The sequence below is a fragment of the Microbacterium sp. GXF6406 genome, assembly GCF_054798215.1.
In genome coordinates this window covers 1-46,653 of record NZ_JBSJZH010000021.1, presented here as the reverse complement: position 1 = coordinate 46,653, position 46,653 = coordinate 1, and the positions used below count along the sequence as shown (strand labels likewise).

At 67.6% G+C, this 46,653-nt stretch carries 43 protein-coding genes and 5 tRNA genes; 21 read left to right on the top strand and 27 right to left on the bottom strand.

Annotated elements, in window-relative coordinates:
• Nucleotides 1–207: 207 nt before the first annotated feature.
• The 6 genes from ACWAUG_RS11520 to ACWAUG_RS11495 all read left to right on the top strand — a co-directional run bounded on the left by ACWAUG_RS11520 (nucleotide 208) and on the right by ACWAUG_RS11495 (nucleotide 3,905).
• Complete coding sequence (locus ACWAUG_RS11520) at nucleotides 208–486, top strand: hypothetical protein (RefSeq protein WP_460802527.1); 279 nt, start codon at nucleotides 208–210, stop codon at nucleotides 484–486.
• The gene (locus ACWAUG_RS11515; RefSeq protein ID WP_460802526.1) at nucleotides 486–1,019 is read left to right on the top strand and encodes a hypothetical protein; all 534 of its coding nucleotides are present in this window, start codon (nucleotides 486–488) and stop codon (nucleotides 1,017–1,019) included. Before ACWAUG_RS11520 ends, ACWAUG_RS11515 begins: the two co-directional genes overlap by 1 nt.
• 32 nt (nucleotides 1,020–1,051) lie before the next feature.
• Nucleotides 1,052–2,383, top strand: coding sequence for an FtsK/SpoIIIE domain-containing protein (locus tag ACWAUG_RS11510; protein ID WP_460802525.1), 1,332 nt, complete (start codon nucleotides 1,052–1,054; stop codon nucleotides 2,381–2,383).
• The gene (locus tag ACWAUG_RS11505) at nucleotides 2,376–2,540 is read left to right on the top strand and encodes a hypothetical protein (protein WP_460802528.1); all 165 of its coding nucleotides are present in this window, start codon (nucleotides 2,376–2,378) and stop codon (nucleotides 2,538–2,540) included. The genes ACWAUG_RS11510 and ACWAUG_RS11505 overlap by 8 nt, the downstream gene beginning before the upstream one ends.
• The gene (locus ACWAUG_RS11500; RefSeq protein ID WP_460802523.1) at nucleotides 2,467–2,733 is read left to right on the top strand and encodes a helix-turn-helix domain-containing protein; all 267 of its coding nucleotides are present in this window, start codon (nucleotides 2,467–2,469) and stop codon (nucleotides 2,731–2,733) included. The genes ACWAUG_RS11505 and ACWAUG_RS11500 overlap by 74 nt, the downstream gene beginning before the upstream one ends.
• A 179-nt stretch (nucleotides 2,734–2,912) precedes the next feature.
• On the top strand, nucleotides 2,913–3,905 hold the full coding sequence (locus ACWAUG_RS11495; RefSeq protein WP_460802522.1) for a tyrosine-type recombinase/integrase: 993 nt from the start codon (nucleotides 2,913–2,915) through the stop codon (nucleotides 3,903–3,905).
• On the opposite strand, the gene ACWAUG_RS11490 is transcribed toward ACWAUG_RS11495, so the two are convergent.
• Both ACWAUG_RS11490 and ACWAUG_RS11485 read right to left on the bottom strand, forming a co-directional pair.
• A tRNA-Ser gene (locus tag ACWAUG_RS11490) sits at nucleotides 3,884–3,973 on the bottom strand. The genes ACWAUG_RS11495 and ACWAUG_RS11490 overlap by 22 nt on opposite strands.
• Before the next feature lie 71 nt (nucleotides 3,974–4,044).
• The gene (locus ACWAUG_RS11485) at nucleotides 4,045–5,040 is read right to left on the bottom strand and encodes a LacI family DNA-binding transcriptional regulator (protein WP_460802521.1); all 996 of its coding nucleotides are present in this window, start codon (nucleotides 5,038–5,040) and stop codon (nucleotides 4,045–4,047) included.
• Between the two features lie 162 nt (nucleotides 5,041–5,202).
• Between ACWAUG_RS11485 and ACWAUG_RS11480 the strand changes: the two genes are divergently transcribed.
• From ACWAUG_RS11480 to ACWAUG_RS11455, 6 genes are all read left to right on the top strand, one after another.
• Complete coding sequence (locus tag ACWAUG_RS11480; protein WP_460802520.1) at nucleotides 5,203–5,574, top strand: L-rhamnose mutarotase; 372 nt, start codon at nucleotides 5,203–5,205, stop codon at nucleotides 5,572–5,574.
• A complete protein-coding gene (gene rhaI, locus ACWAUG_RS11475; protein ID WP_460802519.1) occupies nucleotides 5,571–6,734 on the top strand; it encodes an L-rhamnose isomerase in 1,164 nt (387 codons plus the stop codon). The genes ACWAUG_RS11480 and rhaI overlap by 4 nt, the downstream gene beginning before the upstream one ends.
• A 45-nt stretch (nucleotides 6,735–6,779) precedes the next feature.
• A complete protein-coding gene (locus ACWAUG_RS11470) occupies nucleotides 6,780–8,090 on the top strand; it encodes an MFS transporter (RefSeq protein ID WP_460802518.1) in 1,311 nt (436 codons plus the stop codon).
• 123 nt (nucleotides 8,091–8,213) lie between these two features.
• Nucleotides 8,214–8,975, top strand: a complete 762-nt coding sequence (locus tag ACWAUG_RS11465) for a DeoR/GlpR family DNA-binding transcription regulator (RefSeq protein WP_460802517.1) — start codon at nucleotides 8,214–8,216, stop codon at nucleotides 8,973–8,975.
• Nucleotides 8,976–9,044: 69 nt separating this feature from the next.
• Complete coding sequence (locus ACWAUG_RS11460) at nucleotides 9,045–11,081, top strand: bifunctional aldolase/short-chain dehydrogenase (protein WP_460802516.1); 2,037 nt, start codon at nucleotides 9,045–9,047, stop codon at nucleotides 11,079–11,081.
• Nucleotides 11,078–12,502, top strand: coding sequence for a rhamnulokinase (locus ACWAUG_RS11455; protein WP_460802515.1), 1,425 nt, complete (start codon nucleotides 11,078–11,080; stop codon nucleotides 12,500–12,502). The genes ACWAUG_RS11460 and ACWAUG_RS11455 overlap by 4 nt, the downstream gene beginning before the upstream one ends.
• A 68-nt stretch (nucleotides 12,503–12,570) precedes the next feature.
• On the opposite strand, the gene ACWAUG_RS11450 is transcribed toward ACWAUG_RS11455, so the two are convergent.
• The 4 genes from ACWAUG_RS11450 to serS all read right to left on the bottom strand — a co-directional run bounded on the left by ACWAUG_RS11450 (nucleotide 12,571) and on the right by serS (nucleotide 16,086).
• Complete coding sequence (locus tag ACWAUG_RS11450; RefSeq protein ID WP_460802514.1) at nucleotides 12,571–13,824, bottom strand: LCP family protein; 1,254 nt, start codon at nucleotides 13,822–13,824, stop codon at nucleotides 12,571–12,573.
• Nucleotides 13,825–13,843: 19 nt separating this feature from the next.
• Nucleotides 13,844–13,928: transfer RNA gene (locus ACWAUG_RS11445), tRNA-Ser, on the bottom strand.
• Nucleotides 13,929–13,969: 41 nt separating this feature from the next.
• The gene (locus ACWAUG_RS11440) at nucleotides 13,970–14,800 is read right to left on the bottom strand and encodes an HAD family hydrolase (protein WP_460802513.1); all 831 of its coding nucleotides are present in this window, start codon (nucleotides 14,798–14,800) and stop codon (nucleotides 13,970–13,972) included.
• Nucleotides 14,797–16,086 carry a serine--tRNA ligase gene (gene serS, locus ACWAUG_RS11435; protein WP_460802512.1) on the bottom strand — a complete coding sequence of 430 codons (1,290 nt, stop codon included), beginning with the start codon at nucleotides 16,084–16,086 and terminating at the stop codon, nucleotides 14,797–14,799. Before serS ends, ACWAUG_RS11440 begins: the two co-directional genes overlap by 4 nt.
• A gap of 59 nt (nucleotides 16,087–16,145) precedes the next feature.
• Between serS and ACWAUG_RS11430 the strand changes: the two genes are divergently transcribed.
• Complete coding sequence (locus ACWAUG_RS11430; RefSeq protein ID WP_460802511.1) at nucleotides 16,146–17,144, top strand: diacylglycerol/lipid kinase family protein; 999 nt, start codon at nucleotides 16,146–16,148, stop codon at nucleotides 17,142–17,144.
• Nucleotides 17,145–17,147: 3 nt separating this feature from the next.
• Here ACWAUG_RS11430 and ACWAUG_RS11425 read toward each other — a convergent pair whose 3' ends face one another.
• Both ACWAUG_RS11425 and ACWAUG_RS11420 read right to left on the bottom strand, forming a co-directional pair.
• Nucleotides 17,148–17,882: a hypothetical protein gene (locus ACWAUG_RS11425; RefSeq protein ID WP_460802510.1), complete on the bottom strand. Its 735-nt coding sequence runs from the start codon at nucleotides 17,880–17,882 to the stop codon at nucleotides 17,148–17,150.
• Nucleotides 17,883–17,922: 40 nt separating this feature from the next.
• On the bottom strand, nucleotides 17,923–18,939 hold the full coding sequence (locus ACWAUG_RS11420; RefSeq protein WP_460802509.1) for a LacI family DNA-binding transcriptional regulator: 1,017 nt from the start codon (nucleotides 18,937–18,939) through the stop codon (nucleotides 17,923–17,925).
• A 215-nt stretch (nucleotides 18,940–19,154) separates the two neighbouring features.
• On the opposite strand from ACWAUG_RS11420, the gene ACWAUG_RS11415 reads away from it, so the two are divergent.
• Nucleotides 19,155–20,432 carry an alpha-galactosidase gene (locus ACWAUG_RS11415; protein WP_460802508.1) on the top strand — a complete coding sequence of 426 codons (1,278 nt, stop codon included), beginning with the start codon at nucleotides 19,155–19,157 and terminating at the stop codon, nucleotides 20,430–20,432.
• On the opposite strand, the gene cls is transcribed toward ACWAUG_RS11415, so the two are convergent.
• Together cls and ACWAUG_RS11405 are read right to left on the bottom strand one after the other, a co-directional pair.
• The gene (gene cls / locus ACWAUG_RS11410) at nucleotides 20,413–21,864 is read right to left on the bottom strand and encodes a cardiolipin synthase (protein WP_460802507.1); all 1,452 of its coding nucleotides are present in this window, start codon (nucleotides 21,862–21,864) and stop codon (nucleotides 20,413–20,415) included. The genes ACWAUG_RS11415 and cls overlap by 20 nt on opposite strands.
• A 90-nt stretch (nucleotides 21,865–21,954) precedes the next feature.
• Nucleotides 21,955–22,131 (bottom strand): hypothetical protein, encoded by a 177-nt coding sequence (locus ACWAUG_RS11405; RefSeq protein WP_298040464.1) that lies wholly within the window; start codon nucleotides 22,129–22,131, stop codon nucleotides 21,955–21,957.
• Between the two features lie 130 nt (nucleotides 22,132–22,261).
• On the opposite strand from ACWAUG_RS11405, the gene ACWAUG_RS11400 reads away from it, so the two are divergent.
• Complete coding sequence (locus ACWAUG_RS11400) at nucleotides 22,262–23,374, top strand: DUF4192 family protein (RefSeq protein ID WP_298040466.1); 1,113 nt, start codon at nucleotides 22,262–22,264, stop codon at nucleotides 23,372–23,374.
• A 1-nt stretch (nucleotide 23,375) separates the two neighbouring features.
• On the opposite strand, the gene lysS is transcribed toward ACWAUG_RS11400, so the two are convergent.
• The gene (gene lysS / locus ACWAUG_RS11395) at nucleotides 23,376–24,905 is read right to left on the bottom strand and encodes a lysine--tRNA ligase (RefSeq protein ID WP_298040468.1); all 1,530 of its coding nucleotides are present in this window, start codon (nucleotides 24,903–24,905) and stop codon (nucleotides 23,376–23,378) included.
• Nucleotides 24,906–25,010: 105 nt separating this feature from the next.
• Between lysS and ACWAUG_RS11390 the strand changes: the two genes are divergently transcribed.
• Nucleotides 25,011–26,795, top strand: a complete 1,785-nt coding sequence (locus ACWAUG_RS11390) for a DUF2207 family protein (protein ID WP_460802506.1) — start codon at nucleotides 25,011–25,013, stop codon at nucleotides 26,793–26,795.
• Nucleotides 26,796–26,807: 12 nt separating this feature from the next.
• Here the strand turns inward: ACWAUG_RS11390 and ACWAUG_RS11385 are convergent, their stop codons facing one another.
• The 10 genes from ACWAUG_RS11385 to hpt form a co-directional block, all read right to left on the bottom strand.
• Nucleotides 26,808–27,497: a DUF2520 domain-containing protein gene (locus ACWAUG_RS11385; protein ID WP_460802504.1), complete on the bottom strand. Its 690-nt coding sequence runs from the start codon at nucleotides 27,495–27,497 to the stop codon at nucleotides 26,808–26,810.
• On the bottom strand, nucleotides 27,487–29,232 hold the full coding sequence (locus ACWAUG_RS11380) for a PH domain-containing protein (protein WP_460802503.1): 1,746 nt from the start codon (nucleotides 29,230–29,232) through the stop codon (nucleotides 27,487–27,489). Before ACWAUG_RS11380 ends, ACWAUG_RS11385 begins: the two co-directional genes overlap by 11 nt.
• On the bottom strand, nucleotides 29,229–29,834 hold the full coding sequence (locus tag ACWAUG_RS11375) for a PH domain-containing protein (protein ID WP_460802502.1): 606 nt from the start codon (nucleotides 29,832–29,834) through the stop codon (nucleotides 29,229–29,231). Before ACWAUG_RS11375 ends, ACWAUG_RS11380 begins: the two co-directional genes overlap by 4 nt.
• On the bottom strand, nucleotides 29,785–30,273 hold the full coding sequence (locus ACWAUG_RS11370) for a DUF3180 domain-containing protein (RefSeq protein WP_460802501.1): 489 nt from the start codon (nucleotides 30,271–30,273) through the stop codon (nucleotides 29,785–29,787). The genes ACWAUG_RS11375 and ACWAUG_RS11370 overlap by 50 nt, the downstream gene beginning before the upstream one ends.
• A complete protein-coding gene (gene folK / locus ACWAUG_RS11365; protein WP_460802500.1) occupies nucleotides 30,270–30,800 on the bottom strand; it encodes a 2-amino-4-hydroxy-6-hydroxymethyldihydropteridine diphosphokinase in 531 nt (176 codons plus the stop codon). The genes ACWAUG_RS11370 and folK overlap by 4 nt, the downstream gene beginning before the upstream one ends.
• A gap of 5 nt (nucleotides 30,801–30,805) precedes the next feature.
• Nucleotides 30,806–31,183, bottom strand: a complete 378-nt coding sequence (folB, locus tag ACWAUG_RS11360) for a dihydroneopterin aldolase (RefSeq protein WP_460802499.1) — start codon at nucleotides 31,181–31,183, stop codon at nucleotides 30,806–30,808.
• Nucleotide 31,184: 1 nt separating this feature from the next.
• Nucleotides 31,185–31,985: a dihydropteroate synthase gene (gene folP / locus ACWAUG_RS11355; RefSeq protein WP_460802498.1), complete on the bottom strand. Its 801-nt coding sequence runs from the start codon at nucleotides 31,983–31,985 to the stop codon at nucleotides 31,185–31,187.
• On the bottom strand, nucleotides 31,982–32,569 hold the full coding sequence (folE, locus tag ACWAUG_RS11350) for a GTP cyclohydrolase I (protein WP_460802497.1): 588 nt from the start codon (nucleotides 32,567–32,569) through the stop codon (nucleotides 31,982–31,984). The genes folP and folE overlap by 4 nt, the downstream gene beginning before the upstream one ends.
• 2 nt (nucleotides 32,570–32,571) lie before the next feature.
• Nucleotides 32,572–34,587, bottom strand: a complete 2,016-nt coding sequence (gene ftsH / locus ACWAUG_RS11345) for an ATP-dependent zinc metalloprotease FtsH (RefSeq protein ID WP_460802496.1) — start codon at nucleotides 34,585–34,587, stop codon at nucleotides 32,572–32,574.
• Between the two features lie 70 nt (nucleotides 34,588–34,657).
• Nucleotides 34,658–35,209: a hypoxanthine phosphoribosyltransferase gene (gene hpt / locus ACWAUG_RS11340; protein ID WP_298040489.1), complete on the bottom strand. Its 552-nt coding sequence runs from the start codon at nucleotides 35,207–35,209 to the stop codon at nucleotides 34,658–34,660.
• A 133-nt stretch (nucleotides 35,210–35,342) separates the two neighbouring features.
• On the opposite strand from hpt, the gene ACWAUG_RS11335 reads away from it, so the two are divergent.
• Nucleotides 35,343–35,891, top strand: coding sequence for a DUF937 domain-containing protein (locus ACWAUG_RS11335; RefSeq protein WP_460802495.1), 549 nt, complete (start codon nucleotides 35,343–35,345; stop codon nucleotides 35,889–35,891).
• A 51-nt stretch (nucleotides 35,892–35,942) separates the two neighbouring features.
• Here the strand turns inward: ACWAUG_RS11335 and ACWAUG_RS11330 are convergent, their stop codons facing one another.
• The 3 genes from ACWAUG_RS11330 to tilS form a co-directional block, all read right to left on the bottom strand.
• Nucleotides 35,943–36,650 (bottom strand): hypothetical protein, encoded by a 708-nt coding sequence (locus ACWAUG_RS11330; RefSeq protein WP_460802494.1) that lies wholly within the window; start codon nucleotides 36,648–36,650, stop codon nucleotides 35,943–35,945.
• A 38-nt stretch (nucleotides 36,651–36,688) separates the two neighbouring features.
• Nucleotides 36,689–40,405 carry a right-handed parallel beta-helix repeat-containing protein gene (locus ACWAUG_RS11325; RefSeq protein ID WP_460802493.1) on the bottom strand — a complete coding sequence of 1,239 codons (3,717 nt, stop codon included), beginning with the start codon at nucleotides 40,403–40,405 and terminating at the stop codon, nucleotides 36,689–36,691.
• Nucleotides 40,406–40,546: 141 nt separating this feature from the next.
• Nucleotides 40,547–41,542, bottom strand: a complete 996-nt coding sequence (gene tilS, locus ACWAUG_RS11320; RefSeq protein WP_460802492.1) for a tRNA lysidine(34) synthetase TilS — start codon at nucleotides 41,540–41,542, stop codon at nucleotides 40,547–40,549.
• A 74-nt stretch (nucleotides 41,543–41,616) separates the two neighbouring features.
• Between tilS and ACWAUG_RS11315 the strand changes: the two genes are divergently transcribed.
• Nucleotides 41,617–42,105 (top strand): inorganic diphosphatase, encoded by a 489-nt coding sequence (locus tag ACWAUG_RS11315; RefSeq protein WP_298040495.1) that lies wholly within the window; start codon nucleotides 41,617–41,619, stop codon nucleotides 42,103–42,105.
• 64 nt (nucleotides 42,106–42,169) lie between these two features.
• Here the strand turns inward: ACWAUG_RS11315 and ACWAUG_RS11310 are convergent, their stop codons facing one another.
• Nucleotides 42,170–43,597, bottom strand: coding sequence for a peptidoglycan DD-metalloendopeptidase family protein (locus tag ACWAUG_RS11310; protein WP_460802491.1), 1,428 nt, complete (start codon nucleotides 43,595–43,597; stop codon nucleotides 42,170–42,172).
• 208 nt (nucleotides 43,598–43,805) lie between these two features.
• Here ACWAUG_RS11310 and ACWAUG_RS11305 point away from each other — a divergent pair.
• From ACWAUG_RS11305 to ACWAUG_RS11295, 3 genes are all read left to right on the top strand, one after another.
• Nucleotides 43,806–43,881: transfer RNA gene (locus ACWAUG_RS11305), tRNA-Glu, on the top strand.
• Nucleotides 43,882–43,905: 24 nt separating this feature from the next.
• Nucleotides 43,906–43,979 (top strand) — tRNA-Asp (locus ACWAUG_RS11300).
• A 73-nt stretch (nucleotides 43,980–44,052) separates the two neighbouring features.
• A tRNA-Phe gene (locus ACWAUG_RS11295) sits at nucleotides 44,053–44,125 on the top strand.
• 35 nt (nucleotides 44,126–44,160) lie between these two features.
• On the opposite strand, the gene ACWAUG_RS11290 is transcribed toward ACWAUG_RS11295, so the two are convergent.
• Nucleotides 44,161–45,300, bottom strand: a complete 1,140-nt coding sequence (locus ACWAUG_RS11290) for a tyrosine-type recombinase/integrase (RefSeq protein WP_460802490.1) — start codon at nucleotides 45,298–45,300, stop codon at nucleotides 44,161–44,163.
• Nucleotides 45,301–45,504: 204 nt separating this feature from the next.
• Nucleotides 45,505–46,488: an Abi family protein gene (locus tag ACWAUG_RS11285; protein WP_460802489.1), complete on the bottom strand. Its 984-nt coding sequence runs from the start codon at nucleotides 46,486–46,488 to the stop codon at nucleotides 45,505–45,507.
• Between the last annotated feature and the right edge of the window lie 165 nt (nucleotides 46,489–46,653).

The following is a 46,653-nucleotide window of genomic DNA, read 5'->3' as shown; positions in this document are numbered from 1 at the left end:
GCGACAACTACCGCCTCCGCATGCTCCTCGCCGCCGGCGGCCTCACCCCATGACCCCCACCGAATGTCCGAAGAGCCCGTTTGAGGCGCGGCTGCTGACGGATGCCGAGACGCTGGCGGTGGTGAGCTGATGGTGTATCAGATTGCGCTTCCGTTCGGACCTGGCATTTCGGTGCGGGGAAAGTCCAGCCAGCCAGGCCGTGCGGTGATGGAGTTCGACAAGGCTGCAAATCAGTCGTCGGATCGTCCGGTACGCAACTCTCAGGGTGAGCAGCTGTATCGGCACCCCGCCTCCTTGCAGCTCGCTGACGGCGCTGACGTCCTGGACGTTCAGCTCACCGTCAATCAGGAGCGCGGCTTCGGGGCGTACACCGAGATCATCCTCGATCCGGCTACGGCGCTCGTTCAGGTCGCGAACCAGAAGGACGGGTTCGACTTGAAGGTGTCGGTCAGCGGCTCGGTCGGCGTGAAGAAGGCGTCGTCCTGATGCGTCGTTCACAGAAGGTCGTTGCTATGGGGGCGGGCGTCGTTGCGCTCGCCCTCGTGGCGGTCGGGGTCATCGGGTGCGCTGCTTCACCGGTTGTGAAGCCGAACACGTCCGCGTCACCGACTCGCGCCAACGACGCATCCGCGTATGAGATGCAGCTTGGCGAGGTGGAGCCCGGTACGACGGCGCGCACCGTCAAAACGTCGATCTATGTGCCAGCGGTCGCGGCTGGCGTGTGGCTCAGAATGTCCGAGCTCGACGCCACGTCCACAAGCGAAGTCTGCCAACTTACCGTTACCGACACGGTTCAGTCCTCGTCGGATCAGTGTTCCGTCGAGGTTTTCGAGCGCGACGATCACGGACGCCTGCAAGGGATCGTCCTTCACATCGACGGGCTGGACGAGGCTGGCTACTTCGAAACGGATGTCCGCGACCTGCGGCGCACCGAGGATGGCGGCTGGTCGGGCGAGACTGGCATGCGATCCGTGAAGCTCTGGGGATTCCTCCTCCTGCCGAAGGGGGAACCGAAGTGAACAAATTCATTGGGTGGTCGGTTGCGGCGCTCATGATGGTGCTCCTGCTCGCGTTCGGGCTGTTCGGAGCACCGTCCGGCCTCGAATCCGTGGCGGTGCTCGGGCGGGTGCTGTGGGCGGTGATCGTCCTCGGGCTGGCGCTCGTGGCGATGGTTCCGGCGCTGCGTCATCGCGTCCTCGGGCGGAGCAAGCTGCTGGCGGCGGCGTTCCGGCCTGGGCTGGCTCGTGCGTCTCGTGCATCGTTGTCGAAGTTCGAGAGGTCGGCGCTTGCCCGGCTGCGGCAGGTCAATCCGGATTGGGCGGTAGCTGCGGGCGTGACCCGTGATGGAACAACGCGCAGCGGTGACAAAGTGCGCACGTTCCCGGCGCTCGTGCGGGTCGAACTGCGTGCGCATGGCCCTGCGGCTGTCTATCAGGTTGTGCCGGGAACTGTGCCGAGCGATTACGACGACGAGAAGGTGAGCGCGGCGCTGGGGTTCCCGGTCGAGTGCTCCGCTGCTTCGGCATCGACGGTACGGGTTCAGGTGCGTAGTCGGGAGGCTCTGGCCGATCAGGGGACGATCCCGTTCCGCATGGTGCCTCTGACTGATGCTGCTGCGCCGGTGTGTATCGGCGTTACGTCGGAAGGTCCGTTCTCGCTTCCGATCTTCGGTCGACAAACGCTGCTCGTTGGCGCATCAGGCGCAGGCAAGGGCAGCGTGATCTGGTCGGTGTTGGGGCAGCTCGCGCCGAGCATCCATGCGGGCACGGTGCAGGTGCACGGCGTAGACCTTAAGGGCGGCGTAGAACTCACTGCGGGTCGTCCACTATTCCACGATGTCGCCTACAGCTACGACGAGGCGGCAGCGATGATTGAGCGGCTTGCGCGGCGGCTGGATGATCGGCTGGCATACATGCGTGAGAACGGGCTACGCAAGCACGTTCCGACTGTGGCTGAACCGCTGGAGCTGCTGCTGATCGACGAGGCGGCATCGCTGTCATACCTCGCACCCGATACGAAGTCCAGGAACGCGGTAGACGCGAATCTAAAACGGGTGCTATCGACCGGGCGCGCTGCGGGAATCGCGGTGCTGGCAGCGATGCAAGACCCTCGTAAGGAGTCGCTGGCATCACGTGATCTGTTCACGGCGACGGTCGCACTTCGATTCCGCACGAAGGATGATGCCGTACTGGCGCTCGGATCGGCTGCATACGAGGCCGGCGCTCACTGCGACCGCATCCCGACCACGAAGGCCGGCATGGGCTACGTCATCGACGGGGAAACCGGAGGCATCGTGCAGTTCCAGGCCTCCTGGGTGTCCGACGAGGACATCACGGAGCTTGCGCGACGGTATCCGGCACCGGTGGCGGTGGGCGATGAGTGATCATGCCGAGCTGAATGTGCCGATCGAGCGCGCCGAGCGGATCGCGATGGGTATGGCGCTGTGCGGGCAATGGACGCACGAGGATGACCAGCGGTTGGCGGCGCTCTACGACGAACGGCGGAGCCTCGACCGAGAGAAGGGAAACGATCATGGCTGAGCGCAAGAACACAACGGCCGACACGCCACTTTGGTACACCGAAGATGAGCTTGCCTCCTTGCTCCGTGTGCATCGGTCAACTGTCTCGCGTCGGGTGCGGGCGGGGTCGTTTCCGCTCACACCGCTGGTGGTCGGCGCAAAGCGGCTGTACGCGGCTTCCGAGGTCCATCGGCTGGCGGGTCTGGCTGTATGAGCATCGAGCGGAGAGAGACGGCCTCCGGGGTGAGTTGGCGAGTCCGGCTTCATTCCGGAGGCCGTGTCGTTGCGGACAAGACTTTCTCAACGAAGCGTGCGGCGGAGGCGTGGGAGCGGCAGCAGAAGGAGGCTTTGCACGGCGGTGGGTTCGTCCCTCCGAGCCGATCTAAGAAGCCGGTGTCTGAGGTTGCTGCGGCGTTCCTCGAAGCTCGTTCCGGGCAGGTCGCGCCCCACACGCTGCGAACGGACCGAGATAACCTCGCGGCGCTCCCGGCGAAGTTCGCGGCACACCCGATTGGCTCGGTGTCTGAGGCGGACGTGCTGGCGCTGCTGACGGAGTTACTGGAAAAGGGACGCGCGCACTCGACGGTTTCGCGGCTGAGAACGACGCTCTCGGCGCTGTGGTCGTGGGCGGTTCGGCAGCGGCTGACGCCAGTGAATCCGATTCGGGGCGTGCGGATGCCTTCGGGCGCCGTGCAGGCTCATGAGGGCGCACCGTTGACGGCTGCGCTTCTGGCGACGGTGCTGGATGCGCAGCGGGAACGGTCGCCGCATGGCGCGTTGATTACCGAGTTCCTGAGTCTTGCGGGCTTGCGCTGGTCTGAGCTTCGCGCACTCCGCGTTGGGGATTTGCAGGAAGTGCCGTTCCCTGCGGTGCGGGTGCTGAGGGCTGCGAGCGATGGCTACGCGGAGAAGGCTCCGAAGACGGCGCGGGGGCGGAGAACGGTCCCGCTTGTTGCTCGTGCACAAGAGATAGCGCGGACGTGGGCTGCGGGCAAACCGCTGACCGACTACCTGGCAACGAGCGCGACGGGTCTGCAACTGCGAGGCACGTACTTCCGGCGCGCTGTGGCGTGGACAACGACCGTACCGGATCATACGATCCACGATCTGCGGCACTACTGCGCTTCAAGCTGGCTCCGCGCTGGGGTGCCGATCAACCAGGTTGCGGCGTGGCTTGGCGACGATCCCCGCACGGTGCTCAAGGTCTACGCGCACGTGCTGGGCGAGGCGCAGGACATGGAAGCGCTGCACCGTCTGAACGCTGCGCTCCCCTCCCACTCCCCTGTAACCGAGACAGATCACGAATCATCGAAGGGAGGGACGGTCGAAGGGACCCGTAAAACGGGTTCTGACCAGGGAAAAACTGGCGGAGACGAGGGGATTTGAACCCCTGGACCCCGTGAGGGGTCTCCACCTTAGCAGGGTGGTGCACTAGGCCACTATGCGACGTCTCCAGGCATCCAGTCCGAGGATCGGATGCACTCGTCCAGCATAACGGGTGTTCGAACGCGGTGCGAACCGAGCGTCAGATTCCGAGGGTGCTGGCGCGTGCGACGAGCTCGGGCTCGAAGAGAACATGCTCGTCACGGCGGGTTTCGCCGGCGAGGAGGAGGTCGACGGCGGTCGATCCGATGAGGGCCGCCGGCTGGCGAATCGAGCTCAGCGGGATGACGGCTGCGGCGGCGAAGTCGATGTCGTCGTAGCCGATGAGGGCGATGTCGGTGGGCACGCGGGCATCGCCCGTCATGACGAGGCTCTGCATGACGCCGAGGGCGAGCAGGTCGTTGGCCGCGAAGACGGCGTCGGGTCGATCATCCGGGCTGCGCTCGAGGATGCGCTTGCCGGCACGGCGCCCCTCTTCGACGCTCAGCGCCTCGGTCGCGATGACCTCGATCGTCACCCCGTGCCGCGCCGCGGCATCCTGCGCCCCCTGCAGACGGTCGGCGACCTGACGAATGCCGGCGGGGCCGCCGACGAAGGCGAGGCGTCGGCGCCCGGCGGCGAGAAGGTGCTCGGCGGCGAGGCGTCCGCCCATCACGTCGTCGACGGCGACGGAGGCGAATCGCGGATCGTGGGATTCGCGGTCGACAAGCACTGAGGGGATGCCGCGACCGGTCATGTTGCTCAGTCGGGGCGAGGCATCGGCCACGGGGGTGACGAGGACCCCGGCGACGCGCTGCTGCTCGAAGAGGTCGAGGTGCGTGGCCTCGCGCTCCTGCTTCTCATCGCTGTTCGCGACCAGCACCGACATGCCGTGCGCCTCCGCACGCTCCTCCGCCCCGCGCGCCACTTCAGCGAAGAACGGGTTGCGGATGTCGAGCACCAGCAGGCCGATCGACAGGCTTCGTCCGGCGCGCAGCTGACGCGCCGCATCGTTGCGCACGAAGCCGAGCTCATCGATCGCTGCGAGTACGCGTCGACGCACAGCATCCGACACCTTCTCAGGCCGATTCAAGACGTTCGACACCGTACCGACAGAGACTCCGGCCGCCACCGCCACCTCGCGAACGCTCACCGCCATTGATGCCTTCTCCTCCTGCGCACTGACCGCGAGTGTACGGCATCCACCCACTCCCTCTTTCGGCGCGCGGATCGACCGCGGTTGCGCGATCGGCCATCCGGGCTTATCGTTGAAACGATTCACAGAGCGCGCACCGCGCTCACCCCTCTCAGGAGAACCTCAATGGCGACTTCACCCGCACGCGTCTGCTTCCAACTGCAGATCGCCCCCGACCTGATCGACGAGTACGTCGCCCGTCACTCCCCCGTCTGGCCCGAGATGCTGGCGGAGATCGCCGCATCCGGCCGCCGCAACTACTCGCTGTTCCTCGGCGACGGCGGCATGCTCATCGGCTACTACGAGACCGATGACGACGCAGCCGCACAGGCATACCTCGCCTCCTCCCCCATCGCCGCGAAGTGGGAGGCCGAGATGGGCCGCTTCTTCGTCGGGCTGGGCGGACGCCCCGACCAGGCATCCACACCTCTCAGCGAAGTCTTCAACCTCGCCGAGCAACTGACCGAGTCCACCTCAACCGAAAGCAGCGAATCGTGAGCATCCTCTCCTCCGACATCCTTTCCGAGCTCGAGAAGCAGTCGATCGAGCTGCCCTCGTGGGCGTTCGGCAACTCCGGCACGCGCTTCAAGGTCTTCGGCACCCCCGGCACCCCGCGCGACCCGTTCGAGAAGATCGCCGACGCGGCACAGGTGCACAAGTACACCGCGCTGGCGCCCGCCGTCGCACTGCACATCCCGTGGGACATGTGCGACTTCGCCGACCTCAGCAAGCACGCAGAAGACCTCGGCGTCACCCTCGGCACCGTCAACTCGAACACGTTCCAGGACGACGACTACAAGTTCGGCGCTCTCACGCACGAAGATGCCGCCATCCGCCAGAAGGCCGTCGACCACCACCTCGCGTGCATCGACGTCATGGATGCCACCGGCTCGCGCGACCTGAAGATCTGGCTCGCCGACGGCTCGAACTACCCCGGCCAGGCAGACATGCGCGGCCGCCAGGACCGTCTGCAGGACTCCCTCGAGAAGATCTACGCCCGTCTCGGCGACGAGCAGCGCATGGTCCTCGAGTACAAGTTCTTCGAGCCCGCTTTCTACCACACCGATGTTCCCGACTGGGGCACCAGCTACGCGCAGGTCAGCACCCTCGGCGACAAGGCCATGGTCTGCCTCGACACCGGCCACCACGCCCCCGGAACGAACATCGAGTTCATCGTCATGCAGCTGCTGCGCCTCGGCAAGCTCGGCTCCTTCGACTTCAACTCGCGCTTCTACGCGGACGACGACCTGATCGTCGGCGCGGCGGACCCGTTCCAGCTGTTCCGCATCCTCTTCGAGGTCGTGCGCGGCGGCGGCCTGAACAACTCCGACGTGGCCTTCATGCTCGACCAGTGCCACAACGTCGAGGACAAGATCCCCGGCCAGATCCGCTCGGTGCTCAACGTGCAGGAGATGACGGCCCGTGCGCTGCTCGTCGACCGCGCCGCGCTGTCGGCCGCGCAGAAGTCCGGCGACGTCCTGGCCGCGAACGCGGTCTTCATGGATGCTTTCTACACCGATGTGCGTCCGGCACTCGCCGAGTGGCGCGAGTCGCGCGGGCTCGCCGCCGACCCGATGGCCGCTTTCGCAGCATCCGGCTACCTCGCGCAGATCGCGGCCGACCGCGTCGGCGGCGTGCAGGCCGGCTGGGGCGCATAAGCACCAAGCTTTTCCTCTCTCACCATCTGAATTCAACGGAGAACCATGAGCAGTAAAACGACCACTCGGCGACCCCTGTCGGCGTGGAAGGCGACGATCGCCGTCGCGATGTCGAACTACATCGAAGCCGGTGCGATCATCGCCCTCGCCACGAGCCTCACGCTCTGGCAGGGTGAGTTCGGCTTCGACAACGCGGCCGTCGGCCTCGTCGCAGCGCTGAGCGCCAACGCGTTCGGTGCGGCGATCGGTGCCGCGATCGGCGGCCCGCTGTGCGACCGCCTCGGACGCAAGTTCATCTACACGTACGACCTGATCCTGTTCATGATCGGTGCACTCACCGTCACGTTCTCGCCGAACTTCACGGTTCTGCTCATCGGCGTGATCATGATGGGCATCTCCGTCGGCGCCGGCGTCCCCGCCTCGTGGACCTACATCGCCGAAGAGGCGCCCAGCGAGCAGCGTGCCGCGCACGTCGGAACGGCCCAGCTCGCCTGGTCGATCGGACCGGCCATCGGCTTCCTCCTCGCCGTGGTCCTCGGCCCGTTGGGCATCGTCGGCTCGCGCATCATCTTCTTCCACCTGTTCGTCATCGCCGCGGTCACGTGGTGGGTGCGTCGCGGACTCCCCGAGTCCACCCGGTGGAAGGAGCAGCGCGCTGCTGAGAAGGCCAAGGGCGAGAAGGTCTCCTTCTTCTCCGGCATCCGCGGACTCCTGTCGAACAAGAAGAACTTCGGCGCCCTCGCGTTCCTCCTCGGCGTCTACGGCCTGTGGAACACCGTCGCCGGCCAGTCGGGCATCTTCCAGCCGCGCGTCTACGACGCCGCCGGCCTGCACGACGGCACGCAGCGGAACCTGCTGCAGGTTCTCGTCTGGTCGCTCACGGCACTCGCCACCTACTTCGGCTTCATGCGCTACGGCGACCGCGTCAGCCGTCGCTGGCTGTACTTCGGCGGCGGTATGCTCGGCGTCATCGCCTGGGTGGTCCTCGTCTTCGCACCGCCGAGCATGTTCTCGCTGCTGTTCTTCGCTTCGGCGTGGGGCATCTCGGCCGGTGTCGGCGCCCAGGCCTTCTACGGCCTGTGGACCGCAGAGCTGTTCGCGACGAAGTACCGCGCCAGCGCGCAGGGTGTGCTCTTCATGCTCGCCCGCGTCATGGTCGGCCTGCTGAGCCTCGTGTTCCCGATCCTGCTCGAGTCCATCGGACTCGGCCAGCTCGGCCTCCTCATCATCGGCCTGCTCGTCGCAGCCCTCCTCATCGGAACCATCTGGGCTCCGAAGACCGAGGGCAAGACGCTCGAGCAGATCGAAGAGGAGCGCTACGGTTCGACGGCGGATGCTGAGACCGCACGCGTCTGAATCACAGAAGCACCAACGGGTGGGGTGTCCGCGCAATCGCGCGGGTGCCCCACCCTTCTCTATTCCACCAATGTTCGAATGACCGCTATTCTGTGCGAAGTAACATCTTCGAACAGGATCATCATGGCAACGAGCAGCACCCTGCGGGGCGAGGAGCGTCGGGCGGCGATCCTCGCGACGATCGATCGCGACGGCAGCGCCCAGATCGACGAGTTGGCGCGTCTGCTCGATGTGTCCGAGATGACGGTGCGCCGTGATCTCGATGACCTCGAGTCGGATGGCATGCTGCGCCGTGTGCGCGGCGGCGCAGTGGCACTCGAGGGGCCGCGCAAGTTCGGGGAGCGCCGGCTCATGCGCACGCGGGCGAAGCAGACGATCGCGGCGAAGGCCGCGGGCCTGATCCCGGCCGCGGGGGCGGTCGCGGTGGATGCTTCGAGCACCGTGGGCACGGCGGCGGGGGCGATGCGCGGGCGGAAGGGCCTGATCATCGCCACGAATTCGTATGAGAACTTCTCAATGCTGAACGCCACGGCCGACACGACGGCGATCCTGATCGGCGGGGAGCAGGACCCGGCGACGGGCAGTTTCGTCGGGCGGCTCGCGTGCGATGCGGCGGAGTCGATGCTGTACCAGGCGTTCTTCACCTCGGCATCCGCTCTGCATCCCGTGCATGGCACGTCGGAGGCGTCGCTGGCGGAGAGCCAGGTCAAGCGGGCGTTCGCGGCGCGCAGCGCGCGCACCGTCCTGTGCATCGACTCGTCCAAGCTCGACGGCGTCGCTGTCGCCGCGACATTCGCGCTCGACGAGATCGACACGGTGATCACGGAGCTCGACCCGGCAGATGCCCGCCTCGACGCCTACCGTTCGCACGTCCAGCTGCTCTGACAGTTGCGTGTTGCGTCACTTCTTGTCAGAATTAACAACAAATAACAATCACTTTGCGGGAGCTCTCTCATGACAAACCCCACCGCCGCCGCCCTCATCGAGCGGTCGAACCGCCTCGGCGCCGACCCCAAGAACACCAACTACGCCGGCGGCAATACCTCCGCCAAGGGCACCGAGACCGACCCGGTCACCGGTGAGCCCGTCGAGCTGATGTGGGTCAAGGGCTCCGGCGGAGACCTCGGCACGCTCAAGGAGCAGGGCCTCGCCGTCCTGCGCCTGGACCGTATGCGCTCGCTGGTCAACGTCTACCCCGGCATCGACCGTGAAGACGAGATGGTCGCTGCCTTCGACTACTGCCTGCACGGCAAGGGCGGCGCCGCCCCCTCGATCGACACCGCCATGCACGGCCTCGTCGACGCCGCTCACGTCGACCACCTGCACCCCGACTCCGGCATCGCCATCGCGACCGCCGCCGACGGCGAAGAGCTCACCGCGAAGATCTTCGGCGACAAGGTCGTCTGGGTTCCGTGGCGCCGCCCCGGCTTCCAGCTGGGCCTCGACATCGCAGAGATCAAGAAGGCCAACCCGCAGGCCATCGGCTGCATCCTCGGCGGCCACGGCATCACCGCCTGGGGCGACACCAGCGAGGAGTCCGAGAAGAACTCCCTCTGGATCATCGACACGGCCGCGGCCTACATCGCGGAGAACGGCAAGTCCGAGCCCTTCGGCGCGGTTCGCCCCGGCTTCACCGCCCTCGCCGACGCCGAGCGCCGCGAGCGCGCCGCCGCACTCGCAGGCACGATCCGCGGCATCGCGTCTGCCGACAAGCCGATGGTCGGACACTTCACCGATTCCGACGTGGTCCTCGACTTCCTGGCATCCGAGAATGCGCCCCGCCTGGCAGCACTCGGCACGAGCTGCCCCGATCACTTCCTGCGCACCAAGGTCAAGCCGCTGATCCTCGATCTGCCCGCCACGGCATCCGTCGACGAGCAGATCGCGCGTCTGCACGAGCTGCACACCGAGTACCGCGCCGACTACCAGGCCTACTACGACGCTCACGCCGATGACGCCAGCCCCGCGATCCGCGGCGCCGACCCGCTCATCGTCCTGATCCCGGGTGTCGGCATGTTCTCCTACGGAGCGAACAAGCAGACCGCCCGCGTCGCCGGCGAGTTCTACGTCAACGCGATCAACGTGATGCGCGGCGCCGAGTCGCTGTCGACCTACTCCCCAATCTCCGACGCCGAGAAGTTCCGCATCGAGTACTGGGCTCTGGAAGAGGCCAAGCTGCAGCGCATGCCGAAGCCGAAGTCGCACCAGGGCCGCATCGCGTTCGTCACGGGTGCCGCCAGCGGAATCGGCAAGGCCATCGCGACGCGCCTGGCCGCCGAGGGCGCCTGCGTCGTCGTCGCCGACCTCGACCTCGAGAAGGCTCAGGCTGCGGCCGCCGAGCTGGGCAGCACGGATGTCGCGATCGGCGTCGCCGCGAACGTGGCGGATGCCGACGCTGTGCAGGCTGCGCTGAACGAGGCCGTCCTCGCCTTCGGCGGCGTCGACCTCGTCGTCAACAACGCCGGCCTCTCGCTGTCGAAGCCCCTGCTCGAGACCACCGAGAAGGACTGGGACCTGCAGCACGACGTCATGGCGAAGGGATCCTTCCTCGTCTCGAAGGCCGCAGCCCGCGTGCTCATCGACCAGAAGCTCGGCGGCGACATCATCTACATCTCGTCGAAGAACTCCGTCTTCGCCGGCCCGAACAACATCGCCTACTCGGCGACGAAGGCCGACCAGGCCCACCAGGTGCGTCTGCTGGCGGTCGAGCTCGGCGAGCACGGCATCCGCGTCAACGGGATCAACCCCGATGGCGTCGTCCGCGGCTCGGGAATCTTCGCCTCCGGCTGGGGTGCGAACCGCGCCGCGACCTACGGCGTGAACGAGGAGGACCTCGGCCAGTTCTACGCGAACCGCACGATCCTCAAGCGCGAGGTCGTCCCCGAGAACGTCGCGGATGCCGTCTACGTGCTCACCGGCCCCGAGCTGTCCCGCACCACGGGTCTGCACATCCCGGTCGACTCCGGCGTCGCCGCAGCGTTCCTGCGATGAGCGAATCGCGCAGCGCCGCCACCGTTTCGGTGGCGGCCGTCGACCTCGGCGCGACGAGCGGCCGTGTCGTGATCGGTCGGGTCGGTGCCGATGTGCTCGAGCTCGAGCTCGTCAGCCGGTTCCCGAACGGGCCCGTGCAGCGCCCGGATGGTCTGCACTGGGACTATGCGGCGCTGCGCGAGAACATCCTCGATGGTCTCGCCGAGGCCGTTCGACGAGAGCCGGGGATCCAGAGCATCGGCATCGACTCGTGGGCCGTCGACTACGGGCTGCTCCGCGATGGCGAGCTGATCGGCGAACCGTTCCACTACCGGGATGAGCGCACGACGGCGGGTGTCGAGGCGGTCCACGCGACGGCGCCCTTCGCCGAGCTGTACCGCCGCAACGGCCTGCAGTTCCTGCCGTTCAACACGCTGTACCAGTACCGCATCGACCCGGCCGTGGCCGATGCCGATGCGGCCCTGCTGATCCCGGATCTCGTGGCCCACGCGCTCACGGGGGCGATGGTCGCCGAGCGCACCAATGCCTCGACGACGGGTCTCGTCCGCGTCGAGGACGGCGAGTGGGATCTCGAGCTCGCTGAGCGCCTCGGCATCCCGTCCGGCATCCTGCCCGATCTCGTCGACCCCGGAATCCTCATCGGGCGCCTTCTGCCCAAGGTCGCCGAGCGCATCGGCGCCGACCTCCCGGTCATCGCCGTCGGTTCGCACGACACCGCCTCGGCGGTCGTCGCCGTGCCGATGACGTCTCCGAACGCCGCATACATCTCCTGCGGCACCTGGGGCCTGGTCGGTGTCGAGACGACCGAGCCCGTGCTGACGGATGCTGCCCGCGAGGCGAACTTCACGCACGAGCGCGGTGTCGACGACACCTTCCGCTTCCTGCACAACGTCACGGGCCTGTGGCTGCTCAGCGAGACCGTGCGCGCCTGGGAGCAGGAGGACGGTGCGAGCATCGAGCTGGTGGAGCTTCTGGATGCCGCTTCCGAGGTCACCGGCGCCGTGCCGCTGTTCGACGCGAACGACCCCGCGCTGAGCGCGCCCGGCGACATGGCCGCACGCATCATCGCGGTGCTGGAGGCGTCTGGCGCCGAAGCTCCGGCAACGCGACCGGCTCTGGTGCGCAGCATCATCGAATCGATCGCCGTGGCATTCGCCGACGCGATCTCGACGGCGGCCGAGCTGACCGGGCGCACGCTCGACAGCATCCACCTCGTCGGAGGCGGATCGCTCAACCGGCTGCTGTGCCAGGCGACCGCCGACCGCACGGGCCTGCCGGTTCTCGCCGGCCCCGTCGAGGCGACGGCCCTGGGCAACGTCCTCGTGCAGGCTCGCGCCCTCGGCGCCGCCCCGGCGACGCTGGCCGAGCTGCGCTCCCTCGTCGCGCGCACGCAGGAGCCCGTTCGCTACATGCCGCGCTGACCGCGCAAAACGAAGCCGCCCGGCCCGCTCATGCGGGCCGGGCGGCTTCGTTTTGCGAGCGTCTGGGCTCAGCGGATATTGCCGTTCGAGCAGGTCTGCTGCGCGGCCGAGTTCCCCTTGACCGTGTTCGGCAGCGGCACGGCCGAGGCCGTCGGCGCGGGGGCCTCGGAAACCGTCTCCTCCGGTGCCGGCGCAGCCTCTTCCGTGGTCTCCGGTTCCTGCACGATGACGCCCTCGTTCGAGCTGTTCTCGTGCGTGATCTCGAGCTGCTCGTTGGCGTTGATCGCGTCCCACATGGCCTCGGCCGAGGAGTAGTCGGGCACGACCTTGGCGTTGTCCTGCGAATCGGTGAGGTTCGGGTACTGCAGGAAGACGATGTCCTCGAAGGGGACGTCCTTCACAGCCAGGCCGACCTGCGCGATCATCATCGGGTTCGTGAGCGAGTTGCTCGCCTCGAGGTTCGACAGGGCGGTGTTGGCGAGCTTCAACATGGTCGGCACGCTGCCGAGAACGTCATCGCTGATGAGCTTTCGGGCCAGGCTCGACATGTACTGCTGCTGGTTCCCGATGCGTCCGAGGTCGCTGCCGTCACCGACGCCGTAGCGGGTGCGCAGGAACTGCAGCGCCTCGAGGCCCTGCACGTTGCGGGTGCCGGCGGGCCAGTCGATGCCGGTGTTGCGGTCGCGGATGGGCGTCGCCAGGCAGACGTCAACGCCGCCGATCGCATCGGTGATCTCGATCACGCCGCCGAAGGTGACGGATGCTGCGAACTCGACGTCCTGTCCGGTCAGCTCGGTGATCGTGCGGGCGACGCAGTTCAGGCCGCCGTAGGAGTAGGCGCTGTTCAGCGGCTGCTTGCTCATGGCGGAGGTCGTGTTGCCGTTCGCATCCGTGCACTCGGGGATCGGCACCATGAGGTCGCGGGGGAAGCTCACCGCGGTGATGCGGCGCGGCTCGTCGGAGACGTGCACGAGGATGTTGACGTCGTTGAGGTTGCCCTCCTCGCCCTTGCCCTCGCAACGCTCCCCGAACAGGTGCGCGTACTTCTCCTCGCACGTGTCGAGTCCGACGAGCATCAGATCGAACCCGCCCTCGAAGGCGCTGATGTCGGGCGGGATCGTCTCCTCGCCGTCGAGTTCGACGGCGCCGGCCGTGGCGGTTCCGTAGAGATCGCTGACGACGAATGCTCCGACGCCCAGACCACTCACGAGCACGACGGACAGCGAGATGCCGATGATCTTCAGCAGCTGGCTGATCGGACCGGGGGTGCGCAACTGGCCATGGCGGGCCACGGTCTTGCGGCGGCGAATCTTCTCGCTCACTCGGTGCCTTTCAAATCTGCGGAGGGCGTGGGATTCGAACCCACGAGACATTTCTGCCCACTGGTTTTCAAGACCAGCTCCATCGGCCGCTCGGACAGCCCTCCATCGACGGAAACCGCCGATCAGTGGACGAGTCTAGCCGGTTTCATTGTGCCGCCCGCACCTGGGGAGCCCCTGGATGGTCGGCCAGCATGTTCAGAGCATCCGCCAGGCCGCCGCTGTGAACATCCGCGGTGACCTCCGTCGCGGCATCCTTCACCTCGTCCGGAGCCTGCCCCATCGCGACGGCGCGCCCCTCGAGGCTCCGAGCCCACTCGAACATGCCGATGTCGTTTCGGCCGTCGCCGACGACGAGCACTCGCCCACCCTCGATTCCGAGCTCGTCGTAGACGTGGTGCAGGGCACTGCCCTTGTCGACCCCCTGCGGGGCGATGTCGAGCCAGGCGGTCCAGCCGATCGCGTAGGAGACCTCGTTCAGGCCCGTCTCGGCGACGATGCGGTGGAAGCCGGCCTCATCGTGGCCGGGCGAGACGACGACGACGCGGGAGACCTGCTGATCGGAGAGCTCGGCGACACTCACCTGGCGGGCGCCATCGAGGGTCCAGTCGGCGATCTCGCCAGTGAACAGACGCGACCCGTCGGCGAGCTCGACCATGTAGTGGGCTTCGGGCAGGCGTGCGGTGAGCAGCCCGAGCACCTGGCTCGGGTCGAACGTCTCGACGCGCCAGCGCTCCCAGCCCGCATCCGTGCGGCGCATGATGACCGCTCCGTTCGAGCAGACGACGAACTCCGCATCGAGCTCCAGGGCGTCGACCCAGCGCTCGGTCGCGTTCCAGCTGCGGCCCGTGGCGATGGTGACGACGTTTCCGGCCTCGCGCACGCGCGCGACAGCCTCGGGGACGCCCGGGCTCATCGTCTCGTCCTGCAGAAGAATCGTTCCGTCGACGTCGAGACCGACGAGCCAGGGCGTCGTCACGCCTTCGGCTCCAGCTTCTCGAGTCCGCCCAGGTAGGGGCGCAGCACCTCGGGGATGAGGACGGATCCGTCCTCCTGCTGGTGGGTCTCGAGGATCGCGACGATCCAACGGGTCGTGGCGAGCGTGCCGTTGAGGGTGGCGACGGGCTCGGTCTTGCTGGCCTCGGTCGAACCGGGCTCGGCGGCCGGGCGGTGGCGCACATCGAGGCGACGGGCCTGGAACGTGGTGCAGTTCGACGTCGAGGTCAGCTCGCGGAACGCCCCCTGAGTAGGAACCCACGCCTCGATGTCGTACTTGCGGGCGGCGCTGGAGCCGAGGTCGCCTGCTGCGACATCGATCACGCGATAGGACAGGCCGAGAGCGGTGAGCATCTCCTCCTGCAGGGCGACGAGGCGCAGGTGCTCGGCCTCGGCGGCCTCGGGCGTCGTGTAGACGAACATCTCGAGCTTGTTGAACTGGTGCACGCGGATGATGCCGCGGGTGTCCTTGCCGTACGAGCCGGCCTCACGGCGGTAGCATGTCGACCATCCGGCGTAGCGCAGCGGCCCTGCGGCGAGGTCGAGGATCTCGTCCTTGTGGTATCCGGCGAGCGCGACCTCGCTGGTGCCGACGAGGTAGAGGTCGTCGTCCTTGTCGAGGCGGTAGACCTCATCGGCGTGCTCGCCGAGGAAGCCCGTGCCCTGCATGATCTCCGGACGCACGAGGGTCGGGGTGATCATGGGCTCGAAGCCGTGCTGCAGGGCCTTGTCGAGCGCGAGGTTCATCAGGGCGATCTCCAGGCGCGCGCCGACGCCCTTGAGGAAGTAGAAGCGCGATCCCGAGACCTTCGCGCCGCGCTCCATGTCGATCGCTCCGAGCAGCTCGCCGAGTTCGAGGTGGTCGCGCGGCTCGAAGTCGAACGTCGGCGTCTCGCCGACGCGGCGCAGCTCGACGAAGTCTTCTTCACCGCCGGCGGGGACGCCGTCGATGATGACGTTCTCGACGCGGGCGAGGGCGGATGCCGCGGCCTCGGCGGCCTGGTTCGAGGCGGCCTGGGCCTGCTTCACGCGCTCGGCGAGCTCCTTCGCCTGCGCGACGAGCGCCTGCTTCTCCTCCTTGGGAGCCTTGGCGACCTGCTTGCCGAAGGCGTTCTGCTCGGCGCGCAGCTCTTCGAAGGCCGTGAGCGCTTCGCGGCGGGAGCGGTCGGCGGCGATGGCGTCATCGACGGTGGATTCGGCATTGCCCCGGGCCGCCTGCGAACGGCGGACGATCTCGGGCTGGTCGCGGAGGAGAGCGAGGTCGATCATTCGTCAAGTCTAGCCAGCGTGACACGCTCGGGCGGATGCCGCGTCGTAGAGTGATCGCCATGAGGAAGAGCACCTCGCGCCACCGCCAGGCCGCTCTCGTCTACAACCCTCTCAAGGTCGACGAGAAGCGTCTGCGCGCTGCCGTGCGCGATCTGTCGAAGCAGGCCGGGTGGGCGCACCCCGCTTTCTACCCGACGACGGTGGATGATGCCGGACAGGGCGTGGCGCGTGAAGCGATCGAGCGCGGGGTGGAGGTCGTGCTCGTCGCGGGCGGCGATGGCACGGTGCGAGCCGTCGCCGAGTCGGTCGCGGGAACCGGAACGCCCCTCGCGATCCTCCCGAGCGGCACGGGCAACCTCCTCGCCCGCAACCTCGGCCTTCCCCTCGCCTCCGCCGAGACCATGATCCGCGCGGCGCTGGGTGATAACCGGCATCCGATCGACATCGGCTGGGCCGAGCTCACCCGCGAGGACGGCACGCATGAGGAGCACGCCTTCGTCGTGCTCGCCGGCATCGGCCTCGACGCCGACATGATCGCCAACACGCGCCCCGATCTGAAGAAGACGGTCGGCTGGGTCGCCTACGTCGACGGTGCCGCGCGCTCCCTCCCCCGGGCGAAGCCCTTCCGCATCGTCTACCAGGTGGATGCTTCGCGTCTGCATTCCACGAAGGTGCAGAGCGTGCTGTTCGCCAACTGCGGGACGCTGCCCGCGGGCATCGCCCTCATCCCCTCGGCCTCGATCGCGGACGGCCTGCTCGATGTGGCTCTCATCCAGCCCAGCGGAGTGTTCGGTTGGTTGGGCGTCTGGCGCAAGATCTGGTGGGACAACTCCGTGCTGCGGCGCTTCCGCGCGGGGCGCCGGGTGCTGCAGCGTCGAGGAAGGGATGCGTCGATCCGGTACCGGCGCGGGAACAACGCCGAGGCCGCGGCCACGGATCCGACGCCGATCGAGCTCGACGGGGATGCCTTCGGCGCAGCCGTGCGCATCCGCTGCCGGGTTGATCGCGGAGCGCTCCTCCTCGCGCTTCCCGAGGGGCATCCGACCGCGGCGCTGTGACGGTCAGTTCTCGATGACGGTGACCTCGCCGTCGAGACCTCCCCCGACGAGGGTGAGGACGAAAGCATCGTCGTCGTCATCGTCGATGTCGTCGAAGCCGATCAGCGTCACCCGCGGAGCCATGTCCCGCGTGCAGGCGCCGTCCTCGTCCGCGAAGCGCACGGTTCCGGCGTTGCCGGCGGCCTCGATGGAATCGATCACGGGCGGGCAGCTCGACGAGCCCCAGGTCAGCAGCGCGAGGGCGTCATCGTCGAACCATCCGGCTGTCGGCTGGAAATCGCTCGAAGCGCGGGTGAGTGCGGCGTTGCCGTCGAGGTCGACGTCGTCGGTCCTCTCGCCGAGGTTCACGATGATCTCGACGTCCCGGGTCGGGTCGACGCCCTCGGGCAGGTCGACAAGCGTGGCGCGGGGCGCCAGATCGCTCGTGCAGGCGGCGGCGGGGTCGCCCTCGTCGAGGGTCACGCGAACGGTCTGCCCATCGGCGGTGACATCGCCGGCGACGGGGACGCAGCTCGACGAGCCCCACGTGAGCACGGCGACCATGTTGCCGTTGTCGAGCCAGGCCGCTTCGACGTCGTCCATGTCATCGCCGTCGACGGCGATGCCCGCCGTGCCGCCGTCGGGGTCGGCGCTGCTCGTAGGCGCTGAGTCCCCCGGCGAGGCCGTGCAGCCGACGATGAGAGCGGATGCTGCGAGCAGGGCCCAGGCGGAGGCGAGAACACGCCGTGATGAAGTCATGCGGACAGGTTAGCCCGCTCCCCTTCTCAACGGGAAGGGGTCAGGCGGAACCGCGCCAGACGACGGGGCATTCGAGCACCTGGATGCCGTCGCGCGCCTTCTCCCCGCGCAGCTGTGCGAGCACCGACTGCGCCGCTGCGCGCCCGAGCTCCCCCGCGGGCTGGCGCACCGTCGAAAGCGGCGGATCGGTGCGCAGCGCCCAGGAGCTGTCGTCGAATCCGACGACGCCGACGTCCTCGGGGATGCGGTGCCCGGCCGATTGCAGAACCTCCATGGCTCCGGCGGCGACCGCATCGCTCGAGGCGAAGACGCCATCGATGTCCGGATGCTTCTCCAGGAGGGCGCGCATCCCCTTCTGCCCGTCGGAGTACGAGTACAGCGGCACGCGCTCCACCCGCTGCGGGTCGAAGTCGTTGCCCAGTGCGTCGACGAAGCCCGCCAGACGATCCGCTCCGGAATCGCGGTCGAGCGCCGCGGCGATCATGCCGATCTTCTTCCGTCCGGTTGCGGCGAGGCGGCGCGTGATCTCCCGTGCCGCGCCGCGGTTGTCGATCGCGGCGTAGGCGGCATCGCCGATGTCACGCGGGTGCCCGACGAAAGCGGCGGGCAGGTCGAGTCGGGCGACGGCCTTGGTGATCGGGTCTCCCTCGCGGGCGGAGACGATGATGACGCCGTCGATCAGCCCGCCGGTCAGATACCGGGTGAGCCGGTCGATATCGCGGGAGGTATCGGCGATCAGGCAGGACAGCTGGTAGTCGGCATCCGACAGCGTCGCGTTCGCGCCGAGCAGGATCGCTCCGATGTTCGGATCCTCGATGAACAGCGAGTGCGGCTCGTGCACGATCAGCCCGATCGCCATCGACTGCCGCATCACGAGACTGCGCGCGGCGTTGTTCGGCACGAAGCCGACCTTGGCGATCGCGGCGTCGATCGCGGTCCGTGCCTCGTCGGAGACGTAGGGATGCCCGTTGAGCACACGGCTCACGGTGCCCCGCGAGACGCCGGCCTCTTCGGCGACGTCCTTGACCGTGGCACGACGCCTTCGTTGCGTATTCACACCCCCATCGTATGTGCACGCGCACAGACCGTAAGACAACTTTGACAACGGGATTACGCCACGCCTAATGTGTACACGTTCACAGAAAATCAGCGTCGATCGACTACGGCTGATGCTGTGCACGTTCACAGAGCTGAGGCCCGCATGACTTCCCCCGCCCGCCGCTCCTTCGAACACGACGGCATCGCGTTCGGCTGCGATTACAACCCCGAGCAGTGGACGCCTCCGATCGCCTGCACCCGTGGATCCGCTCCTGGTCCACGATCCATCGCCCGCGACCGGTCACCCTCAACACGTGGGAGGCCGTCTACTTCGATCAGTCGCTGGAGCGCCTCGCTCCCCTGGTCGATCGTGCCGCGCAGGTCGGCGTCGAGCGCTTCGTGCTCGACGACGGCTGGTTCCTCGGCTGCACGGACGACAAGCGCGCCCTGGGCGACTGGATCGTCGATCCCGAGCGCTGGCCCGATGGCCTCGGGCCGCTCATCGAGCGGGTCGAATCAGCGGGCATGGAGTTCGGCCTGTGGGTCGAGCCCGAGATGATCAGCGGGAACTCCGATCTCGCCCGCCGTCATCCGGATTGGCTTCTCACCGACGCATCCAGTCCGACCCGGCGCTGGCAGCATGTGATCGATCTGGCGAACCCGGACGTGTCCGCGCACCTCTTCGAGCGTCTCGACGCGCTGCTGTCGGAGTACCCGATCCGCTACCTCAAGTGGGATCACAACCGTGATGTCCTCGTGGAGGGCACCGGCGCTCAGGTGCGCGCCCTGTACGCCCTCATCGATCGGGTGCGCGCCGCGCATCCGCACGTCGAGATCGAGGCGTGCGCCGCCGGCGGCGGACGCATCGACCTCGGGATGCTCCGCCGGGTCGAACGGGTCTGGGCGAGCGATACGAACGACCCGCTGGATCGTCAGCGCATCCAGCGCTGGACCGGAATCCTCGTGCCGCCGGAGTACCTGGGCAGCCATCTCGGCGATGCGCAGGCGCACTTCACGGGCCGCGTCTCGACCCTCGGCTTCCGTCTCGCGACGGCGTTGTTCGGCCATGCGGGCATCGAGTCCGACCTCACGCGACTCTCCGACGACGAGATCGGTGTGATCCGCTCGTGGGTCTCGCAGCACCGCGCCCACCGTGATCTGCTGCATGGCGGTCGTGTCGTGCGCGGAGACAGCGACGATGCGGCCGTGCTCGTGCACGGCGTCGTCGCCGACGACCGATCGCAGGCGCTGTACTCCTATGCCGTGATCGATCCGGCCGAGGCCGCGCTCCCGGCACCGTGCCGACTGCCCGGCCTCGACCCGCAGCGCCGCTATGCCGTGCGTGCGGTAGATCTGAGCTCACCGGTGAAGAGCGTGCAGGATGCCCCGCCGGCCTGGCTGGCGGAGGGCGTCGAGATGCCCGGTCTTCTGCTGGCCGAGCTCGGGCTGCCGATGCCCCTACTGATGCCCGGGAACGCCGTGGTGCTCAGCGTCACTGAAGCGCGGAGCTGAGCCGCGCGAGGTTGTCGAGGACGGTGGACCGCAGCGGCTGCTGCATCCACTCCTCGAGCGTGAGTTCGCGGCTGAGGTCCCGGTACTGGTCTTCGACCGCCCGGACCTCGGCCACGAACTCCTCGCCGCGCACGAGCATGGAGATCTCGAGGTTCAGACCGAAGGAGCGCATATCCATGTTGCTCGAGCCGATGACGGCGATCTCGTGGTCGACCGTGAGGCTCTTGGTGTGCAGGATGTACGGCTTCGGGTACATCCAGATGCGCACACCGGCGCGCAGCAGCGCCTCGTAGTAGCTGCGCTGCGCGTGATAGACGACCGCCTGATCGCCCTCCTCGGAGACGAAGAGCTCGACCTGCACGCCGCGGTCGCAGGCGGCGCTCACGGCGAGCAGGAGCGCTTCGTCGGGCACGAAGTACGGGCTGACGATCATGATCTTGTCCTGCGCGCCGTAGACGAGGGCGAGGAACAGGCGCAGGTTGTTCTCGACCTCGAAGCCGGGGCCGGAGGGGACGATCTGGCAGTCGAGGTCGCCGCTGCCGGTGGCGGCGCTCGTCATGTCGATCTCGCTGAGGATCTCGTCGCTCTCGCTGTACCAGTCGCTGAGGAAGATCGCGTTCAGGGCGAGCACGATAGGACCGTCGACGCGCACCATGAGGTCGACCCAGTGCAGGCCCCGTTTGATGTTCTTGGGCAGGTTGTAGGTCGAGTCGGTGACGTTCTGCGACCCGAGGTATCCGACCTTGCCGTCGATCACGAGGAGCTTGCGGTGGTTGCGCAGGTCGGGTCGCTGGATCCTGCCCTTGAACGGCTGCATGGGAAGCATCAGATGCCAATCCGCGCCCATCGCGTCGAGCCGTTTGATCGTGGCGCGATAGCGCGGCTTCCAGCGGTTGGCCCAGTGGTCGAAGAGCACGCGCACGGGGATGCCCCGCGCCGCGACCTCTTCGAGGGCGCGGAAGAAGTTATCGGTCGAGGCATCCGATTGGAGGATGTAGAACTCGACGTGCACATATTCGGTGGCTTCGCGGATGCTGTCGGCCATGGCGTCCAGCGACTCCTGGTAGTCGCTGATGAGGTGCACGCCGTTGTCGCCCGAGATCGGCAGGGCACCCAGCTCCTGGTTCATCGCGACGACCGAGCGCAGCCATTCCGGGGCGTTCGGGCGCAGGGTTCCGAAGTGCAGCTGGTCGCTAGTCTCGGCGATGTACTCGTTGATCTGGTCCTGTTTGCGTCGCCGGGCTCGCGGCAGGCGCGGGTTTCCGATCAGAAGGAACAGCACCACCCCGACGTAGGGGATGAAGAAGATGGCCAGTAGCCAGGCCATCGCCGCAGTGGGGCGACGGTTGCGCGGGATGATGATGATGGCCGCGATGCGGATGACGATGTCGACGACGACGCCGAGAGCGAGGACCCACCAGGTCCAGTCCATCTGCCTACCCCCCGAGAAGCCGAACCGCGACCCGAGGTCGCGGCCTATCGAATCAGCGTAGCGGGTACCGGCATCGGCCCGCGGATCCGATCAGGAAGCGACGGGCGGGAGTCCGCGTGCGGCGCGCTCCTCGGCTTCGATGCGGGCACGAGCCCGGCGCTCGGTGCGGTCGGAGCGGATGATGCCGCGCAGGATGAAGAAGAAGACGATGCTGACACCGATCGTCGGCAAGAGCGCCCATGCCGAGGCGAGCCAGATGTTGTCCATACCCCCATCGTACGCGTCCGATCCTGTGCGCCTGCTCACCCGTTCTGCACCGACCCGCTGAAACGGCTCGGAGGCCGACCCTCCTGTGGAAGGCGCCTCCGCCGGAGCGCTCATCGCCCACACTCGCTGCATGAACACCATCCTCCGCGCTGCAGATTCCGCCGAGTTCCTCGGTCTCGTGCCCGCCCTGGCGGGCTTCGCCCCTCGGCAGAGCCTCGTGCTCGTGCCCTTCCGCCGATCGCGGGCCTCCGGTGCGATGCGCGTCGACCTGCCCGATGGCGGTGCGGACCTGGGCAGGTACGTCAGCACCGCCTTCGGGCTGTTCTCCCGCGTCAGCGGAGCCGATGCCATCGCCCTCGTCGTCTACACCGATGACGGGGCACAGGCCACGCCCGACGGCCTGGTGCTGCCGCAGACCGCGATGCTCGACGAGCTGCTCTCGGCCGCGACCGCCGATGGGCTGCGGATCGTCGATGCCCTGTGTGTGATGCCCGGCGGATGGTCGAGCTATCTCGATGACGATCCCGTCGTCGCGCCGCTGGCGGGGATCCCGGTTCCCGAGGAGGTCGCCGGAGTCGGCGATGTCTCCGGAGATCAGCACGCCGGCACGGAGCTGCCGCGGATCGATCTCGCCGAGAAGGAGCGGGTGGCCCTGGTGCTGCGCGATCTGACGGATGCCGTCACGCATGACTGGCGGCATGACGAGCGCCGCAATCCGCAGGCGATTGCCGCCTCGATCCTGCTCGACGATCTGACGCTGCTGTTCGAAGAGGCGCTCGACGCCCCGGAGAACATGCCGCCGTTCGTGACCGCGGCACTGCTGTGGTGCTTCGAGCGGCCTCGGTTCCGCGACGTGGCGATGCTGCAATGGGCCACCGATCTCGCCACCGGAGCGCGATCCCTGGCGGCCCAGCTCGCCTATGCCGACAATGGCACGCCGATCCCCGATGAGATCGGACTCGTGCTCATGGGCATCGGAAGGGCACCGGACCCGGATCGGCTGCGCATCGCCCTCACGGTCGTGCGCAATCTCGCCGCTCGCGCGCCGTCGGCGTCGCGCCCGGCGGCCCTGACGATCGCCGCGTGGCTGTCGTGGGCGCTGGGCCGGTCGACCCACGCCGCGCACTATCTGCAGGCGGTCGCCGAGATCGACCCCGACTACTCGATGGCGGCGCTCATCGGATCGATGATCGACGCGGCGGTCCTGCCGGAATGGACGTTCCGGCAGGGCGCCGCATCGTGAATCACTTGACGAGCGGGAAGAGGATCGTCTCGCGGATGCCGAGGCCCGTGATGGCCATCAGCAGGCGGTCGATGCCCATGCCCATGCCGCCCGACGGCGGCATGCCGTGCTCGAGCGCCCGCAGGAACTCCTCGTCGACGCTCATGGCCTCCACATCGCCGCGCGAGGCGAGCTTGGCCTGCTCGACGAAGCGCTCGCGCTGGATGACGGGGTCGACGAGCTCGGAGTACCCGGTCGCCAGCTCGAATCCGCGGATGTACAGGTCCCACTTCTCGACGACGCCGGCCTTGGAGCGGTGCTCGCGCACGAGGGGCGAGGTGTCGACGGGGAAGTCCATGACGAACGTCGGGCGAGTGAGGCCGGTCTTGACGAAGTGCTCCCAGAGCTCTTCGATGAGCTTGCCGTGGGTCGCGTGCGCGGGCACGTCGACCCCGTTCGCCTCGGCGAAGGCGATGAGGTCCTCGACCGTGTCGTCGACGGTGAATTCGCGTCCGGCTGCGGCCGAGAGCGACTCGTACATCGAGACACGGTCCCACTCGCCGCCGAGGTCGTACTCCGTGCCGTCTGCCCAGGTGACGGTGGTGGAGCCGGCCACGGCGAGCGCAGCCTTCTGCACGAGCTCCTGGGTGAGTTCGGCCATCTGGTTGTAGTCGCCGTAGGCCTGGTAGGCCTCGAGCATCGCGAACTCTGGGCTGTGGGTGGAGTCGGCGCCCTCGTTGCGGAAGTTGCGGTTGATCTCGAAGACGCGCTCCAGGCCGCCGACGACGGCGCGCTTGAGGTAGAGCTCGGGCGCGATGCGCAGGTAGAGCTCGGTGTCGAAGGCGTTCGAGTGCGTGATGAACGGGCGAGCGGATGCCCCGCCGTGCTGCACCTGCAGCATCGGGGTCTCGACCTCGAGGTACTCGTGCTCGGTGAAGGTCGAGCGCAGGCTGGCGTTGACGGCCGCGCGGGCCCGCACGGTGGTTCGGGCCTGCTCGCGCACGATGAGATCGAGGTAGCGGCTGCGCACCCGGGTCTCTTCGTTCAGCTCGGAGTGCGTGTTCGGCAGCGGCAGGATCGCCTTGGACGCGATGGTCCAGTCGTCGGCCATTATCGACAGCTCGCCGCGGCGGCTGGAGATGACCTGACCGCGCACGAACACGTGGTCGCCGAGGTCGACGTACTCCTTCCAGCGTGCGAGCGATTCCTCGCCCACCTCGGCGAGGGAGATCATCGCCTGGATGCGCGAACCGTCGCCGGCCTGCAGGGAGGCGAAGCAGAGCTTGCCGGTGTTGCGGCTGAACACGACGCGGCCGGCGATGCCGACGACGACACCGGTCTCGGCGCCGGCTTCGAGCTCGCCGTACTCGGCGCGGAGCGCCGGGATCGTGTGCGTGACCGGAACGGCGACGGGGAAGGCCCCGCCGGCGGCATCCGCACGCTGCTCGATGAGCCGCTCGCGCTTGGCGAGGCGCACGGCCTTCTGCTCGTGGACGTCCTCTCCGGAGGTCTCGTCGGGGGTGTTCGTGGGCGCGTCGGGCGCGGTGGTCATAGCGGCTCCTTGGAAGTCCCCTCCAGTTTACCGGCCGCCCCCTGTGCGCCCGCCGCTCCGGCCGGCACCGCGCAGATCGCGATTCCCCTGGGTACGCTCGTGGACATGCAGTACCGGTCGTTGCCCCGTTCCCTGGCGCTGATCGCGGTGGGAGCCGCCCTGCTCGTGCTGGCGCCGAGCCCCGCCTCGGCCTCCGCGCCGGCCGATGTGAACGACTTCGAGTTCTCATCGTGGGACGCCGTCTACGACGTCTCCCTCGACGACGACGGCCGGGCCCGGATGCACGTGACGGAGACCCGCGTGGCCGACTTCCCCGAGGCCGATCAGAACCGCGGAATCGTCGCGGGTTTCCCCGAGGTCTATGGCGACGCGTCGATCGGCACGACGATCCTCTCGGTGCGCGATGAGGACGGCGCCGAGGTGCCCTACGACACCGAGAGCGACGACGGCATGCTCTACGTCCTCACCGGGGACGACGACTACGTGCACGGTCGCACCACCTACGTCATCGAGTACGAGATGCGCGATGTGGTCCTCGCCGCCGAGAAGACGCTGGTGGACGAGTTCTACTGGAACCTTCTCCCCCTCGACAGCACCCAGCGCATCTCCTCCTTCCACGCCGAGATCCGCTTCGACGATGCGCTGAGCTCGCGACTCACCGGCGATCGGTCCTGTTACACCGGCTACATCGGCTCGACCGATCCTTGCGTGCTCATCGACCGCGGCGATGGCACGTTCTCGGTATCGGAATACGATCTTGCCGCCGGCCAGGGCGTCACGGTCGCGATCGCGATCGAACCGGGCACCGCTGTCCAGCCCAGTTCCCGCACCCCCAATGCCGCGACGGACGTCGCGCCCTACATCCTCTCCGGCGGTGCTGCCGCCGCGTCGATCGGCGCGTGGATCGGCATGGCATCCATGAAGCGGCGTCACCGGCGCGCGACCGGCATCGTCGTCGCGCAATACGACGTCCCGACCTCTCTCCCACCTCTACTGGCGGGAAAGATCCTCCCCGGCGCGCGCGACGCGATGGCGGCGCAGTTCGTCCACCTGGCCGTCGGCGGCAGCATCCGCATCGAAGACGGGCAGACGACCGGGAAAAAGCCCGCCCCGCAGCTGCGACGTCTCGACGCGCCCCTGCAGGACCGGGTGGACCAGCAGGTCATGGACGTGGTGTTCGCCGATGTGCAGCCCGGAGAGGTGTTTCCCCTGGGCGAAGCCGATGGCGATCTCATCGCCCGGGTCTCGAACCTCGACGAGTTCGCGACCAAGATGGCACTCGCCCGTCGCCTCACGACGAAGGTCCGTAGCCGTGCGGCGATGACCCTGCAGTGGGTATCGCTCGGCCTGCTGGTCGTCGTCGCCGCGCTGTGGGCGTGGGCGGCCCTCACCGGCAGGACGGCCGCCGAGCCCGTCCTGTTCGTGGGCGCGCTCACAGCCATTCTCGTCACAGGCTCCTGCCTCATGTCGTTCACCCGGCACACGGTGCTCACCCCGGAGGGCGCCCTGCAGTTGGAGCACCTCCGCGGCGTCGAGGAGTTCATCCGCGTCGCCGAAGCCGATCGTCTGCGCATGCTGCAGTCGTACACGGGCGCCGAGCGGCGTGCGGATGGCACGGTGAACGTCATCCACCTGTACGAGAAGCTGCTGCCCTACGCGATCCTGTTCGGTCTCGAGAAGCAGTGGGGCGGCGTGCTCGAGTACGCCTATGGTCAGGGCGGCCAGACCCCGATGTGGACGACCACCGACCCGGGCAGCATCCGCACCTCGATCGCCTCGTTCTCTGCGGCGACGCAGTCGGCTTCGTCGGCGTCGAGCAGCAGCGGCGGTTCGACGGGCGGCGGGTTCTCCGGCGGGGGCGGCGGAGGCGGATTCTCCGGGGGGCGCTGAGCGCCTCCGGGGTCAGAGCTCCAGAGGGTCGGATGCTTCGCGCAGCGCCCGCTCGACGGTCGACTGCACGAGCGCCGAGAGGTAGCCGCCGGGGTTCTCGACGCCGATGCCGCGCAAGAGCGACGTCGACTGGCCGATGATGGCGCGCGAGAACTCGGATGCCGTGGCGATCGCCTCGGCGTACGCCGGCCGGTCGTGCTCGGCGATGACGATCGGTTCGCAGCCGATCTCGACGGCGAGCGCCTGTGCGATCGGCAGCACGGGCGCCGGGGCCGTGACCGCGGCGAAGGCGACCTGCAGCTGGCGCAGATCGATCGATGTTCCGGTGAAACTGATCGCGGGGTGCACGGCGAGCGGGATGGCGCCGCTGCGCTGTGCGGGCTCCAGCACGCCGATGCCGTAAGCAGGGTCGGTGTGCAGCACGAGCTGCCCGGGTTGCCAGGCGCCGATGTCGGAGAGTCCGGCGACGAGACCGGGCAGCTCGTCGTGCGGGACGGCGATCACGACGAGCTCGCTGCGGCGGAGCACTTCGGCGGTGTCGAGCACGGGGGCATCGGGCAGCACTCCGGCGACCCGATCGTCGTCGGAGCCGCTCGTGATCCCGGTGAGGGCGTGGCCGGCTCCGGCGAGCGCGGCCCCGATGACGGGGCCGACCCGGCCTGCTCCGATGATTCCGACGCCGAGGCGTCCGTCACGCGTCACGGTCGTCCGTCTCCGGTGCCGTGGGTGTGTCGGGAACCAGGTCGATGAGCGGCTCGGATGCCGCATCGCTGTTCTCTGCGGCGACCGGGGTCTCGGCATCCGGTGTCTCGGCGGACGCCCACCGGTGCGAGTGATCCGCATATGCGGCGACCGAGGCGCGGTGCGCGACATCTCCGACGGCCTCGTTGAGCACCGCGCTGTCGATGCCGACGACGTCGCCGAGGACCACGCCGGTGACGCTGTGCGCCTTGAGATACCCCACCCGCTGCGCGCGGTCGATCGGCCCCTGGTGCACGGAGACGCCCTGCAGACGCGCGAGGGGGAACACGGCGAGCTTGCGCCAGACGACACCGCGGCGCAGGATAAGACCGAAGTCGCTGACGGCGAAGCCGTGGCGCTTCCAGGAGAAGGGGCGACGCCACCAGCCGCGCTTCTCGAGCCGCTGGTAGGGGTCTCCCTCCGGCTGCGGGCCGTGGATGCCGTGTTCCCAGACGAGAGGCAGGTCCTGAGGGGGCATGTCGGGAAGGATCAGCCCGAGCACGCGCTGCACGTCGGCGGCGACTCCGACCGGCAGCACGATGCTGAACTGCTGCCCGGTGCCGGACTGCTGCTGGGCGGCGCTCTTGCCGCTCATGCGGTTGATCTTGACAGCCCACCAGCCGAACGGCCGCCACAGCAGCGACTGCGTCACCTCGACGGCGAAGATGCGCCCGGGAGGGATCGTCTCGGTCGTCGTCGTGAACAGGCCGTAGGTGATGCGCACGCCGTCGGGGGTCGGGGCGATCGAGTAGCGCAGCGACTTCGAGATCTGCCCCCAGGTGACGGCGACCGTGGCGATGACGAGCGGGACGCCCATGCCGAGCATCACCGCGATGATCGCGCCGATCGCCTCGGGGCCGTCGGTCTCCGACAGGATGCCGGGGATCGCGAACGACATAGCGACGGCGAAGATCGCCACGAAGAAGATGAACCACAGCAGGCCCGAGAGCAGCTGGGATCCGACCAGGCGACCGGTCGGGATCTTGACGACGCTCTCGGGCTCGACATCGGTGAGGTCGACGCCCTCGATGAGACCGCTGACGCCCGCGTTGACCGACTCGAGCACCTGCGCGCGCACGCCGCCGACGACCGGGCCGCTGTCCTGGCGCGCCAGGCGCGCGGCGCGCGCACCGGAGGCGAGGCGCAGGATGTCTGCGCGCACGCTCTCGGCCTTCGCGGTCGACAGGTACTCCAGCGGCACGTTCGCGTCGGTCCCCGCCCCCACGACCTCGAGCTTCGCGAGGCCGATGAGCCGCGCGGGGAAGGGGCGCGTGAGGTTCACGCCCTGCACGCGGTCGAGGGGCGCGCGGCGCTGCGAGCGGAAGACGATGCCCTTGCGCACCTCGACGTGGTCGTCGGAGATGCGGAACTCCTGGAACCGCCACACGATCCAGAACGCGACGATGAGCACGATCAGCACGCCGAGCACGATCAGCAGCGCCAGCAGGATGAAGTCGTTCTCCATCACCCAGTCGACGGGGTCGCCGCTGGAGTAGTCGCTCATGTGCGCATCGGGCGCGAAGAGATCGACGATCCAGTAGACGATCCGGTCACGGAAGTTGTTCAGCACGATACCGGCGACGATCAGCAGCACCAGGCCGCCCTTGAACAGCGGGGTCAGCGGGTGGAGCCGGTGCCACTCGCCGTCGGCGAGCGTCTCGTCCGAGAGCGCGGCGCGGGGATCCGGGGTGCTCACAGCCCGGTCCGCCGGGTCTCGGCGACCTCGATGAGGGTGTCGCGCAGGGTCTCGGCCGCGGTCTGGGTGAGCCCGGGGATCTGAACGCCGGTGGTGGCGGCGGCCGTCACCATCTTCAGCTGGGCCACGCCGAAGGCGCGGTCGAGCGGTCCGTGCGTGATGTCGACGAGCTGCATACGGCCGTAGGGCACCGCGATGATGCGCTGCCAGAGGATGCCCTTGCGGAAGACGATGTCGTCCTCGCGGAGCATGTATCCGATGGCTCGCGCCTGACGCGGCAGGATCACGAGGGGTGCGATCGTGAGGACGAGGAGGATCCCGGCGGGGATCCACACCCAGGTCTGGTCGAAGACGAGGGCCGCGACGAGCGCGACGACGACGATCAGAGCGATCACGAGACCGTTCTGCAGGAACTGCGAGGCGACGTAGCGCGGCGAGATCTGGTGCCAGTGGCCGTCGAGGGCGAGTCTCCCCTCCCCGCGCGGCTCTCGGATCTGCTCGTAGGTGCCCTCGTCGAGAGGACCGGGGGCGGCTGCCACCGGTTGCGCGCTCTCAGCGGCCGGCGTCGGCTCCAGGGGCGGGGTCATCGAGCTGTCGGTCATCAGGGTCCTTCGGCAGGGTGCAGAACTGTTCGGCGACGAGAGCAGCGATCACGAGCACGAGCGAACTCGCCACGAGAGCGACCATCGCCACCATCGAGCCTACCGGGGGATGAACCGGCCGCGACAGGAGGAAGACGAGCAGTCCCGCACCGAAGCCGGCGGTGAGCGCACCGAGCAGGCTCGAGGCGCGGGCGAGTGTCACGGCGCGCATGGCCCGGAACGGGTCGATGCGTCCGGCGCTCTTGCCCTGGATGCTGCGCCGCACCGGCCAGGCGAGCAGAAGCACCGCGACCGCGATGATGACCAGGAGCACCGGCAGGTACCCGGAGGGTGCGAACGTCGCCCGTCCCGTGACGGTCAGCAGATGGTTGACGAGGTAGCCGGCGCCTCCCCCGACGAGGGCGAGGAGCAGGAGCACGAGGGTGGAGGTGCGCTTCATCGGGGTGCCGTGTCGTCGGAGCGGAGACGGGCGATCAGGTCATCGATGCGCCCCGCGCCGGGCAGGACCGCGTCGGGATCGACCTCGGCCCACGGTTCGAGCACGAACAACCGCTCGGCCGCCCGCGGGTGCGGCACCTGCAGCCGAGGGGCGTTCGAGACGAGGTCGCCGTAGACGATCAGATCGAGGTCGAGGGTGCGGTCCCCCCAGCGCTCGTGGCGCTCGCGGCCGTGCTCGTCCTCGATCGCGTGCAGCATGCCCAGCAGCACGTGCGGTGCGAGCCGCGTGGTCACGAGCGCGACTGCGTTGACATAGGCCGGGGCATCCGGATCCGGCCCGTCCGGTCGAACCGCGACCGTCTCGTGGAGGGGCGACAGGCGGACGTCGTCGACGAGCGGCAAGCGCGCGATGCGCTCGGCGGCCCGCTCGATGCTCTCCCGCCGCTCACCGAGATTCGCGCCGAACGCCACGACGGCGAGGGCCGCGTCGCGCCCGGGGCGGGGGTCCGGGGCGTTCAGTGGCGGCATCCGGGTCATCGTCGCCCCTTCCGGGTGCGACGGATGCTCACCGATACGTCCGCGAATGTCAGCGGGATCGGGGCGTGCGGCTTGTGCACCGTCACGTCGACCATCTGCACCCGCTCGTCCGCAAGAGCAACATCCGCGATGCGCTGCGCCAGCGTCTCGATGAGGTCGACCGGTTCGCCGGCGACGACCGCGGCCACCTGCTCGGCGAGCACCCCGTAATGGACCGTGTCTCGGACATCATCGGATGCCGCGGCATCCGCAAGGGGCAGGTGCAGCGTCAGATCGATCGTGAAGTCCTGCCCGTCGGCGAGCTCATGCTCGAAGACGCCGTGGCGGCCGAAGACGGTGAGCCCGGTGAGGCGGATCTGGTCCGTGCCCGTCATGTCAGCCTTCCCAGGCCCGGGCGATGCTGAGCGCGTCACGCGTCGCCGCGACGTTGTGCACGCGCACCGCCCAGACCCCGTGCCGCACCGCGAGCGCACTCGTGACGGCCGTGGCCAGATCGCGTCGCGCCTCGTCGACAGAATCGCCCTGGGGCTCCAGCGCCTCCGCGAGGAATCGTTTGCGCGAGGTCCCGATCAGCACGCGGTGCCCCAGCGCACTGATGTCGGCGAGGCCGCGGAGCACATCCCAGTTCTGCGCCCCCGCCTTCGCGAATCCGATGCCCGGATCCAGGATGATGCGTGAGGGCGCGATGCCGGCCGCGGCCGCCTCGCCGATGCGCTCGCGCAGCTCGCCGGCGACCTCGCGGGACGCGCGGCGGTATTCGGCCCGGGCGTACATGTCATCGGAGTGCCCGCGCCAGTGACCGAGCGCATAGTCCGCGCCGGACTCGGCGACGGCTGTGAGCATTTCCGGGTCGGCCAGGCCGCCCGAGACGTCGTTAACGATCCGGGCACCGGCCTGCACGGCGGCGGCGGCGGTCGAGGCGTTGAAGGTGTCGACGCTGACCGGGATGCCGCGAGATGCGAGCTCCTGGATCACCGGGACGACGCGCTGCTGCTCCACCTCGGGAGCGATGCGCGCCGATCCGGGCCGTGTCGACTCACCGCCGATGTCGAGGACCGTGGCCCCCGCCTCGCGCAGCTCGAGCCCGTGGGCGATCGCACGCTCGGTGTCGATGTACCGGCCGCCGTCGCTGAACGAGTCCGTCGTGATGTTGACGATGCCCCAGATGCCGGTCATGCTCCCCCTCCGATGAGCGCGATGATCTCGCCTCGCGCGACCGCGTCGGTGTACTCCCCGCGGGCCGCGATCGTGAGCGTCGACGTCTCGGGCTGACGCCCTCCGCGCATCGTGACGCAGCCGTGCACGGCATCCATGACGACGAGCACCCCACGGGTGTCGAGGTTCTCGGCAATCGTGTCGGCGATCTGCTCGCCGAGCCGCTCCTGCACCTGGGGACGGGTGGCGAGCGTCTCGACGACGCGCACGAGCGCGCCGAGGCCGACAACCTGCTCCCCCGGCAGATAAGCGATGTGCGCGCGCCCCGCGAACGGCAGCAGATGGTGCTCGCACACCGAGCGGAAACGGATGTCGCGCAGCAGCACGGCCCCTGATGGCAGCGTGTCGGGAGCAGGCCCCCGGGACACGCTAATGGTGTGCTCGAGGGGCGCCGAGGCGTCCTCCCCGACGCCGGCGAAAAACTCCGCGTACAGATCCGCCATCCGGGCCGGAGTCTGCGTCAATCCCGGGCGATCGGGGTCCTCCCCGATCGCCTCGAGCAGCTCGCGCGTCAACCGCGCGATGCGCTCGGTGTCGACCGCCATGCTCAGGCCGTCGCCGGGCGCGCCTGACCGGACGCCGGGTTGCCGTCGACAGCGTCCTGGGCAGCTGCCGCATCGGCCGAGCCGTCGACGTTCGCCGCGGCATCCGCCGGGATCACGCGCGTCGGAACCTCGATGGGAGGACGCTCGGAGACCGGCCGGTCGTCGCTCGAGAGCCACAGCGGGCGTTCCGGCAGCTTGCGCACATCCTCGAAGATCTCGGCGATGCGGTGGTGGTCGAGGGTCTCCTCCTCGAGCAGTGCGAGGGCGAGACGGTCGAGGATGTCGCGGTTGTCGCTGATGACCTGGTAAGCCTCGTCGTGCGCCTGCTCGATGAGCGCGCGCACCTCGGTGTCGACCCGCTGCGCGATCGTCTCGGAGTACTCGCGGCCGCGGCCCATATCGCGTCCGGCGAAGGGCTCGCCGCCCTCGGAGCCGAGCTTGACCGGGCCGAGCTCGGTGGTCATGCCGTATTCGAGGACCATCTTTCGGGCGATGTTCGTCGCCTTCTCGATGTCGTTGGATGCCCCGGTCGTCGGGTCGTGGAAGACGAGCTCTTCCGCGACACGGCCGCCCATCGCGTAGGTGAGCTGGTCCTGCAGCTCGTTGCGGGTCACCGAGTACTTGTCGTCGACCGGCATGACCATCGTGTAACCGAGGGCCTTGCCGCGCGGGAGGATCGTGATCTTCGTCACCGGGTCGGTGTAGTTCATCGCCGCCGCCGCCAGAGCGTGGCCGCCCTCGTGGTAGGCCGTGATGAGCTTCTCGCGGTCCTTCATGACGCGCGTGCGGCGCTGCGGACCGGCGATGACGCGGTCGATGGCCTCGTCGAGCGCGCGGTTGTCGATCAGCTGCGCATTCGAGCGGGCCGTGAGCAGAGCCGCCTCGTTGAGGACGTTCGCGAGATCGGCGCCGGTGAACCCGGGGGTCTTGCGGGCGACGACCTCGAGGTCGACGCTCTGCGCCAGCGGCTTGCCCTTGGCGTGCACGTTGAGGATGTGCAGGCGGCCCTTGAGGTCGGGGGCGTCGACGCCGATCTGGCGGTCGAAGCGGCCGGGACGCAGCAGAGCCGGGTCGAGGATGTCGGGACGGTTGGTCGCCGCGATCACGATGACATTCGCGTTCGGGTCGAAGCCGTCCATCTCGACGAGCATCTGGTTGAGCGTCTGCTCGCGCTCATCGTTTCCGCCGCCCATTCCGGCGCCGCGGTGACGGCCGACCGCATCGATCTCGTCGATGAAGATGATCGCCGGGGAGTTCTCCTTGGCCTGGGTGAACAGATCGCGTACACGGGATGCTCCGACACCCACGAACATCTCGACGAAGTCCGATCCGGAGATGGAGTAGAACGGGGCGCCGGCCTCACCGGCGACGGCGCGGGCAAGGAGGGTCTTTCCGGTTCCGGGAGGGCCGTACAGCAGCACGCCCTTGGGGATGCGGGCGCCGATCGCCTGGAACTTGGCGGGATCCTGGAGGAATTCCTTGATCTCCTCGAGCTCCTCGATGGCCTCGTCGGCACCGGCGACATCCGCGAACGTGACGGTCGGGGTCTCCTTGTTGACGAGCTTCGCCTTCGACTTGCTGAACTGCATGACCTTGCTGCCGCCGCCCTGCATCGAGGACAGCAGCCACCAGAAGATCAGGCCGAGAAGGAGGATCGGGATCAGGAGCGAGAGGAAGCCGTCGAACCAGGTCGCCCGGGGCACGACGTCGTCGAAGCCGTCCTTCGGGTCGGAGTCGGTGACGGCCGTGACGACCTCGGCGGCGCGGGCGTCGACGTAATAGAACTGCACGTCCTTGGCGCCCTCGAAGGCCTTCGAGAGGGTCATGTCGACCCGCTGATCGCCGTCGGTGTTCGTCACCTTCGTGACCGTCGAACCGGCGAGCAGGTCGAGGCCCTGCTGCGTGGTGATCTGCTTGGGGGCATTGAGGTTCGAGATCAGCATGAATCCGCCGAACAGCAATGCACCGATCAACACCACATAGAGCAGCGGATTCCGGGTGATCTTCTTCACGTCCATGATGCGATCAGCGTATCGCGCCCCGGCTAGCGGTCCCCTGTGATTCGCCCACGGCGTACGCCGCGGCGCGTCAGCTGTAGACGTGCGGCGCGAGCACCGCGACGTCGCGCAGGTTGCGGTAGCGCTCGTCGTAGTCGAGGCCGTAGCCGACGACGAAGTCGACGGGGATGTCGAAGCCGACGTACTTGCAGTCGATCTCGACCTTGGCGGCCTCGGGCTTGCGTAGCAGCGCCAGGACCTCGATGGACTCCGGGCCGCGCGATTCGAAGTTCTCGAGCAGCCAGCTGAGGGTCAGACCCGAGTCGATGATGTCCTCGACGATGAGCACGTGCTTGCCGTGCAGGTCGGTGTCGAGGTCCTTGCGGATCTGGACGACACCGCTGGACTTCGTGCTGGAGCCGTAGCTGGACACGGCCATCCAGTCCATCGGCGCGTGAATGGGCAGCGCCCGGGCGAAGTCGGCCATGACCATGACCGCGCCCTTGAGAACGCCGACGAGAACCAGGTCCTTGCCCGCATAGTCCTCGGTGACCCGTGCCGCGAGCTCATCGAGCTTCGCGAGGATCTCCTCCTCGGTGACGAGGATCTGGGAAAGGTCGTCCTGAATGTCTGCCGCGCGCATGTATCGATTCTAGGCATCCACTGCCGTGAGCCATTGTCAGGAAGGGTTCTCGCACTCGCGCTCCCCACTGCGGCGGCGAGGGCAATAAGGTGGGCGGTGAACGGGCACTGGGCCCGCGAACGGAGGGAATCCCATGGCTCTTGACGACACCCTCAAGCAGGTCCCGATCGACGACATCGCAGCCAAGCTCGGCGTCTCCAACGACGAGGCGAAGAAGGCCGTCGCCGAGGGCGGCGCGATTCTGCTGGGCGGCCTGGCGCAGAACGCGAAGAGCTCGGAGGGCTCGACGGCGATCGCCAACGCTCTGAAGAAGCACGAGGGCGCGAAGAGCGTCACGTCGGTCGACGAGGTCGATCAGGCCGACGGCGAGAAGATCGTGAAGCACGTGCTCGGCGCTGACGCCGGCGACGTCGCGGCGAAGCTCACGGCATCCGACAAGACCTCGGGCATCGACTTCGGCAAGCTCCTGCCGATCCTCGCGCCGATCGTGATGGGCCTCATCGCGAACAAGAACAGCTCTGCATCCAGCACGGAGTCGGGCGGCGGCCTCGGCGACATCATCGGTGGCCTGCTCGGCGGCGGCAACGGCTCCGGCGGCGGCATCGGCGATCTGCTCGGCGGCGGATCGTCCTCCGGTGGCGGTCTCGGCGACATCATCGGCGGGCTCTTCGGCAAGAAGTAGACCGAGCGAGCGCCTCATCCGACGGGGACCGTCGTGTGAGGCGCTCTTCCTTCACTCAGCTGCTCCCATTCTCTGTGCGAGCTGCTCCCCGAAACGTGCTTCGGCGAGCTGGAACGCCGCGGCCTGCACCACCTCTTCGAATGGGAGCAGGCCCGTTTCCACCCGAGACAGGCACGTGATGAGCGCCTGTCGCCCCGCTCCGCGGTCGACCACGGCCTGCTCACCTTCCTCGAGATCGAGTGCCGCGGCGATGACCGCGTCGTCGCCCTCTTGCAGGGCGCGCACGCTCGTCTCGTCGATCGTCGTCCGCGAGGTGCCGATCGCACGGGTCCCCTCCCACTCGGCGACCTCGATCACCAATCGATCCTGCCGCTCGAACGACTGGGGGTTCGCGTCGTAGTACTGCTCGACCTCGTCCATCGATTGTTCATCGGCCAGCGCGTCGCGGATGCTCTGCGCATCGGATTCCACGCGCAACCGGAAGTACTCCCACAGGCTCGAGGCAGATGCCCCGTATCCCCCCGTCGCTCGGGACGCCTGGTACTCGCCCTCGAGCGCGGCAAGGTCGAACGGTTCCACGAGCTCCCACTCGATCGCCCATCGCTCGATCGCGAGGTCTCGGGCGCGGTGCGCGTCGGCCTGCTCGGCCGTGAGGCCTTGAGACTGCGCATACACCGCGTGCACAGCCTCCGTCAACGGATCCGGCGCCGGTGTGCATCCGATGAGCGCGAAGACGGCGGCAAGGGCGAGAGCGATCATCGCTCCCGCCCTGCGGGCCTGCCTCACCGCATTGCGGATCATGCGTCCCGTCGTGCGCGCATGCGGAGCATCATCGCTCCGAGCAGCAGCAGGAGGGATGCCGCGGCGACAGCGAGCGGCGAAACGGCCCCGCCGGTAGCGGCCAGACCGCCGTGCTGGGAACCTGCGCCGGTCGCGTCCCGGTCCGTGGTTGCATCGGATCCCGCCGCCTCGCCGCCGTCGCTCTGTTCCACTCCGTCACCGCTGTCGTCGGTTTCCGCCGCGACGTACTGGATCGCACCGATCGAGAGAGTCTCAGCGTCGCCCGGCGAAACGACGCGGGTCACGGCCCCCGACTGCGGCAGCGCGGTGCCGAGGAAGTCGGTGCTGTACGAGACGCCATCGATCACGGGCATGTTGTCGGCTGCGACGAAGTCGATGCTCTCCCCCGCCAGCGCCTGTGCGTGGATCTCGGTCGGCGACAGGTCGCTGCGGTCGGTCACCGTGCCGCCGAAGCGCTCGACGACCTCGGTGACCGAGACTCCCGCGCCGCGCAGGACGGAGTCCTCGGTAGGCGCGTACCCGGCGAACAGCTCGGGCGCGGTCGGGCCGGTACGGGGCCCGGCGGCCTCGAGATCCGTCTCGGGCGCGGTGCCGGCATCCGCCAGCATCGCCTCTCCGGTGATTGCCCGCTGTTCCTCGGCCGGCGCCGTGATGCCGCCCGTGTAGGCGTTGTTGAACAGCTGCGCCTTCGTCCTCATCGTCTCGACCTCGCCGACGTAGAACGTTTGCCCCTCGGGGTAGTCGAACACGTTGTTGAAGATGAATACCTCGCGGTTCCCCGTCCCCGCCGCGGAGTTGGCCAGGTCGAGCACGCCGCCGCGCGGACCCTGAAGAATCGTGTCTGAGTGGATCGTGTTGTTGTGGATCATGGTCCCGGCCGCGGTGCCACGGGCGAACTCGAAGGTCTTGTCGGCGTCGTTCTCGCTGATGTTGTAGCGGATGGTGGGTGCCGTGTGCGGGAATCCGTTCATGATGAGCATGAACCCGCCCTCGTTGTCGTGCGAGTAGTTGTACTGCACGACGGAGTATGACGACACGTGGTCGGTGTCGAAGCCCTGGCCGTCCTGCACGCCGTGGGTGTTCGAGACCTCGTTGTACTGGATGACCGTGTTCGTGGCCTGGAACGGCCAGATGCCCGCGTTGTATCCGGTGTTCTGATATCTGGAGTGCTGAGCGAGATTGTGTTCGATGAGTGCCCCATCGGTGTCGCGCACCGTGATGGCGTCACCGCCCATGTGACGCAGGATGTTGTCGCGTACGACGACTCCGGTCGACGGGTACCAGTTCAGGGGCACCGTCGGGTTGTTCGTGAGCGACTGGTTCGCCCAGTGGGAGCTGACCAGCTTGATGCCCGAGCGATCGACACGTTCGAGCACGTTGCCGGCGACGAGCACGTCGTCGAACTTGGTCGGGGTTCCGCGCAGCTCACCGCTGTGCACATCGGCGGTGATGTCGAAGAAGATGCCGCCGTTCCACTTCGCGTCGAGATTGCCGTTGACGTCGTGGATGTGCAGGTCGCTGATCTCGATGCCGCGCACGACGCCGAAGTCCCTAGCCGACACGTTGACCGCACGCAGATTCTTTGAACGGTTGGTGCTGCCGTTGAGTGCGAACCCTGTCTCATGGGCCGGATCGAGGTTCGTGATCTCGAGCCCCGTGATCGTCACGTATTCCTGGTTGTACAGGCTCACGACGTTCTCAACGGCGCCCGCACCGTTCAGCTGCGGGCGCGGACCGTCGCCGTAGGCGCCGACCATGAGGGGCGCCTGCGAACTGCCGGAACCCGCGAATGCGAGCTCGGCCGCCGCCCCGTCGAAGACGCTCCCGCTGCGCAGCAGGATGCTGTCGCCCGGTCCGAACAGGCGTCCGTTCAGCGCCGCGAGACTCGCCCACGCATCATCTGGAGATGTGCCCGATGCCGCGTCGTCGCCTGTGGTCGGGTCGATGTAATGCGCGGATCCCCGAGCATCCGTCGAGACGAATGCGGCAGTGAGCATGATGTCCCCTGTCGCGTCTGACGGCACGGTGAACTCTCCGCCGGTAACGGGTGCACCGTCGAACGAGAGACCATCGAAAAGGTAGCCGCCCTTCGCGTGCGTCGTCCAGGTGAGTGTGCCGCCGGCGGGAAGACGAGTCGTCGAGAGCACGGCGACTCCGCTGATGAGGTCGTCATCGGCTACGCCGTCGGCTGTGACGGCGACGGTCACGCCGACGACGCTGGGGACACGGGCGACGCGAACATTGTCGATCACCACGGGCGCGCCATCGGTCAGGTTGATCAGTGCGAGACCGGCGGGAATCCCGGACCAGCCGTCGTCGGAGGTATAGGAAAGCACGGGAGTGCCGTCGGAGGAGACCGACACCGTGTCTCCGGCGACCTCGATCGTCATGGTGCGCGTGGTCTGGTCGAACGTGTACAGCGCACTCGCCAACTCGACGTTGCCGCCGGTGGCGTCAAGCCGCCGCAGCAGGGCCTTGGACCCGTTGAGCGCGAGCACGTACCGATCGTCGAGGCCGTCCACGCGGAACGCGATCTGCATGGTGCCCGCGGAGGCGTTCGCCTTGCTCGCGGCGAAGACGATGCGGTAGTCGGCGGGTTCGCCCCACGCCGAGGCGTCCACCGTGACGGCCTGCGGCGACGCCCCGGCGCTGAGCAGCAGAGCGCCGTCGACGATCTCGGTCGAGCCGGGACCGGAGAGCGTGTATGCGCCGTGATCGTTGAAGCCGCCCTCGAAGTAGTCGGTGAACAGAGTGTTCGGGTCTTCGGGCTCAGTGATGAAGCGGGCGATGATGATGACGCTGCCGGTTTTATCGTCGAGGGTGAAGCGGTCGTCGTCGATGGTGAGCAGTCCGTCCGTGCTCGTGCCGGTGTCAGCGCGCAACGGCTCGTACCCGTCGAACACATAACCGGGTCGTGCCGCAGGGCTGAGCGCGACGATGTCGCCGGCGTCCCCTGATGAGCGGTTCGCGGTGAGGGTACCGCCCGCGCTCCCGGGGTCGGCGTCTTCGACGCCGTCGGTCATCGTGCGCGTCTCGACCGTGTACTCGCCGAGGCGCTCTGGCTCGGTGGTCGTCACCCGCACGTCGTCGACGCTGTACGCCTGATTCGGGAACTGGGATGCCACGAGGATCGACCCCTGAGCGGCGGATGCCGCGCCGGTGCCCGCGACGTCGAGGAGGACCTCGCCGTCGATCGCCGCGGTAACGGCATCCCCATCGACATCGATCTCGACGCGGTACGGCGCGCTTTCGGTGTTGACTGCCAGCGCGACATCGTCAGCCGTCGCGAGCACTGTGGTCTCGGCGTTGATCACCTGCTCGAGGGCGAGGGTGCTGTGCGGACCGTCGTAGGTCACCTGAAAGCGGCTCGCACCAGCATCGGATGCGAGGAATCCGAACTTGATGGCGCTGTTGGTGTTGCGCTCGTCGATGTAGAGGTCGATCCCGAGAGTGAAGGAGTCAGCGAGGATCACGTCTTTGGACATCATCCGGTTCTCCGGCCCACTGCCGATGATCGTCGCCCTGCCTCCGGCGAAGGTCACCGAGGATGCTGCGTTCGCGGTGGCCACCGACCACTGGGCGCCATCTCCCGAGGAGAAGTCGTCGAAGAAGAGGGTGCGGGGTTCATCGTCGGCGACCGCATGGGGAGCGGTCGCGACACCACCGATCAGCAGGGAGAGAACGGCCAGAACGGCTGGAAGTCGGCGTCGCATCGGGGAATCACCATCGGTTCGGAGGTACGGACGGTCACCATGGTTGCAGGCCTGATTTTTTTCCGTAAAGGTCCCGCGATATTCAGACTGCCGTTTTCGCCGGAATGCGTGATTATCCGATGTCCACGGGCATCGCCGCGCTCAAGATGCGGTGAGTACGATGCGTCCACCGGCCCGTGCGGCGGAGCAGCCGGGCAAGTCGATCGGCCCCTGTCCCGACCAGTCGGTCACGAGGCGCGCGACTTCGAGGGTCTGCGTTCGGGTGAGGCTCGCGCCGAATTCGCTGTGCGCGACGAGACGGATGATGCGGTTGCGCAGCGCTGCCGGATTCGCCGCGAGCGCGGCGACGCTCACCGAGATGCCGGCTTCGGCGTGCTCGACGATGTCTTCGATCGTCTCGTGGATCATCTCATCGAAGGCGGCGTTGTCCTCGCGCAGCTGCTCGGCGGTGCGAGCGAGCGCCTCGGCGATGCCCGGGCCGAGTTCGGCTTCCAGCACCGGCAGCACGCTCTCGCGCACGCGGACACGGGCGAATCGGCTCTCGGCGTTGTGCGGGTCGTCCCAGACATCGAGATCGGATGCTGCGCAGAAGGCCCGCGTGGTGGTGCGGCGCACGCCGAGCATCGGCCGCAGCCACACCGTGCCGTCCTCGTCCTCTCGGCGCGGGGCCATGCCCTGCATGCTGCCGGCACCGGAACCGCGGGCCAGCCCCAACAGCACCGTCTCGGCCTGATCGTCGAGCGTGTGCCCGAGCAGAACTGCGGCTGCTCCTTCTGCACCGGCGATCCCGCGCAGCGCCGAGTAGCGCGCGTCGCGCGCTGCCGCCTCGAGTCCTGAGCCCGCAGCGTCCGTCACCGCGACCTTCGTCTGCAGCGCATCGTCGACACCGATGCGCTCGGCACGCACGGCCGCCTCCGCGGCGATCATGTCCGAACCGTCCTGCAGGCCGTGATCGACGGTCAACGAGAGCACCTTCATCCCGCGTGAACGCGCCTCGAACACGGTCGCCGCCGTCAACGCGAGCGAATCCGCACCTCCGGAGAGCGCGACGAGCACGCTCGCACCATCGGGCAGATCGGCAAGGGCGGTGCGGACGGCGAGACGGATCTCGGCGATGGCGGGATCGAGTGAAGGCACCAGATCACGCTACCGCGCGACGCGCGGGTAGGCTGGTCTGCGGCATCCAACCGTCTTTTCTGAGGAGCACACGCATGGGCGCACACGACGCCGTCATCGAGATCCCGCGCGGCAGCCGCGTGAAGTACGAGGTCGACCACGAGACCGGACGAGTGCACCTCGACCGCGTTCTCTACACGACCTTCGGATACCCCGCCGACTACGGCTACTTCGACAACACGCTCGGCGAGGACGGCGATCCGCTGGACGTCCTCGTGCTCCTCGACCACGCCATCTACCCGGGCGTCGTCGTCGAGGTCCGCCCCGTCGCCGTGCTGAAGATGAGCGATGAGGCCGGCGGAGACGACAAGCTCGTCGCCGTGCTCTCGAAGGACCCGCGCTGGGCGCACATCCAGGACATCGGCGACCTCGCCGAGTACACGAAGAAGGAGATCGAGCACTTCTTCGAGCACTACAAGGACCTCGAGCCCAACAAGTGGGTCAAGGTCGACGCATGGGGCGACGCCGCTGAGGCGCAGCGCATCCTCGACGAGGCGATCGTCCGCTTCGGCGAAGGCCACTGAGCTTCTTCGAACACAGAAAAACCCCCGGCTGCTGCCGGGGGTTTTTCGTTGCCGTGAACGGCTCTCAGACCGAGATGCCCTTGCTCGCCATGAATGCGATGGGGTTCGTGTACCCGCCGTTGATGTAGACCTCGAAGTGCAGGTGGCATCCGAACGAGCCGCCCGTGTTGCCCTCGTAGGCGATGACCTGTCCGGCGCTGACCCGCTGGCCCGAACGCACCGCGAAACCGCCCGGGACGATGTGCGCGTAGCCGGTTCCGATTCCGTTGCCGTGCTGGATGCGCACGTAGTTGCCGTAGCCGCCGTTCCAGCCGGCGTAGTCGACCGTGCCGGAGTTCGCCGCGTAGATCGGCGACCAGCAGCCGGCCGCGAGGTCGACGCCGTAGTGATAGCTCGACGAGCAGCCGTTGGAGCCGCAGATCGGGGTGCGCGGACCGTAGCCCGAGGTGCGCCAGCCGGCGTGGGGCCGGACCCAACCGCCGGAACCGGTGCTTCCGCCGCCGCCGCCTCCACCACCGCCGGAGCCGCCTCCGCCACCGGAACCGCCACCACCGCCGTTGTTGTTGTTCGCCGCTTCCTCGGCCCGCTTCCGGGCCTCTTCCTCGGCCTTCCTGCGCGCTTCCTCTTCGGCCTTCTTCCGAGCGGCGACGCCGGCCTGGTAGTCGGCCACGGTCTTCTTCGTCGTGTCCTGGAGCAGCGCGAGCTGCGCCTTCAGCGTCTCGAGGTTCTCGGCCTGCTCGTCGAGGGCCGCCTGCGCGGCCTCGGCGGCCGCCTGGGCGGCGACCATCTTCTCCTCGGCGATCTTCTGCAGCTTGTCGCGCTCGTCGCGGGCGACCGCGGCCTGATCGCTGAGCTGCTGCGCGGAGTTGCGTGCGGCGACGGCGTCGTCGTAGACCGACTGGTTGAACTGGAACAGCTTGTCCATCGTGCCCAGGCGCGACAGCAGGTCGTCGGCGTTCTCGGCCGATCCCGCGAAGAAGAGCTCGAGAGCGGTGTCGTCGCCGCCCTTGCGGTAGAGCTGCGCAGCGACCTGCCCGGCCTTACGAGCGGACTCGTCCGCCGTCGCGGCCTGCTCATCGGCCTGCGTCTGCAGGCTCTCGGCTGCGGCGATGGCCGCGAAGTAGGCCTGCTGCGCCTCGTAGAACTCGTTGCCCGCCGCTTCTGCCGCCGCCTGGGTGTCGGCGACCTTCTGCGTGAGGGAGGCGATCAGATTCTGGATGCGCGTGATCTCGGATGCTTTGGCGGCCTCGTTCTGCTTGGCCTTCTGCACGTCATCCCAGCTCGGGTACGAGGCGGCGAAGGCGGCATTGACGCCGGTTCCGATGCCGAAGGCGCTGAGCGCCGCGACACTGAGTGCGCCAAGACTCAGGGCGTTGCGCCGCGTGAGCGCGCCCTTCTGCCAGAAAGTGCGCTTCTCCTCGGCGCTGGGCCCGCAGCCGCAGGAATCCCCGGCCTCGAGCGCAGCATCCATCGTGGACTGCTCGTCGTTCACACGGCCCCTCTCACCGAAATCACATATGCCACAGTAACAACTTCCGTCACAAACGCACCAGGCCACAGGCTCCTCACGAGGCCGAAGCCGGCCCTCCATCGTCACCCCGAAACGCCCGGGCGTCACGCAGGCACGCCCTCGATTAGCGTTTTGGAGGAAAGTCGGCTTATGCTTGGGTGTCGGCAAGGAAGTCCCCCGGGACTGACTCGGCCCCATCGTTTAGCGGCCTAGGACGCCGCCCTTTCACGGCGGTAGCACGGGTTCGAATCCCGTTGGGGTCACCAAATCCGATATAATTTAATAAGCATGGCCCTGTAGCGCAGTTGGTTAGCGTGCCGCCCTGTCACGGCGGAGGTCGCGGGTTCAAGTCCCGTCAGGGTCGCTCTATAGCGACGGGCCCTTTTTTCGAAAAGGGCCTTTCGTCTAGATGGCGGCAGATTTATGATGTGCCGTACGGCTCTGTAGCTCAGTTGGTAGAGCGCACGACTGAAAATCGTGAGGTCACGGGATCGACGCCCGTCGGAGCCACTGGCCCTTTCCTAGGCTTCTACTGGGAAGGGGCCTTATTTCGTTAAGAGGCCCTGACTCGCTCCCGCCGCGTCTGACCACATTTTGGCCACACCCTCGCTCGCTGCCTCATCGAGACGACCAGCCACGTGGTCAAGATCGTCGTCGAACAGGTCTGCATACACATCTAAGGTCATTGCGGCCGACGCGTGTCCGAGCATCCGCTGCACCGCCTTGACGTTCGCGCCTGCCGAGATAGCGAGCGACGCGGCCGTGTGGCGCAGATCGTGCACGGTCACGGTCGGGAAGCGCGCATCACGCTCTTGGAGACGCTTGAGTGCCGGGAGAAACACCCGCTTGCGGAAGTTGCCGTTGCGCATCTCCAGACCGCGACTAGAGACGAAGAGAGACTCCTGGGGTTGCTTTCCTGCCGCTCTGGCGCGCAACGGTGGCTCCAGGAACGCAGGGAACGGCACCGAACGGCGCTCGTGCGTCTTCGGCGTTCCACGCACGAGCGTTCCGCGCACGTCTGTCAGAGCTTCCTTCACCTCAACGCGTCGACGGGAGAAGTCGATCGATGAGACCTTCAGTGCAGCCATCTCTCCCCACCGGAGTCCGGTATAGGCGAGGAAGGCGATGAGATCCTCGTGCCCATCGCACTCCCGCGCGAGAGAAGCCACCTGGTCATGGGAAAGGTACCCACGGTCGGTCGCGCGCTTCCGCGGCATCTGCACACCATCGGTCGGGTCTCGATTAATCCGACCATCCCTCACGGAGTACTTCATGAGAGCCGCAAGAACGAAGTAGATCTGGCGCACCGTCGACGGAGCGAGACGCTCCGCCAACGTCATGATCCACGCCTGCACCTCACCGTGGCCAATCTCGACGAGCCGGCGGCTCCCCCACGTCGGCAGGATGTGGCGATCGAGCGTGTATCGGTAGCCCGAAAGCGTGCTCGGCTTAATCTGCACCTGGCCAGCGATCCACTCCGCGGCAACGTCTGCAACGCTCACCTTCGAGCGTGATGGATCAAGCCACTCACCTCGCATTTTCGAGACTTCGACCGTCGCGAGGTAGTTGTCTGCCTCGCGCTTCGTCGCGAAGCCACGTTTGGTCGTCTGCGTGCGGTCTGGACGCCGATACCTCACCCGATACCGCCGGCCCTTCGCGGATTCGTACGCTTCCACTGATCCCATGACGACCTCCGCGTCTATCGCATCACGAGCCCCCGACATCGGCTGTGCCCTCAACAAATCACCGCTACAGCCGCTACATCGCTACATCCGCGAGACGCTGCGAAATACCGTTGGCGATGCCCGCTACAGTGCCGCTACAGCCACCACAACGCCGAAGGCAAACGATGGGAACCATCGTGCGGCAGCACTCTTTGTCGGTGTTCGCTACCACAGCTCATGTTGATCCCAGCCCTGGGCGAACCCCATGCTGCCAATGCCGATAAACGGAACGTTGGGGAACCCGTCGACAATCTCGCGCAGGCGACCAGCCCACTCCGAGTGGCCTGAAATGCTGCGAAGCAAATAGGCCATGACTGCGAGAGCGTTGTACAGGCCAAAGTCCTGCTTCGGGGCGGAATCATCGCGGAGGTGCGCGAGAAGAGGAATCATCGCGCCCCTGGGGCGCGTTGGCGCATCGACGAGCTTTCTGTTGAAAAGACGCGCCTGATGGGCCGCGACGTTCCGCACGTAGTTGGTGCTAGCGATCCAGCTGGTCAAGATCTTCTTGCTGGGGACGGCATAGTGCGCAGCGATCTCCGTAGCGACGTCGTTCTGGAGGCCCCTGTACAGATTGGCGAGGTGTCCGAGTTCGAGGAGTTCCGTGAGGGCCCAGATAGGCATCTGATCGTCGTACTTCGTTCGGAAGTGGTCGACGAAGGCTTCTTTTGAACTGGCGCGACGTTCATCAACGCGCAGGATCCACTCCGAATGCTTGCTGGTGGTGTCACCCGTGTTCTCGTCGACGTACGGTTCTACGAATGACGGAGTGAAGTTGCGCTGTTCGAGGTGAGCGAACGCGGACCGTCGGCCGAGGATGTAGCCCACTTGGGTGCGCAACGAGACCTCGATGCGCTCGACTGCCTCGAGGACGTGCAGGCGAAGCTCTCGATCGAAGGCGATGAGCTCGGCAGCATGTTCAAGGCGCGTCCCGGGGCGGTAGTTGCTGAGGATGCGGATGCCCGGACGTCCGTCCTCCTTGACGATGGGATCCGATTGGCGTGCCGGGTAAAGGTAGCCGGTGAGCCTGTAGTAGCCGACTTCTTCGAGAAGCTGTGTGGCCATCGCCGTGTCGTCGACGACGAGTCCTCTGCCCTGGAGCTGAGTGATCTGCTGCTCAATCGACATCCACGGCTTCGTGTACGCGACCACATGCCTCCTAAAAGAAAATCAGCCCGAGCCGTGAGGCGAGCGGGCTGATCGTGATGGTTCTAGGGTAGCAGCTTTCTTGCCTTTAGAGCTAGGCCGTGTTGATCAAGTGGATTTGGCGTCGCGTGGGTGACTCTTGAACGGTGATGCGACACGAGATCTCTGATG

What these genes read in the sequence shown, in the direction of transcription:
- ACWAUG_RS11315 (WP_298040495.1), top strand. Translation starts at nt 41,617, where the DNA reads ATGGGCGCACACGACGCCGTCATCGAGATCCCGCGCGGCAGCCGCGTG.
- ACWAUG_RS11335 (WP_460802495.1), top strand. Translation starts at nt 35,343, where the DNA reads ATGGCTCTTGACGACACCCTCAAGCAGGTCCCGATCGACGACATCGCA.
- ACWAUG_RS11460 (WP_460802516.1), top strand. Translation starts at nt 9,045, where the DNA reads ATGACAAACCCCACCGCCGCCGCCCTCATCGAGCGGTCGAACCGCCTC.
- ftsH (WP_460802496.1), bottom strand. Translation starts at nt 34,587, where the DNA reads ATGGACGTGAAGAAGATCACCCGGAATCCGCTGCTCTATGTGGTGTTG.
- ACWAUG_RS11470 (WP_460802518.1), top strand. Translation starts at nt 6,780, where the DNA reads ATGAGCAGTAAAACGACCACTCGGCGACCCCTGTCGGCGTGGAAGGCG.
- ACWAUG_RS11325 (WP_460802493.1), bottom strand. Translation starts at nt 40,405, where the DNA reads ATGCGACGCCGACTTCCAGCCGTTCTGGCCGTTCTCTCCCTGCTGATC.
- cls (WP_460802507.1), bottom strand. Translation starts at nt 21,864, where the DNA reads ATGGACTGGACCTGGTGGGTCCTCGCTCTCGGCGTCGTCGTCGACATC.
- folP (WP_460802498.1), bottom strand. Translation starts at nt 31,985, where the DNA reads ATGACCGGCATCTGGGGCATCGTCAACATCACGACGGACTCGTTCAGC.
- ACWAUG_RS11465 (WP_460802517.1), top strand. Translation starts at nt 8,214, where the DNA reads ATGGCAACGAGCAGCACCCTGCGGGGCGAGGAGCGTCGGGCGGCGATC.
- ACWAUG_RS11375 (WP_460802502.1), bottom strand. Translation starts at nt 29,834, where the DNA reads ATGACCGACAGCTCGATGACCCCGCCCCTGGAGCCGACGCCGGCCGCT.
- folK (WP_460802500.1), bottom strand. Translation starts at nt 30,800, where the DNA reads ATGCCGCCACTGAACGCCCCGGACCCCCGCCCCGGGCGCGACGCGGCC.
- ACWAUG_RS11455 (WP_460802515.1), top strand. Translation starts at nt 11,078, where the DNA reads ATGAGCGAATCGCGCAGCGCCGCCACCGTTTCGGTGGCGGCCGTCGAC.
- folB (WP_460802499.1), bottom strand. Translation starts at nt 31,183, where the DNA reads ATGACGGGCACGGACCAGATCCGCCTCACCGGGCTCACCGTCTTCGGC.
- ACWAUG_RS11485 (WP_460802521.1), bottom strand. Translation starts at nt 5,040, where the DNA reads ATGGCGGTGAGCGTTCGCGAGGTGGCGGTGGCGGCCGGAGTCTCTGTC.
- ACWAUG_RS11430 (WP_460802511.1), top strand. Translation starts at nt 16,146, where the DNA reads ATGAGGAAGAGCACCTCGCGCCACCGCCAGGCCGCTCTCGTCTACAAC.
- ACWAUG_RS11330 (WP_460802494.1), bottom strand. Translation starts at nt 36,650, where the DNA reads ATGATCGCTCTCGCCCTTGCCGCCGTCTTCGCGCTCATCGGATGCACA.
- ACWAUG_RS11480 (WP_460802520.1), top strand. Translation starts at nt 5,203, where the DNA reads ATGGCGACTTCACCCGCACGCGTCTGCTTCCAACTGCAGATCGCCCCC.
- ACWAUG_RS11505 (WP_460802528.1), top strand. Translation starts at nt 2,376, where the DNA reads ATGAGTGATCATGCCGAGCTGAATGTGCCGATCGAGCGCGCCGAGCGG.
- ACWAUG_RS11520 (WP_460802527.1), top strand. Translation starts at nt 208, where the DNA reads ATGGAGTTCGACAAGGCTGCAAATCAGTCGTCGGATCGTCCGGTACGC.
- ACWAUG_RS11370 (WP_460802501.1), bottom strand. Translation starts at nt 30,273, where the DNA reads ATGAAGCGCACCTCCACCCTCGTGCTCCTGCTCCTCGCCCTCGTCGGG.
- ACWAUG_RS11510 (WP_460802525.1), top strand. Translation starts at nt 1,052, where the DNA reads ATGATGGTGCTCCTGCTCGCGTTCGGGCTGTTCGGAGCACCGTCCGGC.
- ACWAUG_RS11515 (WP_460802526.1), top strand. Translation starts at nt 486, where the DNA reads ATGCGTCGTTCACAGAAGGTCGTTGCTATGGGGGCGGGCGTCGTTGCG.
- ACWAUG_RS11290 (WP_460802490.1), bottom strand. Translation starts at nt 45,300, where the DNA reads ATGGGATCAGTGGAAGCGTACGAATCCGCGAAGGGCCGGCGGTATCGG.
- lysS (WP_298040468.1), bottom strand. Translation starts at nt 24,905, where the DNA reads ATGACCACCGCGCCCGACGCGCCCACGAACACCCCCGACGAGACCTCC.
- ACWAUG_RS11400 (WP_298040466.1), top strand. Translation starts at nt 22,262, where the DNA reads ATGAACACCATCCTCCGCGCTGCAGATTCCGCCGAGTTCCTCGGTCTC.
- ACWAUG_RS11500 (WP_460802523.1), top strand. Translation starts at nt 2,467, where the DNA reads ATGACCAGCGGTTGGCGGCGCTCTACGACGAACGGCGGAGCCTCGACC.
- ACWAUG_RS11425 (WP_460802510.1), bottom strand. Translation starts at nt 17,882, where the DNA reads ATGACTTCATCACGGCGTGTTCTCGCCTCCGCCTGGGCCCTGCTCGCA.
- folE (WP_460802497.1), bottom strand. Translation starts at nt 32,569, where the DNA reads ATGGCGGTCGACACCGAGCGCATCGCGCGGTTGACGCGCGAGCTGCTC.
- ACWAUG_RS11405 (WP_298040464.1), bottom strand. Translation starts at nt 22,131, where the DNA reads ATGGACAACATCTGGCTCGCCTCGGCATGGGCGCTCTTGCCGACGATC.
- serS (WP_460802512.1), bottom strand. Translation starts at nt 16,086, where the DNA reads ATGATCGACCTCGCTCTCCTCCGCGACCAGCCCGAGATCGTCCGCCGT.
- ACWAUG_RS11390 (WP_460802506.1), top strand. Translation starts at nt 25,011, where the DNA reads ATGCAGTACCGGTCGTTGCCCCGTTCCCTGGCGCTGATCGCGGTGGGA.
- hpt (WP_298040489.1), bottom strand. Translation starts at nt 35,209, where the DNA reads ATGCGCGCGGCAGACATTCAGGACGACCTTTCCCAGATCCTCGTCACC.